The organism is Phormidesmis sp. 146-33, assembly GCF_052939515.1.
In genome coordinates this window covers 1-48,090 of sequence record NZ_JBJPHU010000045.1, presented here as the reverse complement: position 1 = coordinate 48,090, position 48,090 = coordinate 1, and the positions used below count along the sequence as shown (strand labels likewise).

Genomic DNA, 48,090 nt, shown 5'->3' with positions numbered 1-48,090 from the left:
ATTTACTGTCCTCTCTTGCATTCCGGCTTCCTAGTTTTGTCAGTCAAGCAGGGTTAAGAGGAGTAACTCTTCCAAAAGACCGTAAAACCAGTTTGACCAGGTGATCCGTCCCAATTCCTCCACTCCAAGAACGAATCAAGCACGATCGCACCCCTCACCCAAGTAACCCGTAACGGGAACAAACCTTGGACATGAATGCGATCGTAACGGCTCTAATCAAGCGACTCGTTCTAGGGGCTGGTGAAGAGTGAAAATAGCCTCCTGTATTAGAAGGCATTAACAGACTGCTCTAACGTGAGTTGGCTCCAGCTTCTCTGAGCCTTTCGAGGATTTGATCTTGGGACAGGGGAGCCGCTAGTTTTGAAACCTTCTCCATCAGACCAGGGATAAAACGATTTCCCCACACAGCAAGCTGACTTTGCCAGCCCACTAAAATCTCTGGCGATTCCCTTTGCAGCTCCATCACGAGGGATTGAGCCACTTTTTGCGGAGTTGTCGGCACCACCCATCGGAACCACTGAAAGTTCTTCACCATATCTGTATCGGTGAGAGAGGGAAGAAGGGCAATGACCCGGATATTGTGATCCGATAGCTCACTTCGCAGGGCTTGAGTAAACCCTAGAATGGCAAACTTGGTAGCTGAATAGGTGGCCATCGTCGGAGCGGCAATTTTCCCCATCAGGCTAGAGACATTGACGATCGTTCCTTGTCGCTGCACGGCCATGCGTCTCGCAATCAACCGAGTCATGGTGTACATGCCCATTAGATTAATCGCCATCTCTTCTTGAATGTGAGGCAGTTGAGACTGTAAGAAGGGGACTTGATGAGCAACCCCGGCACAGTTGACCAGGAGATGAACTGGCCCATAATCTCGCCACGTTTGAGCGACCTTGATGTTTACTTCAACGGGTTGGGTCAAGTCCAATGCCAGAGGAACCGCTTCGGCACCCAGAGCCATGATTTCGGTGGCGACTTCCATCAAGCGTGAATGAGTCCTGGCGACTAAAATGATTCGCTGTGCGCCCTGTTTGGCAAACTCCAGCGCGATCTCTCGTCCGATGCCACGAGAAGCCCCCGTAATGAGAACGGTCTTTCCCTGAATATTCATGTTAAAGCCTCCGATGCTGAGGTGTTCGAGTGTTCTCAGCCTTTGCTGAACGGATTGAGGGTGCAAAAAAGCTGAGGAAAGTCTTTGGGGACTGAATTGGCGCAACGATCGCTCAATCGACCTATCTATCTATGACTGCTGCTTTCCAGCCCCACAGCGCACTTCAGGGATTCAGGGGATGGGGTTAGAGTCAAAGATGTAAAGCATGAGACACAACTCCTAGCTGCAAGAATTAACCCGTAATCATTCGACCTGCATACCCTAGCAAAGGGATCAAGTCACTGCAACACTTATTAATAAAAAGGCTGGATTGTGATATTTCGCTATGAGACTCTCAGAAATTTTCGGGTTTTAAGGCAAGCGATCGATCCTTACCTTGCATCACAGTCATCGGTTCCTTCTAGGTTTGTGAAGGTCGCCCCAACTTCCTGAAAGATGAGAAAACCTCGAAACTGGAAGGCTATGTGAGCGAAGCTGAGATCGATCGCAGATGGCACAAGTTCTAGGGGGAAGTGAGAAATGATCAACAGCCTGGGATTTCTGCCAAATAAGGTGCCTGAACCACTGTTTCTATCCAGGGGTGTTCAGGATCAATGAAGAAGATGACGGCCCGACGAGCGCCATCGGAAGTATATGGCTCAGGGAAGTCAACATTTTCAAATCGAGCGATCCCATTTCCGTTAGCGATCACCGATGGCTCATCGTTACCCCAATCAAAACCCACGTAATATTGCCCTCCAGGACGCAAGTCTGGCACAGTCAACCCACTATCCCGGCAAATTGTGACTAGAGGCGGCACATAGTAGCCATACCCGATCGTCGCAGACGTTGAGGTATTCGCGCCGTCGCTGGCTGAAATTTGGAGCGTTGATTAAACTCAGCGAGGCTGTCACTGGCCCCGCTGGTCTTCAAAACCGTGCTTGAGGTAGGGTAGGCGACCAACGAGTTACCAGTGCTGGCACTTTTCCAATCGCCCCCCTCCAAACGACGCATGACCGTTTCCGTATCACGTCGCTTTCCAGTATTGTTAGCCCTCTGGATTTATCTGTAGAATTGCCTTTTGTTGTGCCCCACAGGATGCAAGGCTCAAATAGCATAAATTCTTTATTTATTGCATGATGAGGACAGGATTCTGTCAATTTTTAAAAAAAATGCCAAAGAGTAAGACATGCGTATCTTTAGCAAGTAAACTCCCTGCATACAAATTTTTCGCATAAATAAAATAAATATGGATCGTGGATTAAATAACTCCGAAATTTCACCCTCACCCTAGCCCTCTCCCCAAGGAGAGGGAACCAGACTCTAGCCCCCTCTTCTCCCGAAGGAGAAGGGTTGGCGAGGGCTTCGCCCCACTTCTTGAGGAGGGCGATCCGAGACTTCTACAATTGTTGAAGTTATTCAATTCTCATTCCATTGGCTTGATGTAGGCGAGTACTTTCCGAAAGGGTATTTAGGATGATTCGCGGGCTATCAAAGCACGGAGTTGTATTATTAGCTACTTTGGGGATTTTGACAGACGAATCTTTATCTATTTCACAACCAGCTCTAGCGCGACCAGATCGATGTAGTGTGCAGCAAATCGAGAATAATATCGAAAGTCTGCGCGCCGATCCTTCTCTTGTAGATGCCTTGGCTACCTGCGGCTCAGATGCCCTTCCAATTCTTCTGCGTTATCTTGATCAATCATTTACCGAGGACTCGGCGGATGGCGAGTATCAGCGACTCCTCATTATTACCTGCCCTCTCTAACTTGCAGCGTTTTGCTCGTGATAAATCAAATCTCATTCCAGGTGGCATTAACCCAACCTCTTTAGAAAGAAAACTTAACGGTGCAATCTTAGCGATCGCTGAGAACTCCGATGACGACACAGATTTTCGTATTCAAGCGTTTGAATCTTTAGAGACAAACAAACTTAGACCCGATGTATTGAAAGAGATAAAGAACTCTATAGCCAGCGCTTTACTGAAAGTTATTCAAGATTAAACCAAGAAACCAGAAGAGCATTTAGATGCAGTTTCTAAACTAGGGGAGTTGTATCACAACAAGGCAATTCCTCACGCTCAGATAATTGCTCCAGTTCTAACTCAAATTGTGTGCTAAATCCGAAAGCGATACCCGATGCCCCGCACCGTTTCAATACATTCCTCGCCTAGCTTTTTGCGTAAGTGTCCCACATAGACATTCACAATATTGGTGCCAGGATCATAGTCATAGCCCCAAATCCGATCGAGTAGCTGTTCACGAGTCAGAACTTGTCCTGGATGGCGAAGAAAGACTTCTGCTAATAAAAATTCTCGTGCTGAGAGATCGACCGCTCGATCGCTGACCCACGCCTGTCGCGTCAAAAGGTTCAGCATCATCGTTCCAATTTTGAGAATTCCTTCTTCCTTAATGCGTGGAACTTGACGATTGCGTAGCTGAACGCGCACCCGCGCCAGCAATTCTTCAAACCGAAACGGCTTGGTAACATAGTCATCCGCTCCACCATTCAACCCAGCTAAAGTATCGTCTAGTCCATCACGAGCGGTTAGCACGATGATCGGTAATGTCTCACCCTGCCCTCGGATGGTAGCTAAAACCTCCAGTCCATCCAGATCGGGTAATCCCAAATCTAGAATGAAGAGATCAAAATCGCCGCTTTGAGCAATTTGGGTTGCCTGTTTTCCTGTATGGACGATCGTTAAGTTAAACCCGTGTGCCTGGAGTCCGGTTTCCAAAAAGGCGCAGATGCGAAGATTGTCCTCGGCGATTAGTATCCTGCTCATCGGTATCTAGAGAGTGAAGAGGCATCACAAGCATAAAAGTAGAGCCTTGACCCGGATAGCTTTCTAGCTCGACCCAGCCCTGGTGAGCGCGGATAATTGCGCTGACGATCGCGAGTCCCAACCCATGTCCTTCAACCGTGACATCTTGTTTAGTTGCTCGTGCAAATCGCTCAAAAATACGAGTTTGGTTTTCGGGAGCAATGCCTTCACCCGTGTCGCGAACCCATAGATAGGCATATTTTCCCTTGATTGACGAACCCAGGGTGATTGTATCGCCTGCTTGAGTATGGCGGATGGCATTTTGAACCAAGTTCATCATGGCTTGGGTGAGGCGCTGACGATCGACCGTGATCGGACTTAACCCTTTGGCTTCTAGCCGCCAATCTCGAACGGCAAGGGAGCGAGCTTTGAGGTAGATTTCTTCCGTCATCCAGTCTAATTCTTCAGCCCTGGGATGGAGAAAATCTGGATGATCTGCTTTGGCGAGAATCAGGAGATCGTTCACCAGTCGAGACATGCGATCGAGTTCGTCCATCAGTAGTGTGATGGTTGTTTCTTGCTGATCAGGCGAATACTTCAGCATTTCTAAATGCCCTTGAATCACGGTAATAGGAGTCCGCAATTCGTGACTGGCATCTTTGAGAAATTCTTTTTGGCTGTCGAAGGCCAGTTGCAAGCGATCGAGCATTTCATTAAAGGTGTCGTCCAGTTCGGCAATCTCGTTGCGCCCCTGGATTGAGATGCGTTGGGTCATGTCAGATTCTGTGATCGATTGGGCGGTGGTAGTCAGCAGTTTGAGGGGTGCTAAAATCTTTCCGGTCATAATCCATGCCAAAGTAAGACAGAGCGCTAACGTGATCAGCGCAACCTGAGTAACGAGTGCGATCGCGCGATCAATCGCCTGAAATCCCGCAGAGGCATCGTGAATCGCGACGATGTAAGCCGTTTCGTCACCGAATGTGATGGGTTCTACCGCGTAGTTGATTTTCTGATTTGAAGTCGATAGGCTGCCGTAGGAGGATAAACCATTTTGCTTCCAAGTTTGGATGATTTCACGCGGTATAAAATTTTTGGGTAAGGGCGAACTCGTTTTATAGATCCGATCTCCAATGAACATCACAATGTACTCATTGCGAGTTGGCGCATAATTTGAAAGCAAGCGATCGAACAAAGCAGGCAATGTCTTTGCGGACTGCTCACCTTTGAGTCGGTTTTTTTCAACCATTAGCTCAAATTGCTCAACCCGTTGACTGAGTGCTTCTTCTGAACGAGTTTGAAGACTGTGACAGAAGATTTGGCGCGTGGCTTGTAGCAAAATCAGTGCGGTTCCGACGGTCAGAAGAGAATACCAGACTAACAATCTGAGGCGAACTCCAGCGATGACTCGGTACCATGCAGGAAACGTTGGCATGAGGGTTGTGTTGCAGTTTGTTGGTGTGATCTTATCAATCATGTGGTTAGTTGGGGGAACACATTTCGAGGGGAGTCCATAAGTCAGACACCCCCAGCAAAGCTGGTGGCTTGATGAATGTGACCGCCCCAAGGGCGGGTGTCCTTGCTGAAGGTGTCTGTGAGTCAATTAGAATCGTCCACTTTGCTCAAACACTTCTTGCTCTCGGATATACCGACGCACCACCTCCTCTTCAAATCCAACGGTTGAGACGGCGTAGCCCCGTGCCCAGAAATTCTCTCCCTCAAAATTGCGCTGCTTGCCTTTGAATCGACGGGCAATTGCAATGGCACTTTTGCCCTTGAGAAAGCCGATCACGGACGACACGGCATGTTTCGGCAGAATCGCAATGCACAGATGCACATGATCCACCAGCAAATGTCCTTCGATGATCTGGCATTCTTTTTGACGCGCCAACTCATGAAACACCGGCCCCAAATATTGCCGCAACTCCAAAAACATGGTCTTTCGACGATACTTGGGCACGAAAATCACGTGATACTTGCAATCCCACTTGCTGTGAGAAAGGCTTTGATACAATTCCGACATGTGTTTATCCTCCTACGGTTCGGTTCAAGCCACCGTGGGAGTTACTTTACACGCGCTCAGGAACGCCGGAAACGCTAAAAGCTGTTCAAGTCGCACTGGTAAAACCAGTGGCTTACCTTCTGAGCTACTGACAAGTTACAGCCTATGCCGTCTTCCTCAAGGATCTTAAGAAATGATTGAATCTGCGACAATTTGCACGAACCACTTTTTGTTGCTCGATCGTATGCAGCACCACAAATGCCAGAAATGTATAAGACAACCAAAAATGTAGACTCCGCCCGACTTCTACCAGTGCTTTGTCTTCTGAGAAGAAATCTGGTAAGACTAATCCAAAAAGCTTGACGTTTCTGGCTCTAAAAGAATTAGAGAAAAAATATCCACTGACCGGAACACCCCACATCAAGACATACAAGCTGGTATGAAGTACTACAGTCTTAAACCAGGCAACCGTAAATTTTGGCGATCGCTTCGTATATTTTTTCCACCACACTTGTAGTAACAGAAAAATTCGCCAAGTCAGAAACGCCATCGATAACACCCCCATCGACTTATGAAAATCATAAAATGCACCTCGGAATGAAACCGATCGATCCAGTTGTGACATAAACGTTCCCGTGACAAATAAAATCAAATACACCGCAGCCATCCACCAATGAACCGACATTAAATATTTGAATGCAGAGTTCATCCTGGGTTTGATCGATTGAATAAGTTCCATTGAGACCTCTCGAAGAATTAGCGTGAGCTGGTTTGCTGAGTAGTCGGTTGGACAGATTGCAGCGTAGATTTGCGGTGAGTGATGTCGCGCAAAAGCCCCATCAGTGCCGGAACGACTGTTGGAGTCAGAATTGTAGAAAATGCTAATCCACCTGTGAGGACAATTCCTAAACCTTGATAGAGTTCAGATCCCTGTCCCGGAAGGACTGCCAGCGGCAACATTCCCAGGACACTCGTTCCCGCTGACATAAAGATGGCTCTAAGACGATCTTTTGTCGCGTTGTACAAAGAGGCATCGTAGTCTTCTCCCTCTTGCTGGAGTTGCAAAGCCCGATCGACCAGCAAAATGGAGTTATTGACAACAACGCCTGTCAAAATCAAAAATCCCAGCGCAGTAATCATGTCTAACGGAACATTCAATCGAAAAACCTGGTTAGCAATCACTAAGCTCAACAAGGCACCACTCATTCCCATTGGAACCGTTGCCATAATCACCAATGGGTAGAGAAACGAACGGTACAACGCAACTAGCAACAAGTAAGTGACCAAGATGGATAATACAAATGCCGATGCTAACTGAGTAATCGTCTGCGCCAATAAATCAGCAGACCCGGCCAACTCGACTCGATAGCCTGCTGGCAGACTTGATCGCAGCGGAATTAAAATTTCTTGCTCTACGCGATCGACAATCTGACCCAGGGGAGCATCAGCGGCTAGAGAAGCCGTCAGAGTAATCGATCGCTCCAGATCGACATGGTTAATCACATCGGCTCCGGTAGTTTCTTGTACTTCGGCAACATCAGAAAGTTGCACCTGTCGCCCACCTCGCCCAAATATTGGGAGTTGTCGCAATTGCTCAGGCGTTTGGACGGACGTATTTTGCAGTTCCACCGAGATATCCAACTCTTCTTTTCCATCAATAAACTCGGATGCCAAGCGACCGCCGAGCGCAGCTTCGACCAAGCTACCGAGTTCGGCTTCTGACAGTCCTGTTTCTGCCAAACGTTCGCGATTTGGGATGACCTGTAACTCACCTGCTCCCATGACAAAATTTGATCGAATATTTCTAACGCCACTCATGGCTCGAATCTTGCCTGAAATCTCTCGATCGATATTACTAAGTTGGTCTAGATCAGCCCCGATGATATCAATTTCAAACTCCTTCCCTGGATCACGGAAAATAGAAAACCGCGTGGGAACGAGAAACCGATAGCCTGCAAAATTTTGGCTGGCTCGCCGCATTCGCTCAATCATGTCAGCAAGTCCCTGAGTGGTCGCAAACTGGGGCTTGAGAATTGCAGTGACGGCTCGAACGCCTGGTCGATCGACATATAAAACTCGCTCGATTTCTGGCTGCGATCGCAGAAACTCTTGCACCGGACGTGACTGTTCGATCGCTTCAGGAATGCTAGTCCCTGGTAGTGGCTCTGCTCGCCAAACAACTAAGTTACGATTTCCTTCTGGCAAATAGTCCATCGCAGGCAACAGAAAAATACTCGTGATCAACAACCCAACTGGAATCGAAAGCATCAACAATCGACGACCGACCTGTCTACGCCCAATCGACCAACTGACGGTCGATGCCACAAAAGATTCCAGCTTGCCTTGAAAATGTCGAAAGATGGCAGATGTGAGAAAAACTGCCTGTTCGATGCGGCCGAAAATGCTTCTCGGTCGTGGATTTGTCGAAGCGGATTGATTACTCAACACTCGTCTTGCTTCAGCCTCGTTGAGAAAGAGTCCTGACAACATCGGAACGAGCGTGAAGGCGATAAACAATGAAAATAGAGTTGAACAAGACAACACGATCGCCATGTCTGCAAAAAGCTGACCCGCTTCACCCGTGACCAGGATCAACGGAACAAAGACCACAACGTTACTGAGGGTCGATCCCAGCATTGCGCCCCAAACTTCCTGCGTTCCGTCGATCGCGGCTCTCATTGCAGGTTTACCCTGTTGCAGGTGGGTAAAGATATTTTCGAGAATGACGATCGCATTATCAACCACCATGCCAATAGCAAACGCAAGCCCTGCCAAACTAATGATATTCAGCGTGCGCCCTAGCAATGACATCACAACGAAGACCATGATGGAGGCAACCGGAAGCGTTAACATAATCACAGCAACCGTCCGAATTGATCCTAGAAATAAAATCAACACGATTGTTGCAAGAACGGCGCCGCTGATGATGCTTTCTACCACAAATCCAACAGATTGATTGATGTACTGGCTTTCATCGTAGTGATAGGCAAATTGAATGCCTTCTTTGCGTTGGTCAAACTCGGTTTGCAGTTGCGAGATCGTGTCTCGAACGCCTTTCGCGACCTGCGGAACATTCGCCCCAACTTGCCGCATCACCGCGATCGCAACCGTAAGGTTACCATCCCGCATCAATGCGCTGTCCTGCGGCTTACGACCCATTGCGATCGTTGCCACATCGCGAATATAAACTGTTCCTGAGCTATCTCGACGCAGCACAAAATTTTCGATTTGGGATAAGTCTTCAGCTCGACTCACTGTTCTGACCCGGTACTCTCTGCGACCGAGCCTGAGCGGCCCACCTCGAATATCACGATTATTTTCTTGCAAAACCCGAACGACATCCCCGATCGATAAATTACGATCAGAAAGTGCTTTCGGGTTGACTTTAACCTCAACTTCTCGCTCTTGTCCGCCAATCACTAAAAACTGTCCCGTTCCCTCAACTCGTCTCAAACGTGGAACAACCACCTCTTCAGCTAAATCTCGATACCGATCTGCATCCGCCTGGAATCCTTCTTGGGGTGAAAACGGAATCCACATCATCGGGGAGCTATTTCCACCGACAAGATCTACACTCGACTCATTCGCTTCGGGTGGCAAACTCTCGACTTGCTGCAAGCGGTTACTCACATCTACTAACCGTTCTTGCACATTGGAGCCTTCATTGAATTCTAGTGAAATGTTGCTCCGCCCAGAACTCGAAGTGCTGCTAATTTCTTTAACTCCAAGCACTTGTTCTAGTTGCTCCTCGATCGGGCGAGTAATCAGATTTTCAACTTCTGTTGGAGCCGCGCCGGGATAGGTGGTGGTGATGGTGATTTCCGGTCGATCTCCCCCAGGTTGTAATTCTAACGGCAAGTTAAGTAGCGAAAACACTCCGAGTAATGCAAGCAGACAAAATAAAACAAACGTGCCGTGTCGCCAACGGACTGCAATTTCAATCAGGTTCATTGCTCACCACCTTAACGGTCATGCCGTCTTGTAAACCGTCTCCACCGCGAGAGACGATCGCTTGTCCAGGTTGTAGTTCACGACTCGCTATCGCAACTTGCGCTCCCATATCTGCCACGATTTCGACGGAGATCGGCTTGGCTTTTTGATCTACGATCGTGAAGACAAACCATTGGTTTTGGCGTTGCGTCAACACATCTCGCGAGACCACAAATCCAGTTCGATTGCTGGGTTGAATGAGTGTCGCTTCAACAGCCATTCCGGGAATCAAGCCTTGCGGTGGGTTAGCAAGTTCTACCCGAACCCGTTGTCGTCGAGACGCTTAATCTGCCGTCGGTGCGATCGCGGTAATCGTCGCGCGTTGTTTCCAGTTAGGTAAAGCGCGGGTGGTCAGCTCAACCGCCATTCCGGGTCGAACTTGGCTCCCCAAATTTTCGGGAACTTCTAAGAAAACGTCGAGCTGGCTGCGATCGACCAGCGTGATCAACTCACTATTCAGCCCAACCAAATCCCCTTGACTGACTCGTCGCGTTTGCACAACTCCTGCTGCGGGTGCGATCACTCTAGTTCGCTGTTGGGAGAGCTGTGCTTGATTCAAGGCTGCAACGGCGGCTGCAACGTTAGCTCTTTGCGCTTCAATCTCCTCACGAATGGGCCCTGCCTGCGCTTCTGCAAGTTCTGCTCGCGCTTCCAGTTGTTCTCCTCGTGCTGCATCCACTCCGGTTTGAGCCTCAATCAATAAGCGCTGCGAGACGGCACCTTGTTTTACCAAATCTTTGGTGCGTCGTAGATTATCTTGCGTTTCACGTTCTCTGGCTTGTGCTGAAGCGAGAGCCGCTTGACGTTGATCAATCACTTCTGGGCGAGTACCGACCTCCAAACGGGCCAGATTGCTGCGCTGTTGGGCGAGACGAGCTTGTGCTTCTGAGACAGCATATTGTTGATCTGAATCATCCAGCACTGCGATCGTGGCTCCTTGCTCGACGCGATCGCCCGCCTGAACTAGAATTTGCTTGACCACTCCACCAGTTTGCGCTCGAATCGTGGATTGCTGACTGGCTTCAACTTGTCCAATCAGTTGAATTCGAGTCTCAGCATTGCCCAGTTTCAGTGTTGTGGTTTCAACCGCGCGAGGCGGCGAACTTGCCTGTGACTGTGCGATCGCAGCTTGGGGTTTGCCAATCGGAGTCAAAAAACGCCAAATTGTAAAGCCGCCCGCGATCGCCACCAAGACTGCTAGCCACACCCAAGATTTGCGGCGAACTGAAGAGGGATCTGCGTCTTGAGCAAACAGCGATAGTTGCTCGACGTTGGAATCGGTAGAGTGAGGGTTTGAGGGTTCCATAGCACTGGGGAAGGGGCAATTGTATGTCCACAACGGCCAGTATCCAGGAGTCAAATAAACTGAACATAAATGATTGGTGAAAAAAAATTTACGATCGATCTTTCATGACTGTGAAGTCGTTACTGTGAAGTCGTTATGCGACATCTTGCACCCCGCTCAATCGGCTGGTGTTTCGACCCACTCCACATTTGAGGCTAATCTCATGCAACACAAATGGATATGGTCTGTGATCACGATCGCGCTTTCAGCTACATTGACAATGACTGCAACGCTCATTGAAACGCCTGAAGCAGAGGCTCATCATGGGTGGAGCGAGTTCAATGACAAGCAGACGCTCAATCTCACTGGAAGAATTCGGAGTGTCGGCTATGACAACCCCCATGCAGTGATTGAACTGGAAGCCTCTGACAAAAAAGTATGGAGAGCAGTGCTGGCTCCCCCCTCTCGAATGCAACGTCGTGGATTACCCAAAAACGCTCTCAAGGTGGGACAGATTGTCCGAGTCGTGGGCTACCCCAATCGATCAGATAGCCGGGAGATGCGGGCAGAGCGCATCATGATTGGTCAAAAGACAGTAGAACTCCGATGATCGAATCACCAGTCGCTACAGAGTGGTTAATCTGGTTGAAAGACAGCGCGTTAGCAGTGGCAATTCGCCAATGGGTTTGGGCTTATCCTCTAATTGAAGCGTTGCATATCTTTAGCATTACTCTTCTAGTTGGCTCTGTTGCAATGTTTGATTTACGATTGCTGGGGGTTTCCCGTCATGTACTGGTCACAGACCTGGCACAACATCTCTTGCCCTGGGCTTATGCCAGCTTTGGAGTCATCCTTCTTTCAGGCTTTCTGCTCTTTGCAATAGATGCCCCTGCGATCGCGCTCAATTTTGCCTTTCGACTGAAATTAATGTTGATTTTAAGTGCAGGGATGAACGCGATCGTCTTTCACTGGAGATTTTATCCATCAATCCAACAGTGGAACCAAGGCGTGAAGCCTCCACAGACTGTGCGAACGATCGCAATTCTCTCACTCATCCTGTGGATTGCGATTATTACCTGTGGATGTCTAATTGCTTATGTCTAAGCTGTTGTCAACTCCATCCCTCGTATGCGTGAAGTTGCTGTAACAAGATTTGACGGTTCTCAAAAAAAGCTCTACCTGTAGCTTGACATTTCTGATTAAAAGGTGTTTACTTGCATGTAAGTCAGTACAAAAGGGTTATGTCAGCCCGTGCCCTAGCATCGGTACTTAATGCAAGCCATTGCGATGGCTTACAGCATTGCTTCACTGCTGCTTGGCAGCGATGTTCACAGTGGAGTGAGTTTGCCAAAGCTCGGCAGTTTTTTGAATGACCTTTTATGCAAGAGCCTCAAAGCATCACTCTCTGAAATGAGAACGGCTGACTATTTGAAAGCAATCTGCTCAACAACCGCTGATAGGCTATCTTTTGATACTTCTTCAACTCAGCAAGATCGTCACGGAATCTGAGGTTATCGCGAACACTGAGCAGAAAATCGAGGATAGGTGGCTTATGGGTATCGAGAGTAAGGCAAATTACCAAGGACAGTATGCTGAATTTTCTGTCGAAGCAGAACTACAGGTTTTCCTAAATTGTCTTTTTGAAGCACTCGGCTCAACCAGTTTTTCCCTCAAAGTCCTGAAGCTCTTAGCCCAACATGACCAAACCTGGACTGAGGAACAACAAAGCTACTATGTTGATTTGCTGAAAAGAAATCACCAACGCTTTCCTCATAATTCAGCAGAGCATTTTCGGTTCAATTGCAGTTCTGATTCGCCTACTTCCATAACTGAATCGAGCTGTGAAACGATTCTCCTTCCAGTCATTCCTGAGCTTCAAGAAGTTTTCGATTTCATCGATACAAACTATCATCGAGCCATATCTCTAGCTGATGTCGCCCAAATCACTAACTATTCGCCTGCTTACTTGACTAAAACTGTTGGTGCCAAAACGGGATGTACTGTCAATGCCTGGATAGTAAAAAGACGGTTGTTTGAAGCGCAGAAGTTATTGAAGCAAACTAAACAAACAATTGAAGAAATTTCTCAGAAAGTTGGTTACTCCAACGTTAATCATTTTTTCCGGCAGTTTCGGCAATCGTATGGCATCACCCCTTCTCAATGGAGAAATAGAGCAGAGAACCTTAGTTAAATAAAGCGTAACTGATGGGAAGTTTTAAGCGAACTGGTGACGATGTTGAGTGCTGAGATTCAGTTACTTGTTTCAGTCAAATTCACTGCCGTCTTGGGTTGCTCTAGCAATCGGTCAAGCCATAACTTCATGTATCTCCGCGAAAACGACTGTGCTTCCCTTTCTTTTTGCAAAGTCATTGCAAGTTGAGCAATCCCAAAATGAACTAGCATTGCTTCGCGTGCTAAATCTTCCGCACTAGACTGCTCACTAATTAGACCTGACGCTTGTGCATCTCTAATCACCTGCTCAAATAATTTAACAAGCTGCTCAAAATGCTGAGTGGCTCGGTCTTTTAAGCTTTGAGGAATCCAACTTTGTCCAATGACAATATTTAAACATATGCAAAACCCTTGATACTCATCTTCAGTCAGATTCATCCACAAGTCGTCGTCTAATGATTGAAAAATTGCGCGGCAGTTTCCCGCGTAGCGCTGACTTAACTGCTCAAACTTATTTTCAACATTAGCCATATACTGGTTAACCGCTTCAAGAGCAAGGTTCTCTTTACTCTTGAAATGATAATGAATGTTTGCCCTACTGATATTAAGCTGCTCAGATATAGTGCTAAAGCTCAAAGCTTCATAACCACCAGTCCGAAGCGTTTGTGCTGCCAGCTCTAAGATTTTATTTTTCATCTCTAATGATCCTAAACTATTTTTGTCGCTTCTAAGAAAGCTGATTCAATAGTCATTTTTAAAAGACATCACTGTGTTCAAGAACACAACTAGAATCCAAATATATCACTCTTCGTTTGATCAATCAATTTGGACTGACTAAACTCTATTAAGAATTAGTCATAAAAGTAAAAATATGTCACCTTTAGAACTAAATAATGCATTGGAAATGAATCAACTCTAACCTATTGTTAGAAGGAACAGATCACAAGTGCAAGACTTTTGCATTGAAGAATAGTTTTGCAGAATAAAGCACTTTATCTGTTAATAAGAATCAAATCCGAGCAAGTAAGAGTTGTGAATTCTCTTTGTCTTAGGAGGTAACTAGCCATGTCTTATTTTGTGCTAAGTAAAGGTAAATTTCGTCGCGTAATTCTTCAAAATCTACTGGATTTTATTCAGGATCTATACGTCTCGAAGACCCTAGAAACCGTGAAGCACGACAAAGATTTTGTCAAACATGAGCCTTATGCTTTACCAAAACACTACACAACTGAGGAGTACCAGTTTGAAGTGAGACGTGCCCTCAAGAAGGCTGTCTACCTCTTCCCAGATCTTAGTCCGTTAGAGCATCATATTGATGTATGTCTACAAGCAATTGCTAATTCTGATGCAGCAACCACTTATCTAAAAGCTTGCTTCACAATCTTTGCCGTTCAGTCTGATTGGCTAAATTTGTTGGAAGATCGGGACAGTTCCGATTTTGATGTGGAGGCGGATGAAAATTATCTCAAGATCAGGATAAAGGACTCGGAAATTGCATGGAATGATCAGCAGTATGCAGCTACCAATGGAAGTACTGGAAATCACATTGGAAACACAATTCTGCTCCGCTCAGTTGCTGCATTACTCGAAGCATTACGGTGCAATCAGCGAAAGCCTTCTTGGGTCGAGTTTCTAGCTATTCGAGTTGCCTATCAATTATTAGAGGAAGGAAAGCGACTGGTCTACCCGTACCGTCCTTGGGGCAACTCTGGATTTCGTAGTGTGCAAACTTACATGTCGATTACTGACCCTGGTGAGGGGCACCTCTTTGGCACTGCCCAAACTTTAGATCGTATGAAGGGGGTTGTAGTTCATATTGAACATTTAGAGCGCGGCAAGTATCAAGACCGCAATCAAATGGAGCCTTACCGTATCCCTGCAATTAAGGCAGTGGCAAAAGTGCGATTACACGTTGGCTCTGACGCACCTTGTTCTTCGTATGTTGGCCGTCCGGTGTTTGAGAGTAAACACTTTGAGGCAAGTTTACTTAAAGCGGTCAACACTTTTTCGAGTGCTTGCACTGCCATGTTTATGGATGGTTTAGCAGAGTGCAAGATTGCCATTGAGCAAGTGACTGCAACTGAAGCGATTCGATTCATGCAGTGTTTAGTGGGTGCAACTAGACTGGACAAGACATCTCAAGTTTTTTCTGCCGCATTCAATATCAATACGCCGATTTTGGATGATCGTGAAGAAACGAGACGTAAGCATCACGGTAAGCCAGTTTGGGTGCGGCAACGCATGGCGATCGCAAAGCTAGGGATTGAGCTGGCTGCGGAGGGTGGTTTTGACAAGGTGACTTGGGACGGTACAGCAAATACTTATCCAAGCGCCTGTGTATTAGAACAACTGTCTCATGCTGAAGCTGTTGAGTTAGTTCATACTGCCCACGAACTTGGTCTACTGACCTACTTTTCAGCAGGTTTCCGATTTCACCATTTGCCAAAAGCAGTTCACACGGGTGTTGATGGTGTAGGTGTAGGTGGCGCACAGATTCTACGCTATATGGACTATCAAACTGGATTTCACGGCCCTTTTAAACCTGACAACATTGAAACCATCCTGAAGATTCGGGACGAAGCCGAAGAAAGCGAGTTAGGGCAAGCATCAGTGATACTCGCACGGCTTGATCGGCTCTACTTTGAGGGATGTATTACCGAATCTGACAACTCGCTGCGAGTTGCCCTGTTTGAGGCAGTTCAACAACAAGATCAACCACGTTATACCCAACTCGTAAAGCAACTCGAACACATCCAGCAATTGCCGTTTGATACTGATCACCCACTTATTGAATGGGGAAAGCGATTGATTGATGCGAACCGTCACAAACCGCTCTGTGCTGCAAAAATGAGTGTTGAGGAACGGTCAAACCTGATTCAGCGCGTGAGAAACAGTGTTGAAGCTCAGGATCTAGAACTGTTAGCAGAAGACTTGTCCAGTGTCCAGTCCCACCAAATTATTATCCGTCGGCGACTTGATGCTTCACAATCGATGCTTCAAGCTGCCTAAGGCATTGGTGCCTCAATAACGCTCATTACCCAATCGCTAAGTAAGTATGCGTAGTTATATTGTCGATTATAGTGCGACCATCTTGCTTGCACTATATCTAATATTCAATATGACTACCTACCGAACAGTAATCCTCGAATGAATCAAGCCTTGAGTTGAAGCAAGTCAATTACGTTCATTTAAGAGTAAGTATGCCAGATCAGAATCGCTCTAAATTCTTTGCGATCGCAGCCCTAATTTTGCTGTCAGGAATTTTGGGTTATAACTGGGTGATCATGAAGGTTGCCGTCAGATACGCCGATCCAATTGAATTTTCCGCACTTCGTACTTTTTTCAGTGCTTTGACGCTGTTTGCTGTACTGATTGTTCTCAAGAAACCGCTTCAGCCAAAAGCCGTCTTTGGTACGTTCTTGTTGGGTTTACTGCAAACGTCCGGCTTTGTTGGATTTGCAACTTGGGCACTAGTCAGTGGTGGAGCCGGAAAAACAGCAGTTCTCGTTTACACGATGCCTTTTTGGGCCTTGCTATTCGGTTGGGTTGCTCTTGGAGAAAGAATTCGAGGAATGCAGTGGATTGCAGTTGCTTTTGGCAGCGTTGGATTGCTGTTCATTCTCGATCCTCTACATTGGAACGGTAGTTTTTTTAGCAAAGCGTTAGCACTATTGTCGGGTATTAGTTGGGCAGCAAGTGCAATCATAGCTAAAAAACTGCATCAAACTGGCAAGTTAGATCTGCTATCGCTCACAGCTTGGCAAACCTTGTTTGGTAGTATTCCCCTAGTTGCGATCGCGCTTTCAACCCCCAGCGCACCCATAGTTTGGTCTAATGCGTTCATCGGTGCCCTGATTTACAACATCATTCCGGGAACAGCGTTGTCTTGGTTGCTCTGGACATACGTATTGCGGCAGCTTTCAACGGGTGTTGCAGGATTAGGAACACTCGCAACCCCGATCGTTGGTGTGTTATCGGCTTGGATACAACTGGGTGAACGCCCTGGAGTGGCTGATTCCGTTGGGACAACGCTAATTGGTGCTGCGTTGTTAGTGCTTGCGCTGCAAGGACTTCGGCAGATGCGGCGGGCAAAGCTGGCGATCACGGCTGAGTCCTGATTTATTTCTGGGTCGGGTAGCTCAATTGGAAGATCCTGGACACGTCACACAAGTTGAGTAGTATTCATTGAGGGAGTAAAGTATGAAAGCTTGGGAAGTTCACGAGAAAGCAGGATTGGAAGCTCTAACTCTTGTAGAGCGTACAGAACCGGAACTGAAGGACGGATACGTGCTGTTAAAAATGAAGGCTGTGTCACTTAACTACCGCGATTTATTGGTTGTTAAGGGGGCATATGGTGCGTACAAGTCTCCGTTTATTCCATTTTCTGATGGCGTTGGAGAGGTCGTAGCAGTGGGCGAAGGCGTAACGCGCGTTAAGGTGGGCGATCGTGTCGTAGGCATTTTTATGCAGTCCTGGATCGATGGATCTTTTAGTGCGGAAAAATCAAAGTCAGCGCTTGGTGGTGGCTTGATCGATGGAATGCTAGCTGAGTATGTTGCACTACCCGAAACAGGTGTTGTTCGTATCCCAGAGCATCTTACCGACGAAGAGGCGGCAACTCTTCCCTGTGCAGCAGTCACAGCCTGGAATGCGCTGACGACGGATGGCAGATTAAGGTCTGGTGAAACGCTGTTAGTTCTGGGATCTGGCGGTGTGTCATTGTTTGCACTTCAGTTTGCCAAGATCATGGGGGTACAGGTAATTGCTTTGTCTGGCAACGATGCCAAGCTCGATCGCTTAATGCAAATGGGCGCGATCGCGGGCGTAAATTACGAGACAGTTCCGAATTGGGCAGAAAAAATCTCAACATTAACGAATGGAGTCGGGGTCGATCGGGTCATCGAAGTTGGGGGTGCAAACACATTCAATCAATCGGTACAAGCAGTTCGCTACGGCGGTCATATTAGTCTAATCGGGGTGCTATCAGGATTCAAAGCCGAAATTAGCACGGTTGCAATCCTGCATAAAGGCATTTGTGTGCAAGGCATCTACGTGGGCAGTCGCGAGATGTTTGAGGCAATGATTCAAGCCATCAACTACAGTCAAATTCGCCCGGTTGTCGATCGTGTTTTCCCGTTTCAAGAACCCAAAGCTGCACTTGAGTATATGGAGCGCAAAGCCCATTTTGGCAAAATTGTGATACGCATTGATTTGTGATCACCAAAGTTGACAAACAACATTAATGCCTGTGCAGTACCTCAAGATTTGCTGATGCATTAGTGCATAGAATTTGTATATCCAAGCGACCATAAGCCAGCCCGGTTCTTGCTTTTTGTAATAGAAGATTGAACCTCTTGGATAATTGATTGAACAACAGGGTGAGGTGCCCATCTTGCTTGTATCCAGTTCAACTTGATTGCACAGAAGCCATAGGGAGAAGATACTGTGAACCGTAAGTTTGTGAATTCTAAACGCCTGATTCTGTCCGGATTAATTCTGACGATCGTTGTCCTATACGGAAACTTCTCAGGACATTTTCGCATGGCAACAGCCAGCCTATCCTTTACCTTCAAGAAGACGCAGCCTTCAAGCTTTCAGGCATTGTCGAAAGCGGCGCAGGGACAAGTTGAGATCATTGCCAAGCTATCGGAGCGCCCAGGCAACCTAGCGATCACTCCAGATGGTCGCATTATTATGAGTCTTCATCCCTTTGGTAAACCAAAGAACCGAGTGGTTGAACTGCTTCCAGACGGCAGCACAAAGCCCTTTCCTAATGCACAATGGAGCCAAGCACCAGATGCAAACGGGCAGGGTGTCGATGCTGTGATTGGGTTAGAGTCTGATAAAAATGGAGTTGTATGGATGCTAGATAAAGGGGGTGTTAATGGTTCCAAGCCAAAGCTAGTTGCCTGGGACACTCGCCAAAATAAGCTTGCTCGAATCATTTCGATTCCGGAGCCTGCCTTCCAGCCAAATTCGTTTATGCAAGATCTCGCGGTTGATCTGGACAATCAAGCGATTTATATTGCTGATATGTCACGCGGAGATTTAGTGGGCGTGAGCAATCCAGCCATTATCGTTGTTGATCTCAAAACTGGTGCGTCCCGTCGAGCACTAGAAAATCACCAGAGCCTTCAACCTGAAAAGGCAAACTTTCTCATTGATAATCAGGCTCAAACCGTCTCTGATGGAAAAGGAGGATGGGTAAAGCCAGACTTAGGGTTAAACCCGATTACAATCGACCCCAAAAACGAATGGGTTTACTATGGCGCAATGAACAGTCGATCGCTCTATCGAATCCGAACGAAAGATCTCATTAACTCCAGTCTCTCTCCTAGCCAAATGGGTGCAAAAGTAGAACGCTACGGAGAAAAAGCAGTCAGTGACGGGATTGCTGCTGATGGCGCTGGTAACGTCTACATTACCGATGTCAATCAGAACGCGATCGGAGTCACTTCATCAAATGGTCAATATCGAGTACTTTATCAAGACAATGCCGTTCTAAGCTGGGCAGACGGAATGAGCTATGGGCCGGATGGTTATTTTTATGTCACAGTGAATCAACTCCATCGCCATGCTGCACTCAATGGTGGTCGTGATGTCTCTAAGCCACCCTATCAGATCGTGCGATTTAAGCCCCTCTCACCCAGCGCAATTGGTCGATAGAGAACATCACTTAAAGCAGTTGGAGAAGATTGAGCCGTGAAAAATGCTGCTGTGAGACGGTTGTTTCGTTTTGATATTCATGTCGTGTGGAGAGTTGCGATCGCAAGTTTAGTTGTTCTGGGCCTAGGTTTGATAATTGCGATCGCGACCCATTCTCAACCCTCAAAGCTGCAAGTTTTGGCGGAGTTACAACAGATGCCAGGAAACATTGCAGTCACCGATAAGGGTCGTATTCTAATCAGCCAACATCAATTTGCACAGCCTGACGATCGCGTGATTGAACTGTTACCAAGTGGACAAATCCGCCCCTTTCCCAACGACACTTGGAGTCGTGCCCCAAACTCATTTGGAGTGGGATTAGATTCAGTGTTGGGTTTGAGAGCAACCTCTGATGGAAGAGTTTGGCTTTTGGACAATGGAATGCGTCAGAAAGGAACTCCGAAGCTGGTGGTTTGGGACACGCATAGAAATGCGCTTGATCAAGTGATCCATCTGCCTTACCCAACCACGCTCAAAGGCTCGTTTCTTAATGACCTGGCGATCGATCTTAAACACCGCCAAGTTTACATCTCAGATGTCGGCACTCCAACAACGTCCGCTCTTGTGATCGTAGACTTGAAGACTGGTCGATCTCGACGAGTTTTACAAGGGCATCAGAGCGTCGTTTTTGAAGAGGTCAGCATGACAGTTGAAGGACGGAAGCTGACGCGAAAGAACTCGGACGGCACCTTGTCTGAGCCTCGTTTAGGAGTCAATCCAATTACGATTGATCCTAGCTACGAGTGGGTCTATTTTGGTGCGATGCATAGTCGATCGCTCTACCGCATCCAAACGACAAATTTATCAAATGACGAGATGTCATCAACGGATCTCGCTGCTAAAGTCGAGCGATATGGAGAGAAGCCATTGAGCGGGGGCATCACTGTTGATTCTCAAAGTAACGTCTACATCACTGATCTGGAAGGTAGTGCGATCGGCGTTACCGCAAACAATGGTCGATATTCAAAGTTAATCAATGATGTGAATGCTCTGCGCTGGCCTGACGGAATTTGTATTGGCCTCAATGGATATTTGTATGTGGTAACTTCCAAACTGCATTTATCACCTCTTTTTAACGGAGGTAAAGATGAGACGGCACCTCCCTACCTAGTTGCTCGATTCAAGGGACTGGCTTCTAGCACCGTTGGACGGTAACTCCTTAGCTAAGATTCTTGAATGGTTTTATAGAATTGTCCGTCCTGGGTTACATACCACCAAAAATATGACGATTCCTCTGCTTGATGTGCAAAAACCTCCAAGAGCGTTGAATTATTTTCCAGCCTCTAAGAATCAGGACTAACCCTCGTCGTCTGAACGGATTATATGACCACTCTATGTTCTCTAAAGGAGTAAGTAAATGCTGCGTTTTATATTTACCAGTGGATTGTTTCTGCTAACAATAATGTTGACCATTGCAGAGGTCAAAGCTCAGTCTATTGCCCCGAAACCTATGGTTGGCGATCGTTCTACAACACTGTCAATGAATGCATTTGAGCTAGCATCTATGGCGTATCGAGGTGCTTTTCGCAATCAAGGGATTCCAGGTTACGGTTTTCTCATTGCCGCGCATAGTCAAGGACAATTGAGTGCTAGAGATATCGTTCAAGCCGCAATTAATACAAATCGACTGCCAGCAGAGATGCTTAACGACCAGGGATTTCTCAGTGCGGTAGAAGCCAATCTTAGAGCGTTCAAGAGTAGTTCTTTCTCCCCGTAAGCTCATTTGAGTCACTGTAGCGTGGAAAAACGGTTGGTTTGGCTTACTGCTATTCTTTAGTAGCATATTTCTCAACAAACTTCTGAGCTTTATCGACTGTCTAGAAGGATGACTGTGCAGTACTTACAGCTGTTATCCGATCTTTCTCTTTTTAGAGTTAATCAAAGTTCAGAAAAGTGTGAGTGGTGACAGTGCTGCGAGATGGGAAGCGGCATGACCGTTGATCGTCAAAACTTGAAAATGCAAAGCTTTCAGATCGCCGCACATCGCCCAAATCTACATCTCGCAATTCTTCCGTCACTCAACTCATCTGCTTTGCCTCTCGATCAGACCCTTTGAGTCTGCGATGGCGGTGGCATGAACTTGAGGGTAGATATGGCTTGTTGTTTAAGAAGGGGCTGAATGTTGAGAAAGTGATCATCCCGCTATTTCCCCTTTTCCGTACTCCCGTTCGTTGGCTGACTAATTTGTTGTGTAATGAGTTTTTTTAATGTGGTTCGAGCAGGCTCAGAGGTTGGGTTAATAGCCAAAGCTGCTTTTAAGGCTGCGATCGCTTCTTGTTTTCTATCTAGTTTAAACAATGATGTCCCCAGTCCTGTCATGACAAGCACGTTGTTGGGTTGAATTTGATTCGCTTTCTGAAAAGCAGCTAGAGCTTTGGAGTAGTCTTCTAACCTTAGCGCTAAACTTAGCGCAATTGTTCCATAGTTAAAATGAACTTCAAACGATCGAGGGTTCCAGGTTGCGGCCTCTTTTGCTTTGCTCAATGCCTCACCCTTGCGACCGAGGTGCCATAAAGCCACTGCGTAATTCGTTAATAGATCGGCATAGAACAGGGGGTCATCCGCTTTGAGTTCTGTTTTGATTGCTGCATCATAGGCTTCCAGGGCTTTTTGATAATGTTTAGCAGCTTCTTCTCGATTGTTCTGAGTGCTGTAAATTCTAGCTAACGTGAATAGCGCTTGAGGATACTGAGAATTTTGAGCTATCTTTTCTAAGTCCTCTTGGGCCTGCTGTAATCTAGACGGCGACTCAGTTGAACTGAGATACCATAGTCCGATCGCTTTGTAGTTTAGAGTTTCGGCATCTGTTATGGAAAGCGCGATCGCACGATCTGCCGAAGCAACTGCATCTTCATAACGCTGTAATCCTAGTAGGGCGCTACTTCGTTGACTCCAAGCATAGGCTGAGTTACTCTCTTCCCATAATCCGTCACCCTTTAAAGCATTGTCACAGGCAGTCAGAGCCGCTTGAGGCTGACGCAAGCGATTGAGCACAGCGCATTGGTTGACGAGAGCGATCGTCGAATTAGGACGTAGTTGAATGGCTCGTTCATGGGATGTTAAAGCTCTGGCATCTTGCCCTAGTTGTTCGAGTACCATCCCTTGATAAGTCCATAAAAGGGGATCATTGGGATTGTTTGCTAAAGCATTTTCGTAACCAACGACTGCTTTTTCAAAAGCAGCTTTTGCATCTGAAAAGCGACCTTGCTGCCTTGCAATCAGTCCTTGTTTGTACCGGAAGAGTGGGGATAGTTGTAGCTTGTCTGTTTCTGCTTGCTGAATGCTTGTAGTTAGTGCATTCGTACAAGTTTTCTCTTCTTCTTGGGTTCGTTCTAATGCCTCTTGAAGCTTTAGGTCAGCAGTTTGGCTGAGTGTTGTAGTTTGAGTCTTTTTGAACACTAAAATTGTTTCACAGCGTTCGGCTTGAATTGTGTAATTAGTCGGTGTGATGGATAAAACCTGGTCATAGGCAGCGATCGCGTCTTCTAACTGCCCCATTTTTCGCAGGGTTTTACCTCGAATCGACCAGGCCACTGCTGGATTCAGTTCGCCCCACTCTCCATCGACTCGCAAGGCTTGATCACAGGAAGCAATCGCCGACTCATATCGCCCCAATCGAGCCAGGGCATCACAGCGTTGCGTCAGTCCTGAAGAGTAGGCGGGTTGAATGCCCAGGACATAATCATAGGAGCCGATCGCGTCTTGATACTGTCCTAAGTTCAACAGAGCATCACTGCGGAGTTTCCAGAGATCGAGAGTGGCTTGCTGTTGTTTTTTCCTATCTTTCTCAGGGTTTAAGGAAATCGCTTTTTCGCAAGATTGTAGTGCTTCTGGATAGAGCTTTTCTAAAGAGAGCGATCGGCACTGATCTGCCCAAAAATTAAAGTCTTTAAATTCAAATTCTTTAGCAGGTTCAGTCAGTCCTGATTTTGCCACTCCCCATAAAATCGCTGTCACCCAAAACGAATAAGTGCAGAGATTTGTAACGACTGTTGTAAATCTTAACCGTTGACGGACGTGCTGCATTTTTGACACTCCGAAGATATTGTAACTTTGAAATGAATACAATCTTGTGATCTGATCAATACAATTTTGCAATCAATCTTGCAGTCAACTAATGACTTGCAACGAATCAGTACAGAGGCTTGTAACGGCTGTTGTGACGCTTAACCATTGACAGACGTGTTGCATTTTGACACTCCAAAGACGTTGTAACAAAGAGGTTGTAACGCTGAGATGAATACAATCGTGCAAGTTAATGAATACAATCTTGCGATCAAGAAATGACTTGAATGGTTAATGAACTTATTGATGATTCCTTTAGCATTATGACTGATTATTCCTTTACGGTTGCAGAATTTGAGAAATCAGTATATCTGTTGAGTAGCTTCATAACATATGGCTAGATCAAGCTATTTACTTCAAATCAGGGTCATGTCATGGGGATCAAACGTTTATTGAGCTCGTGGAGCATTCAGATTACGGTCTGTCTTCCCTTATTGCTCTTTGTTTTTGCGGATGCGTCTGTTTCTACTCCAGATACAGCACCCGTCAAGCGACTAAAAGAAACCCGCAACTGTGAGAGTTGTAGTTTACGGGCTGCCAATCTGCGGAGCTTCTATCTTCAAGGCGCAAATTTGAGCAAAGCAGATCTGAGCAATAGCAGTCTCAAAAACACAAACCTTCAGGGCGCAAATCTTCAGAATGCTAACCTGAAAAATGCAGATCTAAGCGGTGCTGACCTTCAGGGAACTAATCTGACGGGAGCGCAACTGCAAGGTGCAATTCTAAAAGACACGAAGATTGACGATCGAACTGCTTTAGACGAGAAATGGCGATCGACCTGGGAAATGCTGAATCAACCGATCGCAGGTAAAGATTTTAGCAATGCAGATTTTCGCGGTGTAAATCTGAGTGGAGCAGTTTTGAAACAAGTAATGTTGGAAGGTGCGAATCTCTCAGACGCAGATTTGAGCAACGCCAAGTTACAGAAAGCAGAACTGACGCGAATCAACTTACAGAACGCAAATTTATTTATGACAAACTTAGAAGAAGCAATTCTCTACAACGCAAACTTGCAAAAAGCGAATCTACGCGGAGCAACGCTCACGGGAGCTAAATTTAATGACGCAATCTTAACTAACGCAAATCTAAGAGGAATTTCATCAGATAATGTTGACTTTACAAATGCGAACTTGAGTGGAATTGATTTGAGTAATGGGATACTGAATGGCTGTATTATGACGGGCGCAAAGCTCGATCGTGCCATTCTCAACAACGCTGACCTTACCAACTGTACGCTCAATGGCATCAATTTTAGAGGTCTAAATCTTCGAGGGGTAAAGCTTCAGGGCGCTTTCTTGGAAGACACTAATCTTAGCCGGACGAATCTTAGCAAACTTAATTTAAGCGGCGCTAAGTTCAATGATGCAAACCTCAGTGGTGCAAACTTAAGCGGAGCTAATTTGAGTCAAGCTGATCTGAGTGGAGCCAACCTTCAAGGGGCAAATCTTCGTAAGGCAAACTTGACCGGGGCAGATCTCCGCAATGCCAATCTGAAAGACGCAAATTTGAGAGATGCCATCCTCAATGAAGTCAAACCCGAAGAAGCCCAGGTTCAGTAAAAGTTTCGATTAAATTCTAACTGCAAACTTAATGAAATTGAGAACACCGTGTCATCCTTTCCTCCTCTCCCTTTTCCTGCCCCAGACCCGTTAAAACGTCTGCATGTCTATGATGGATTGATGATGAATTTGCGGCGCTGGCAGATGGCAGATCACTATCATCGACAACGCCAAAATTTACAGTTTCAATCCCTTTATCAGCCTGGAATTGTGTGTGGATTGGGTGTGCGAGTGATTGCGCCACCAGAGCATCTGGATCAAGACTACAAAGCGCAGTTTCCTCACTGGTTAGAAATTGAGCCGGGGATCGCGATCGACTCTCAAGGCAATCCCATTATTGTTGACCCCGACACAGATCGCACCTATCCGATTATTGCCCGCTCGTCTGGTCGCCATCTGACGCTGTATGTAGTGATTAGCTATGCTGAACCTCAAAGTACCCCTCGAAACAATGAGGAAACGCTGCGGGAGTGGTTCCGGATAGATCAGATCACAGAGGCTCCTCACGCCCAGCAGGTTGAGCTTTGTCGGATTGAACTGATTGATCCCATTCGATTAGCTGTGCCTTCTGATGAGTTTGCGCCCGGTGTAAACCAACTAGACTTTCGCTATCGGCGATCGGCGCAGCCTCGCGCTCAAGGAGTCGTCAGAGCTGGACAAATCAAACCCAGTCTTCATGCGGATGCTGACAGCGATTTAGCCACCTACACGCTCTATCAACAAAGTCGAGCCAATTTATCTGAGCTAATGCAGTCGGTGTTTAGTCTCTATCCTGCGTTACAGGGTGATTCTGAGGTAGCGATCGTCAATCTGACTGAGAAGTTAGCGAACTATGACATGCTCTACTTATCAGATGCTACAAGACTGGAGCAACTAAACCGCGATGAATGGACAGCGTTAAGCCACTACCTTCAAACGGGAGGAGGATTGCTGATCGAAACTTCTGTGATCGACGATCGCAATAGTTCTACCCAACTTTAACAACAACTTCAACAACAGCTTCAACAACTGGCGACCTCGAAGCTAGTTCCCTGGGATCAGCTACCTCGTCAGCATCTACTGCGTCGATCGCCCTTTCTATTTGGTGCGTTGCCTACTGTTCACTCTCACCCTGTTCAGGTGTATAACAGTGGTGGGATTGTTGTAATTGAAGGGCGGCTGTCTCCAAGTTGGGGATTGACTGAAACGTTACCGCTCAAACGCTCCGAGATTCGAGAAGCACAGGAATTTGGAATTAATCTACTACACTTTTTCTGGCAACGGCGACAGTACAAGCGGCTGGCTCAGTGGGATGATTCGGCGATCTTGCAGCGAGGAGTTTGACAGGTGTTTAATCCCGTTAAAGTTGAAGTAACTCGTCGAAATCTGACGCTTACCCCTGGCTCAGATGGGTTGGACGTTGAAGACCAGGGCGGTGAGTTTGAAGTAACAGTCACGAACAACAGCCCCGATTTTGTCAGTTTTCAAGTAGCATTAGCGACAGCGGGAGTTGATTCGGCGGCGATCGCAGATTGGTACAAATAGAGCCAGAAATCTGTGCAAAAAAGCCTCCTGGAGCCAGCACGACGTTTCAAGTCAGAGTGGTGCGATCGCCGCTCCCAGTGTATGACACGACGATTGATCTCTTGCTGCGGGTGTTCTCTATTGAGCAACGATCACTGACCACAACCCAGAAACTAACGCTAACGATTAAAAAGCCTCAGCAACCGTTAAATTTGGTGTTGCCGAATAAAGTATTTAAAGTGTCTCCAGGCGATCGAGTAGACATTCCTGTGCTGGTTTACAACTACAGCCCCAGAGCAATTGATATTACACTCGCTTGTACTGGAATTTCTCCTGCCTGGTTGACTCAAAACGAGCAAAAACTTCGTGTAGAACCCAGCTATCCTACAAAAGCAACCTTTTCTTGTCGGTTGCCGAATGATCCCGAACTGTTGACGCAGATTGTGCCGTTTACGATCGGAGCTCTTCCTGAGATTAAAGGAAAAGGACGAATTCTGACTGAGGATGGAACACTCGAAGTCTCGCCAGCAGGCATTGTAGAGTTTCACTGTACGCCCAAAAAGCAACGGATTTTAGCCAAAGAGTTTGCTGCTTATCAGGTTGAGTTTAAAAACGCCAGCAATTGTCTACAGCGAGTTCAGTTAGAGGTGAGTGAGGACGATCGCATAGCTGCCAATCTCTTACTTCCCGATGCTGTCACACTGAAACCAGGAGACCCCAGCCAGCCTCTCATGCTGATTGCTCGAAAAAAGCGCCACTGGTGTTTGCGACAACGACTACAATTTGAGGTCAAGGCTGCCATTTTAGATGCCCCAGATGGGCGAAACATTCCTATCCGATCGGTGCCCAGTCATCATAGTTTGGAACTAGAAGTTCGCCCGATCGTTTCTCCTTTTCTATGGTTAGGCGGTGGCATTCTCGCACTGTTACTTCTCTGGCTGAATGGAATCTTTAATCCGGCTGCAAAACACGCTGCAACAGTGCGATCGGTTCGGTTTGATGGTACAGCGAGTAATGTGTTTAGTGGGTCGAGCGATCGCACCGTTCGCCAGTGGCAGGTGACTGATCCGCTATTAGGACAACCTCAACTCAAGGATGAAGGTCAAATCAGACAAGACCAGCAGCGAGGCGTGCGTGTGATCCAGGTGAAGCCTGAAAACAACAATGAGATTGCTGTGGGACTGGAGAACGGTACGATTGAAATTTGGGATGTTTTGAAGAATAAGACGCTGAAAACGATTCTTCCGGGGAACGATCGCGTCTTTGATTTAGCCTTTACTCGCGACTCAAACTATCTGTTTAGTGGTCACGGAAGTAGCCGGATTCGGCAGTGGGGTTTGAATCAAGATTTCACAGACTCTATTAGAACTCTGACCACTAATTTTGCAATTACGTCTCTAGTTGCTAGTCCTACTTCGTTAGACTCATTTGTAGTGGTTGCCGGACAGTTTAATCAGTTGATGTTGTGGAATTGGGAGAAATCAAGTGTGGAGGTAATTGCCTATCCATCAGAGAACACTGCTGACTTCAAACCGATAGTAGGGCAACAACATTACATCGAAAGTCTGGCGATCGCAAACAATGTTCTCGTGACGGCTGACAATCAAGGCTACATTATTCTATGGGACTGGCATCAACGCGACTGTAGACCATTACCGTTAAAGGGTTCCAGGATCAGTGAAATCACGGCGGGCAAAAAACTATCGATTCGAGCTTGTGAGATGCCAAAGGTCGATCGCTGGCTCGCTGGAGAAGCCGGAAAGCCCATCCGTTCGGTTGCCATCACTCCTCAAGGCGACTATCTGGCTAGTGTGGGAGATGACGGTCAAATCAATCTTTGGTCATTCAAGAAGAATGGTGAACACTTTCTAGTCAAAAAACTTAAACAGTTTCCTGGACGAGTGCATAGTGTGGACATCAAGACGGAAGCTAAATTTATTCTAGTTACTAGTGATGCACCGGGTAATCAAGTCAAGCTCTATCGTGAACCCATGAACTCTAATGCAAGTCAGTAATAGCCCTCTCATTATTGAAGACCGTGTAGCTGTCACGCAAACCAAAGTCAAGCGGGGAGCCATTCGCGATCGCATTCTCACGATCAAATACATTGGTGATCAGGATGAGGCAACCGTCAATTATTGGTTAGAGCCAAATGATACTAAATCAGAAGTCTTGCTCAACTGCTACACGTTTAAGCCGCTGCCGTTAGTTAAAGTCAATCGCGGCGATCGAGTCACGGTAACACTCAGCTTTGAGATTCCACAGCAAGTTCTGCCTGATTTTTATAACTACAGCGTGGTGTTTGAGTCCGCCCAACATCCAGGGACTACTGTGCGGCGATCGCAGCAGCTTCAAGTCATTCCTTCTGACGAAGATTCGTCGCTGGAGATGGAGCCAGGATTTACGGTTGAGCCTGTTACTACGTCCACAAAGCCCTATCTATTAGCCGCAGAAGAAACGTTGACAATCAAGGTCAATGTTGAGAATCGATCGAAGCTTGTCGATCGCTTTTATCTCACCTGCCCCGAACTTGACAAATCCTGGTTTACTGTCCAATATCCCGAAGGCGCGATCGAAGGTCTGGGTGTTGTCAAAGAAACCGATGGGCTGCCGCTTTACAGCAAAAGTCAGGGCAAGATTACCTTACTACTACATCCGCCCAGATATACCCTGGCTGGAAGTTACTTTCCGACATTGCAACTCACGTCTAGAAACCACGAAGACCTGATTCTTCTGGATGTAGTGTATTTACAAGTGTTGCCTGACGATCGCTTACAGCCTGATCTCACGCCAGCCTTGCGCCAAATTCCTCAAGAGCCTGGTCAGTTTGAGCTTCAGTTAACTAACTCAGGCAACATTAAACGCAAAATTACTGTTCGGGCTGCCGATTTTAATCAGCTTTTTGTCTACAATCCAGACCCTTGTGTGGTCGAACTTGATCCCGGCAAGGTTACTAAGATTGATCTCAACATCAAACCTCGTCATCGCTGGAAGCGTCCGCTTAGAGGCAAGGGTATTGAAGTTCCCTTTGTGATCGAACTAGAAAATACTCGCGATCCCTTCCTTACAGCCGTATCAATCTCAGCATTACCAGACACACAAGGTACGATCGTCTGGAAAGCTCGACCCTGGTGGTTTCTGGGGCTACTGATCCTACTTCCCTTATTAGGACTGGTTGGGATTGCATTGCTCTTTTGGTTAACCCGTCCCCCACTCCCTGGAATTCTGTCATTTGGTGTCACTCCCCTGAAGAATCCTGAGAAACCCAGTGAGAACATTGCCTATCAAGAGGGGAAAACCGAGCCAATTCGCTTAAGTTGGGAAGTAGATAATTGGCAACAAGTCGATCGCATTGTGATTGTTCGTTTAGAAAAAGGAGTAGAAACCTACCGAAAGAACTTTAGTGTTCAAGATTGGCGAAAGTATTGGCACCAAAATGGTGAATTTCCAGCCTACTTAAATCTCAGGAACGACGACGGGACGAATAAAGAGAAGAACTTTTGCGAAGTTGATGAATCAAAATCTACCAGACCCTTAAATTTCCTGGGCCTGCACTATCCAACAATTGCCGATCGAACGCAATCATCCAGCAGATTGAACTGCAAAGGCATCATTACAGAAACTAAAAAAGCAGGTGACTACACTTTTCAAATGCAGGTTTTTCGGCTTCCCAAAGATCCTAAAATTCCTGAAAAAGATCCGATCGCCACCCAAACCACCGAGACGGTTACCGTCAAACCCGACGACGAACCTCAAATCCTCAGCTTTGAACCAACACGATCGATCTACCAGGAATTGAGTGTTCCCACAGTACCCACACCCACACCTTCACCCTCACCTTTACCTTCACCTACAACACCCATAACTTCACCTACAACCCCACTCCTTCCCTCCCTCCCTCCCACTCCCACCCCTTCACCCACCTCACGCACTCAACCTGCTAATGCTCCTGGTCTAATTCGGCTCAACTGGAAAATTTCTAATTGGAGCCGCATCGAAGAAGTCAGACTCGTCGCCCTTTGCGGAACTAACCAATCTTTGTCCACTCAGCACTGAGTCGGAGTTAGTTTGTCAAAACCTGCCAACCACTATTAGAAAACCAGGAGATTATGTGTTTAAGCTGACGGCGATCGTCAAACAAGAACGAGGCAAAACAGAACTCATTCGCAATACTGAACCTATTAAAATCCAGCCAAGACCCTTAGAAATTAGGAAGTTCACGGTTAATGGTGAAACAGCAGCCGAAAAGTCGAAACATACCTATCTTTTGAGCGGGACGGATGATGCGTTTGACATTAGCATTGCCTGGGAAGTATCGGGCGGCGAAGATATCAAAGTAGAATTAATGCCTTCACCCGGAGTTGTGGGACTCGTCGGAAGCATTCCTTTTTCGATCGCTGCACCCGGTTCTGAAACAATCACACTCAAGGTGAGCAACAAATTTGGGGAACAAAAAACGCAATCCGTCACTGTGCAGACGATCGCGCCTCAAGACACACCTGCCCCAATCCTACTTCCTCCGCCTCCTCCGCCTTCAGGCAATGCGAATTCCAACAATTCAGGCAAGTCAGCCCCACCATCAATGCCCGATGGACAGCCTGATGAGCAGACGGGTGAACTAGCGCCGATCGAAGTTCCACCACGACCCAATTAGCTACTGATGCTCAATACTCAAATCGTAGGTGCAGAAGGGTGGTTTTTCGCGCTCAATTACCATTCTCACCAGTGATTCATCAATGATTTGGTCTGGATGCTCAGGACGCAGACGAACCATAAAATGAAACGGACGACCGCCGCCCATCATTGCATTCTGCCCAAGCTGACAACTGCCAAACGTAAAACCACCTGTGAAGGCTTCCTCGATCGCAACATACTCATCTTTGCAGGGCAAGTTTGTATAGAGACTCAAATAGCGCTGTAGACCGCGACGAGTCCCATGCCATCGGTAGAGTTCGATCGCGTCCCGAATTAACCGTCGTTGCTGTTCGATATCCCAGTCAGGCTCTAACTTCCAGGCGACCCAATGAGCCAAAAACGGCAGCATCGATTCGGGAGCCGTCAGCGGATCGAGATAAGCCCACAAAGTATCGATCGTTTGCACATAGGGATCAAACGTCTGCTCAATGATGGCTAGAAACCGCTCAAAGAAATCAGTCTCCGCATAGAACGCAGGCAAAAAATCGAGATAAGAAACACGAGGACGAACATACAGAGTAAAGACTCGATAGCTAATCGATCGCGCGCCTGCTTCTCTCACCTCAGACACTTCAATTTCGCATTGATAAGTTAGCTGTAGTTGTGTTCCTTGTTCTAAAGCAGTCTGATGTTCAAAAAAATCGAGAGGTGCCGTAAACACTAGCGAAACATCTTCTTTGGCCTGAGGCGCAAGTTCTCTTAAGGGTTGTTCCTCAGAATGCCACTCACTCGGCACTTCTCCCCCCAGATTCAGCCGCCACTGCAACACGCGATCGCCCGGATTCTCGACCCGCACAACGATCTCGCCTGGTTCACCGGGATGAAGGAGTAAACTATTGGTCGCAATCTGTGTCGTCTCCTGTCCCAAAATAGCCACAGCTTCCACCTTTTCGAGCGGAGCCATCGAAGTCATTTGTACTTGCAATATCGTCTTTGAAATCGCTTGAGTCATTCAGGCTTATGGCTCCACAAAGTTGATTTCATGACCAGGATCAGATTTACCGTGAGGCGCAAAGGTGACCCCTTGCAGGTAACTCGAAGAGATCGTGTCCCCTGCCCAGGAACAAAGATAGCCCAGCGGACTCGGAGCAATCATCGAATCTGTAGCTGCCAACAGGTTCCAGCCGTCTTCCTGCTTACGAACTTCAAATAGCTCGATCGCGCCCAAATGTCGAATTCCTGGAATCTTTTGACACAGAGAAATGATATCAGAAGTATACACCGGACGACCCAGACTCCAACCTTGACCCTCAACACCGCCGACAATCGGATTGAGAAACTGATACAACGCGACCAGGATATGTCTGCGAATAGATTCTCGATCGCTTCTCGACTCCAGCAACACACTCAGACAAACGCTAACACCCACATATTCTGGCTCTTGTAGCTCAACTTTGATACCCAAAGGACGACGATCACGCAAATACAAATCCATTTCCTGCCGCAATTCTGTGCTGAGACTGAAAACGCGATCGGGATTCATGCCCTGTGTCCAATCAATGCGATCGGTTTCGACCTGCGGCACAATCAGCAATCGCACGACTCCCGGCGTACTATATTGGGATTCTCGCAGACAGTGAGAACGGGCGACTTTCTGCCCTGGAAGTGCTTTCGAGACAGTTTCAAAATCTTCAGGCGTGACGGCACATTCACGAGTCCGTAGCTGTTGAGGCACCCGCATCACCGCTTCTTCCAATGATTCGGCATCGGCTCCGCCTTGCGCTGGCTCATAGTTCGTCACGCGAGTAATGTAGGGCAGCGACGATCGCAAAATGGTCAACTTCTCAGCCTGCACATTGCCCTGCCGACCCCCGCCAAACTGATAAGATTTCATGTAAACTTCTGCACCCGGTGGCGGAACTCGACCATACTGCCGCTCGGTAAATGCAGTAGTTCCCCCGATCGGATCACTCAACGGAGACAGTACCCGTTCTCGACTGTTGCGGTCTTGAAACTGAGCCGCTGCCCGTTGCACAGACGCTTGAATCTGAGCGCGATCGTAGGTTTGTTGTCTCAGTCGCATCGGGCCGCGAATCAACGGCCCAAACTGCACTGTCCCGGTTCGAGCATCGATCGTATAGTGAGGGTCATCGGAACTCGATCGACTAAAATCAGGAACTTCCTGCCACGCTTCAACCATTCCGTCAGAGAGTTTGACTTCGATGTATTCCTCTGCTGCTTGTCGGTCTAAAACAGGCTGCATTTGTAGGGGAAAGGCTTGTCCAGGTTTGCCTGTGCTAGTTCCCAACAGTTCTTCTCGAACGCGAATGCACTGACTCGCGGGGATAGTTCCGCCGATCGCTTGAATTCGCAATCCAACAATCCGAGGTGAAACGCTGTAGGTGCGCTGATACTCCCGCTTTGTCTCATACACACAGCGAATCCAGTGTCCCTGACAATCGCCAAACTCGGCTTCTGGAAAGTCTTGAGGCAGATGCAAAATTACGCTGGCTTCTCGCAACCGACCTTGAGCCGTCGCGTCACTACCAAAATTAAAGCCCTTGGTGCGATCGTCTACTTCCTGTCTCAACACCGATTGCCACTGATGTCCATTCCAGGCTTGCCAGACTCGCGGTGGCTCATTGGGATCGATCCCCGTTCCGGTCGCTGACTCGCCGCGAACAATCAACTCGATCACATTGCCTTGAATCGACTGCGCCTCCTCTGTTGGCGACGTATCCAAAGCCAAATAGAAGCTATTACCCGGCAGTGACTCTGTAAACAGCGAAGTTTCGCCCATGTTCTGCCAATCGCGACTGCGTTCATTAATCGAATTGTGAAAGCGATTCTCAAAGTCTGCTTGATCCGTGTCACGAGTCAGAAAATGTTTGATGCGAGGATTGCCCACGATCAGATCTTGATTCGTACTAAACACGATCGCTTCATCGGTTGCCGTTCGCTCCGTCGCTACTTCGGTATCACGAGGAATGACCACTGTAGAGTCTTGAGCGCTGCTCAGATAAAACGTCAGGTCAGTCTGGGCAGAAGTTGGCGACTTGAGGTGAATTCCCAACAGTTCTAGAAAGGCGACATAGTTGCGACGGGGCACCTGATTAAACCGCAGTTGCATTTGATCCGTCAACCAGGCAAATAGCTCAATCAGCGTAATACCGGGGTCGCTAGGATTGTGGTTTGTCCATTCTGGGCAATAGCGGGGAATGCGAAGAATACACTCTTCTACCAGATCGCGATAGGCTCGATCGTCAAGATTAGAGTTGGGCAACTTGGGCAGAAAATCAAATTCCATATCAAAAATCGCTACTGGGCAGATAGCAAATAGAACGGGAAGACCATACTGCGGGAGTCGGGATTGTCTTTGGGTTCGTAAATAATCTCAATGTCAACCTTGCCTCTCACCGGATCGGGATCAGCACGAACTTCAATCAAGTTAATCCGAGGTTCCCACGTTTCGATCGCTTCTTCAACATACAGCCGAATCAACAATAATGTTTGAATGTTCAACGGTTCAAACACCAATTCAGACAAGCGAGAGCCAAAGTTAGGACGATAGACTCGCTCCCCCAGGCTAGTTCGCAGAATAATCACGATCGATTCTTCAATATTAGGTTCATCTGCACTCAACTGAATGCCACCTTGAACACTAGATCGTAACGGAAGTGCAAATCCAGAACCGATGAGATTAGAAAAGCGATCGTCGAATTCTTCTTGCATAATGCATTCCTGATCGGGTTACAGCCTTGTTGAGATCAATCAGTTCATTCTGTCGCTTACTAATTTTCGTCTAAACCGAGCATTAAAGCAACGATCGTGGTTCTGAACTTATCGTCGATCTCACTCTTTCTCAAAACCGCGCTGCTTCGCAGATACGGCAAGGGTTGCACTCAGCGATCGGCGATCGGGCAGTTCTGGGACATCAGGGGAACGATCTCTTTGAGATATCTGCAAAGCAGATCGCACTGCCCCTGATGATAGCGGGAACAAGATTTTACCTAATAGCGCGATCATTTCTCTCGATAAGGGTAGCGATCGTACTATGGCTAATAATGATAACGACAAGAGATAATGGTTAAGTAATCATCATCTACAGCATAGACAAGACGATGGGTATCATCAATGCGACGCGACCAAAATCCAGCTAAGTTTTCTTTCAAAGGTTCAGGCTTGCCAATTCCCTCGAAAGGAAGGACTTTCGCTTCTTGAATCAGTTTATTAATTTTTTTTAGGGTCTTTTTATCTTGACCTTGCCAATAGATGTAGTCTTTCCATGCCTCATTAGTCCAAGCTAATTTTCGATTAGTCATCTAATAAGTTTTGTTCGATGACTTGACCTTGCTTATACTGGGCAATGGAGCGTTCTAAGTGAGCGACATTTGCTGGAGACTTCAATAAATAAACAGTTTCAAGCAAGCTATTAAAATACTCAAGCGACATCACTACGGCATCGTCGGCATCTCGCCGAGTAATGACAGTGTAGTCTGCGTCATTCACGACTTGGTCTAATATGACTTTTAGCTTGTTTCTGGCTTCGCTAAAGGTAACTATTCTCATTTCTGAACCTGTCTGCTTACTTGTACAAGTATAGCGCGATGAAACGTGTCAGTAAAGAAGGTAATCTCCCCTTTGCCCACCGGGATCGCACTTCGTTAAACCAACCTGCGCAGCGATCGCACGACAAGAGGAGCGCGCTGCTTCGCAGATACCGCAAGGGTCACCCTCAACGATCGACGATCGGGAACTGGCACATCAGGGGGACGATCGCTCATGCTGGTAGGAGTGACTCGCTACGGGTTTGACCTCATTTTGTGAGACCGCAAACCAAGCGATCGTGGTTCCGTTGCTTTGGGAGAACTCAACTTCGTAGGCTTCTGCGTAGACCTCAAGAATGGTGCCGATCGCGCCTATGGTCACTCCGCGATCTTGGTAACGGTCGGTGAGAAGTTCTACAAGTGAATAGGGTTCTAGAGTCATGATGGATTACCTCCATTAGCAAATCCAGAGAACGGAGTCGCTAACTTCAATGTACCTTGATTATCCAAAATCCAGCCTGTGCGAAGTTTTTTACTTCTAACCTCTACGATAATCGTGAACCGTTGTCCATGACGATCTTGTTCACCGATAGTGTAGTCTTGGGCTGCAAATTTGAACTGAGCTTGAGTGATGTAAGTTTCCAGGAGTGTTTGAGCATCGTCGAGGTTGTTGGGGCGATAGCCTAGAAGGTCAAGAAATATTTTATCTTTGCCAGATTTATGGTTGGGGATGAGAACGTATTCCGAAAACTTCCTGAAATCGCCTGTAATTAGGGTGATTTGCCATTGTGGATTGTTTTCTGGTTCAAGGTTTTCACCCGTGTTGCTCATAGTCGTGCGATCGCAGGGCAGATGGAGGTATTTTATGCTGATTTGCTCAAGGATCTAGAAAGCTGATCTGCTTAAAGATTACGATCGCATCTCTCAACAAGGAACCGCGATCGCATCTCTCAACAAGGAACCGCGATCGCTCTTTCCAAACCCCCAAAAGCGCGCTGCTTCGCAGATACCGCAAGGGTCGCTGTAGTCCACTATTATTCCTGCAATCTGCGAACAGATATCTCAAAGCGATCGCCCGATGTTCCCTAGAAGTTCGCTGCTTTGCAGATACCGCAAGGCTGCACTCAACGATCGGCGATCGGGAAGTTCTGGGACATCAGGGGGACAATCGCTCATGCTGGTAGAAGTGGCAACGAACAAGAGCTTTTGATTGTAGTAGGCGATCGCACTAAGCTACGGACGAGCGATCGCACTTACTTTTCAGGTGGAGGAGCAGCTTCCTGAGTTGGACGAGTGTAAGTAACATTACCCACAGCCAAAAGACCAGATGTGCTACTCCACGAATGATACTCAGCAATCCGGTCATACTGTTGGACACTTACCTTTACTTTTGTCAGCAGCTTTGAATTCACACGAACTGTCTTCGAGTTTTGACTACTGGAAGTTTCTGAACCTGTTGTGATGCCGGAATCATGTCCAGTGGTAGATGTGACTGAAGATCCTAAGTTTGCTCCAAGTTTCCCACTATTTTCTTTTGAAGCTTCACCTGAACCTCCAAAAGTTGTAGTTTGTTGCTGGCTTTCAGAATTTTGATTTCTGGAACCACTTATTGCTTTGCTACCAACTGTAGCTACAGATCCAGGAGTTGTGGCACCCTGAGGATCTTCATACATAGTAATGTTGACTGTAACTTTATAGTTCAGGTACATTAATCCTGGGTCATAAACCTTAGAGTAATAACCTGTGGAGTTTGATTGGAAATAGCTTCCTGTCATTTGGGACATTATTTGTCCTTCTAAATCTTGACAATGATTCCAAAGAGGCTCATCAGAAATTAAACCAGTCGTATTGCCAGCAGCTTGCCTGCAATATGCTACGACAGGATCAGGATTTATTTCTGGCTGTGAATAGCTATTATTTGCAGGAGTGTATATTTTAGGAGTAAGTTGTACAAGAGGTTTGGCGGCTGAGCGAGATAAAGCATTAGTTTGATCACTTACAGCTTCATAAGTTGCCTTTCCGGTATTTCGTTGTTTTTTTTCAATCGGCTGCTCATTACCTGTTTGCTGCACGACGTGTGTCAGTTCATGTGCCAACAATTTTTTTCCCTCGGTAGATACAGTATCGTATTTACTCTCGCCGAAAAACACATCATTTCCGTATGTGAATGCTTGTGCTTCAAGCGCCTCATTCATATCGACTGAATTACTGTCTGTATGAATTCGTACTCGAGAGAAATCTGTGTTGAAGCGCGATTCCATGTATGATTTCAAATCGTCCGGCATTGTGCTTCCCCCACCCTTACTGCTATTCAATTGATTCTCGACCGAGTTGCCTGTCTGTAAAGCATCATCCGTGGAGCGCCGCAAAGCAGGCTTGGTTTGGAGTTCTTTGTCTTCCAGTATTGCCTCGCGATGGATCGGCTGCTGCACCGCAGAATCCGGCATACTCATCACCTGGTCAGCCATCCGATCGGCTTCCTGCTCATAGGGGTCATTCGGCGCACCCACTGTCAGCTTGGGTTGGATGATGGATGGGGTGCGATCGCGACTAGAATTCGCGGCAAGACTCTTCAGATCGGGGGCGTGAGTATGAGCAAACTCCAATCGGGCTTGAAAGTCAGGTGTGTCTGTAGAAGACTCCTCAGTTGCAGCGCTGCGTTTGGGAAACGGACGATCGAACATATTGGTGGTTAGCGGGATCGGTACAGACTGCGTAGATGCTTTCTTTTGAAGTAGTCTCTCCACCGATCCCCTCGTCGAGCGTGTTCACCCGATCGCCCACTTTTGCCGTACCAATCACACGAGCTGACAGCGAAGCAGCCTCTCGGATATTCACTGCACTCCCTGGATCTTGACCACACAACGTTGCAGGACGGGCACTTGCTGCGAGTTGTATTCCAGTAACTAAAACGGTAGCGATCGTACTAGAGAACAAAAACCGGAAAGCTGTGAACATAAAAAATGGCTCCTATAAGTAAGTTGTAGAGCGATCGAGACCATACTTTTCATTCCAGAGGACTTGCATTTCGGTGAAGTTCAAATCATGACTTCTATTGAGATGGCTCGAAGGTGCCCATTGGTCTTAACTTCTGTTGTTAGTATTTCAGGTGCGATTTAATCTCCAATCCATACAGTCGGCTCTCCCGACATAATGACATTGGGCGGCCCACTAGCCTCGGTGAGCTTATCCCCAACTCGACTGGCTGGAAGACCATTAATTAGTACCGTTGAACTGCCAGTCTCAACTGCGCCGACACCATGAGTACATCCATGCAAATCTGTTCCCAGAGATGCCGCTTTAGTAAGTAAATTAGCCATCTTTACCTTTTCCTCTAACTTCGTTTTCTCCTCATTGGCTACAGCGGCTGTCTGTCCGGGTGTTCCTGTTGCCACAGTTCGGGCAGCCTTTGCTTCTGCTAGGGTGCGGTTTGAGCGCGTCTTTGCCTCCTTAATGGCTGCTGCTTCCTTAGCAGGCAAGGCACGCCATGCGGGTCGTCCTCCAATCCACACAGTCGGACTACCTGTTCCAGGAGGCGTTAGAACAGGTGGAAATGCTGGGGATGGATGGAGCGCCACAAAAATCGCATCACCAATTCTCGCCGCGATCGGGGGCTGCTTAATTTGTTTAGCGGCGGCGGCGGCGGCTTCCTCTTGCAGATGGTCTTCTGCTTGTGCTTGTTTTAGTGCAACATCATAGGGTGACATGGATTTCTCCTCAAATTAATTGAGCTTGATCAACCTACCTTGGACTGTGATGATTCCCCCTGCTTTGATGTCGATGTTGCCAGGGGCTTCGATTTTGAGAGTTCCGATCGAGCTAATCGTAATGCTGCGATCGCTGTCATTCAAATGAATCTTGTGTCCTCCGTTTGTTTCAATATAAATGCCTTCCTGATCTTCTTCAATAAATTGAATTGTATGTCCCGTCCGAGTTTTGATGGTTCGTAGGCGCACTTTGCCATCTTTGACGCTTTCTTTAACAGGCGTTGGTGTGTTGTCTTTGCCAGTCCACACGCCGCCAATCACATAAGGACGGTGAATATCGCCATGTTCAAACGCAACCAACACTTCATCGTTAATTTCAGGGAGACAATCGAACCCGCGCTGATGTCCCGCTCCGATACTCACGACTCGCGCCCAATTGCTCGTATGGTCTTCGGTCAGCGTGGGAAACTTGACTTTGACACGCCCCCAGCCCTTGGGATCATTGTTGTCTGTGACAATGCCAACTAGATGTGTTTGTCCAGGCTGAAGGGTTGGTTTGGGTGCAAGGGTTGTTAGCAAATCGCCGCCCCGCAGTCCTCGCACACTAAATTCAGTCGTGTAGACTCGCTCATAGTAGAGATGCCGCGTTTCGGTGACGTAGTATTTGCCGCTGTGTTGTCCCATGCCTTCGAGCTTCACCACTCGACCGGGGCGAATTTTGGGATTGCCTTCAGCTTTGGCATCGGCGCAGACAAACTGACCGCTCAACTCATTGCAAACAGCTTGTGCGATCGCGTCTGCTTCTTTGGGATTAAACACAGGACGATCGACAATAATCCGTTTAGGTTTAGTTGGCTTACCGTTGAACTTGGTGCTGGTGTCGCTGCCTTTGCCGTTGTCTGTTTGGGTGATCACTTCATCGGTGCGTTTTGTAGACACGATCGCTCGTTTTTCGCCATAGTCCCAGGCTCTCACTTCGACTTCTTTGACCTGTTCGGCACTGCTGACCCGGACTCGAAAACTACTAAGATTTTTGAGCCACTTGAGCGCTAGTTCGTTTCCTGGCTTGGGTTTACGAAAGTGTAGTTTGCCATCCTGGTTAAATAGCTCAAACCCAATACGGCTGGCTCGATCGCGCAAGAAAGCCATGTTGGTCTGATTTTCTTGAAACAGGTAATCATGCGGTTCGCCACTGTTGTCTAGCGGTGTTTTGATTTGAATGCCAGCTTCCTCTGCAATCTTCTTCACCACATCGCTATCCGTGACATTTTGAAACGATCGATTGTGCTGTCCCCGATATAAACGGTGCATCGTATGGCGCAATGCAGATTTACGCAATCGTCGCCCTAAAGGAGACTTGATCAAACAAGCTCAGGCAGGCTTAGATTTATACTATCTGCTGACGTTTTATGGCAACGAGGTCGAACTAGAGCCACAGCGATTGTTAGGAAGTGCAGTTCGGACTTTGGTAGATCAGCCCGTTTTGACCGCAGACATGATTCGCGACACCACAAATCACTCCAATTTTGCTTTTCTACAAGAATCGACTCTCATAGACCAGGTAGAACGAGTGACGATCGTGCCCAATTTTCTCTCGACTGATGAGCTATCCAAAATTTGGTCGGTGTTTTTTCAAACGCCCTATATCTTGTCGTTTGCTTGTCAGGGAGGAGCCGTTTTGATTGAAGGCGATCGTCCCAGTGGTCGAGGCTTACCGATTCGCAGTCGGCAGTTTTATGCAACGCCCAATCAGCCAATGGTTGAGCGAGTCTTTTCGGATCAAGGTCAAGAAATTACGTCAGACAGTCACATCCGAATCCAGGGCAAGCGGCTAAATCCCGAAGTCACGATCGAGCAACTGCAAGCCGAACACATCAGAGTGCAGCAGCGGCCTGATTTACCCCAGACTTCTGTACCGCGCCGGGGACAACCCAGGGTGCAAATTGGAGAAGCAATGGTAACTGTTCAAGCTGTGACGGAGAGCGAGATTCAAGTACGTTTAGCAGACTTAACAAGCGACGAAAGGCAGTCGTTACGGGCAGGAGTGCAAAGTTTACAGGTTGTGTATCCGCTGGTGCGTCAACTATCTGACCTTGAATCAAACGGGACGATCCTCCAAAGAACTACTAGAACAAATATCATCCCGATCGTAGTCTGTCCAACTATCGTAGACACTCGCATTGAGATTCGTGATCGCGATCGCGATCAGGTTGCTGTTGCAGAGATTTCTATTACTCTTGATTTACTATTCGACGAAAATCAGCGCATCTTTCTACTACTCAATCAACTCACTCTTGATAAAACAGCCTCTTATATTTTTGCTGCCTCAAAACCACTACAAACAACGCAAACGGCTATATTCATCATTCGGGATGTGAAGGTGGGAGAGTATCTCGTAAGAGTGCAAGTGGGTGGGGCTGAGAGCTTACCTGTGGTTGAAGCGGAGCAGTTTGTCAGTCCTAAAGTAGGTATTCAATGAGTATGAATAAAGCACAGTGGCGTGAGGAAAATTGGCGAGATTTATTGGCAGCGATCGCGCAAGTCAAACAAGAGATCGTAGACTATTTTGAATCTTCCCATTCAGCAATCAGTCCTTCTACAGGTCTCGATCGTCCCATTCCTGATACCCTCCAGCAGCTTTCGGCTTGCTTCAATCTCTCTGCATTTGAGCAGTCAGTTCTTCTCGTCTGTGTGGGCATGGAGTTAAGTCCAGAATTTAGTTTTCTATGTGGTCAAGCACAGGGAGATCCAAAGCTGAACTATCCCACATTTATGCTGATGTTAGGTGTTTTTCCACATCACCACTGGAGCGCTCTAACCTCAGAAGGAACCTTGCGGCACTGGCGATTGATCGAACTTGGAGAAGGACAAACCCTGACTCAGAGACAGCTACAAATCGATGAGCGAATTTTACACTATCTCATTGGCGAACCCTCTCTATACCAGCACTTCAAAGGAATCATTGATCTCGTCACTGTCACATCTGATTTAGTACCCTCGCAACAGCAGCTAGCCCAAAAGATGGCATTGCTGTGGCAACAAAACGATCGCGCGATCGTCCAGCTCTACGGCATTGAGACTGCGGCAAAAAGCGCGATCGCTGCAACGGCCGCCCAACTCACTCAACGCAAGCTCTATCGTCTCCGGGCCCAGGCTATTCCCACAAGTCTCAGTGATGTGACGACCCTCGCTTTACTATGGAATCGAGAAGCAATTTTAAGTAATAACGTCTTGATGATTGACGGTCACTCTCATCATGAAATTGATCAGGCAAAAGCGATCGCACTAGACCTTTTTATGACTCATCTGCAAACGCCTCTAGTGATCACAGGGCGCAATCGTAGTTCCTCTCACAGCCTGGAAGGTCAGCAACGTCCTTATATTAGTCTCGAAGTCTATGCGCCTACTTCAGACGAACAGCGCCTTCTCTGGCAATCTAATCTTGCTCAATCAACCGTTGATCCCAGACAGATTGAACGATTAGTAACTCAATTTAATTTAAACCAGCCGTCAATTGATGCAGTTTGCGCCGAGGCGACTCAGGCTGCTCAACTTTGGGATTTGTGCCGACTGCGATCGCGGCCTCAAATGGATGACTTAGCTCAACGCATTGAAGCCGGTGCAGGCTGGGAGAACTTAGTATTACCAGAGACCCAAAAGCAGATGTTAAGAGCGATCGCGGCTCAGATCAAACAACGCACTCAGGTCTATCAACAGTGGGGATTTGGCACAAAAAACAAGCGCGGGTTAGGCATCAGTGCGCTATTTGCGGGGGCAAGCGGAACAGGCAAAACAATGGCGGCCGAAGTGCTGGCTCAGACGTTAAAACTTGACTTATATCGAATTGATCTCAGTGCCGTTGTTAGCAAATACATTGGGGAAACCGAGAAGAATCTGGGTCGAGTGTTTGATGCCGCAGAATCTGGATCGGTGATTTTGCTATTTGATGAAGCAGATGCTTTGTTTGGCAAGCGGAGTGAAGTAAAAGATAGCCACGATCGCTACGCCAACATGGAAGTGAGCTATCTCCTACAACGGATGGAGACTTATCAAGGACTGGCAATCTTGACAACGAACTTAAAAGAAACTTTAGATACTGCATTTTTGCGACGCATTCGATTTGTGATCAAGTTTCCCTTTCCTGATGCTGTGCAGCGCGAAGAAATTTGGCGGCGTGTTTTTCCAGAAACCTTGCCTGTTGAAGCCTTAGATATGGCAAAACTGGCAAGGTTAAACGTGGCAGGTGGAAACATTCGTAACATTGCGCTGAATGCAGCCTTTATCGCAGCAGACACCGAAGAAGCCGTAGGAATGAAATATCTCCTAGAAGCCGCTAAGAGCGAGTACGCCAAGCTAGAGCGAACGTTGACCGATGCAGAAGTGCGCGGCTGGATTACGTAACCAAAGCGCTTCGCTGAAACCCTACGCATCAGCAGCCGACGCAAGCGATGAACGCGATGCAACCTTTGTTGACCCAACTGATCGATTTGCCCAGAATGGACGTAAAAGACTACCACGATTAGTGCAGAGCGCAACTCCAAAGGAACTGTCGTGGAGATCTGATTCCGGATGTCGAAGCTCATGGTGCCAGCGCGATCGTGCTTAGAAATTAAAGCTTAAGCATTTCGGTCTTTAGGCAAAATGGCGCGATCGCCAATCGCTCCTATCTATTAGGTAACTTCAGTTTTGGCTCAAATTCTGATAGGGCGAACTTTGGTGGGGTTGGAGACTTGACGAGCGATCGCGGCGACTAAACTAGCTGGGTCAGCGGGTTTGGGAATATGCTGTTGAAATCCGGCGGCAAAGACTTTTTGCTGAGTCGTTTCTGCGGCGTAAGCGGTGAGCGCGATCGCAGGGAGATGCTCAAATTCAGGCATCGCTCTAACTTGTTGAATGAGTCCATAGCCATCGACATCAGGCATCCCTAAATCACTCAGGAGCAGATTGGGCTGGATGTCTGTGAGTAAGGCGAGTGCGTCGATCGCGGAAGCGGCAAGCGTGACTTCTGCACCATAGCTTTGCAGCAAAAACGCAAGCAATGTGCGGGTGTCGGTCTCATCATCGACGACTAACACATGAATCCCTTCCAGAGTCAGGGTTTCAATGTCCACCTCCTTAGTAGTGGGCATGAACACGGCTTCAGAGCGGGATTCCTTAAAGATCCGCTGACTCATCTGATTCGGAATTGTGTCGATCATGGGATTGAACTGCCGGAGGTGCGAAGCGCTCAAGGTAAGCTTCCTCAAGGACAGTTGAGCATTCGAGCGTTTCATGAACAGGGCAAAGTCAACCTGGAAATTAGGGATGACGGGAAGGGAATTGATCCCGATCGGTTGAAGCAGCGATCGCAGCAATTGGGGATATTAACGTCTACTCAAGCCAATGCACTGAGCGATCGAGAAGCCTTTGACTTGATGTTTCTGCCTGGATTTTCGACCGCAGAGCGCGTGACCAATCTATCAGGTCGCGGCGTAGGAATGGATGTCGTGCGCTCAAACTTGGAACGAGTCAACGGCACGATCGAGGTTCGCAGTCAGATCAACATTGGCACTACCTTTCGGATTAAAATCCCGTTGACGTTGGCGATTGTCTCGGTGCTTCTAATTTCGGTAGTGCTACACAAGTAATGATGCATTGTAGTGATGGATGAAATACCAAATGGCACCAATGTGATTCTCTAAGGATTTGGAGAAGGACAAGGTTTTTCGGACTAACCGAGACACTCGTTGCCTCAAGGTGTTGTTGAATCGCTCAATGTAGCTCGTTTTTCCCGTCTCTCTGCCCACTGCTCAATGGCGCTTGCTCGGTAGAACGGCTGCATATGCTGCCCAAAAGTCGGTGTAGGCGATCGCACATTGGCGATAGACCGGAGGCAACGAGTCCCACAATTTACGAGCCGCCGCTTCATCGCGTGCGCCAATATAAACACCCACAATCTCACGCGTGTCAGCATCGAGCGCCAACCAGACCCACTGCTTGTTCCCTTTGTTGTCCACAAATGACCACAACTCATCGCATTGAATCGTCAGCCTCCCCTTTTTTTGGCTGTCACCTGCACTTGCCGGGGCACCTTTGCATATTTCTCATTGACGTAGGTTTGGAGCCATTGTTCAGAAACTTGGGTTGCACGGGCAATCCCAGCCAGTGAAATCCGTTCTAACAACAATCGGTCAATCAACTCTCGCGTGGTTTGGTCAATCACCTTTTTAGTGGGTTGTTCAATGAACTGCCGTCCACAGTCATGACACTTGAACCGTTGTTTACCATTAGTCGTTTCCAGAAATTAAATTGAGTTAAAAAAAGAGGGTAAAACGAAGTTTTCGTGGCTTACCCTCAGATGAAAAAACTGCTTGATTATATCCAAATTCATCCTCAAAAGACTCAATGTTTGTTAGGCATCAGGTTTGAGGATTTCCAACAGCTACATGAGAAAGCCAAACAAGCTCATGCTCAAAACCAAGCCAAAACAGAAGCCCAAAAAGTGAGGGTCAACGCCAAGGGAGCAGGACGACCCCGTCGACTGAGCCTATGTGAAACCCTGGGATTGTGTCTGTTCTACTTGCGGCACGATCCCCCCTTTGAGGGGTTGGGGATGCTGTTCGAGGTGTCCAAAAGTGAAGCACATGAGACGTTCCATGAGGGGTTGAAACTGCTGCGACAGGGGTTGCCTGCGAGTTTGTTCGAGGAGTTTGGTCATGACCCCTATCTGTGGTCAGTGGTGCAGGCGTTGTGGCAGGCGGAAGTGCTATTGGCTGACAGTCCCGAACAAGCCAGAGAACGTCCGGGTGATTATGCCGCCCAAAAGACCTGTTACTCAGGCAAAAAGCGACAGCACACCCAGAAAACGGGACTGTTGGGCACCGCCGATGGGCAAGAGATTGTCGATGTGATGGCAGGGGTTCCAGTACCCACTGCTGATATCCATCTTCTGCGGCAACATCAGGAACGCCTCGATCCCCAGCAGCAGTTTATGGGCGATAAAGCCTACCAAGGAGCCGAGCGCACCACCACACCCCACAAGAAGCCAAGAAATAAACAACTGAGCGAATCCCAACGCAGCGAAAACCAGGGGATTTCGGGTCAGCGCATCTTCATCGAACCCCTGATTCGTCGCTTGAAGATCTTTCGGATTCTCACCCATCGGTTTCGCCTGCATTCGTGGCGCTATGAGTCCGTGATGTTGACCATTTGTGGACTGGTGAGATTACGATTGGGCAGGCTTGATTTCACGAATTACAACTTTTGAAATTGGGAGAAAGCCCATGTCTTGAGCCACGCGATGTTGAACAGTCGTTTCTGTTAGAAACTGCCTCAACCCCTGATGCTACCGTTCTTGAACAATCCTGGTGGAATGACCTCAAACCCAGCAGCAGTCTCGCTTGTAAATTCTCGGAAAGGTCTCTTGATAGTATCGTTTCATCTGGGCTTCTATTGGGGCAGGGTAGGATTGCATCATTTCACTCGTGATTCATCGATCTCTCTATCTTACAGATACAGATAGTAGAATTACACCTTATTTAATTCACGATCCTGAGGAATATCATCAGGCAGACTTTGATGGCGATCAACTCATGGTTAGCCCTGCTAGCCAGTTGCCTAACCTTGCAAAGGAAACACTGCGAGCGGGCGAACTAGGACGGTTTGAGGCAGTGAAACAACGCCCCAAGCTGGCTTATAGCGAAGTTGTCACCGATGATGGTTTGAAGTACCAGAATCTGGCTCAGATTGCGGCTGCGGCGAATCAGAACAAGGTAGGTTTGGTGGCAACCAACATTGGGCGGGTGCAATCGTCGATGCCGGGGGAAGGGGAGAATGTTGAGCGGTTTGAGCGCCGTCAACGAAAACTGCTTAACCGTCTGTTTCAAGCACTTCAGGTCGAGGTCGATTCACCCAAAAGTGCAGAACGGTTGGAGGACATCAAGGAGATCGAAGGGGAGAAACTGCTTTTGGATGCAAAACGCTGGTCAGAATCGCATCCCAGCCACTTTTTTGACTTCAAGAAGGACGATCGCCTCTATCAATGGTTCGGACAGTTTTTAGTTGAGGGGATGGACAAGAAAGCTATCGATC

At 47.4% G+C, this 48,090-nt stretch carries 47 protein-coding genes and 1 pseudogene; 23 read left to right on the top strand and 25 right to left on the bottom strand.

Annotation, left to right across the window (positions count from 1 at the left end):
- Positions 1-289: 289 nt before the first annotated feature.
- The 3 genes from ACJ2PR_RS18455 to ACJ2PR_RS18445 all read right to left on the bottom strand — a co-directional run bounded on the left by ACJ2PR_RS18455 (position 290) and on the right by ACJ2PR_RS18445 (position 2,101).
- Complete coding sequence (locus ACJ2PR_RS18455) at positions 290-1,108, bottom strand: SDR family NAD(P)-dependent oxidoreductase (protein WP_446878080.1); 819 nt, start codon at positions 1,106-1,108, stop codon at positions 290-292.
- A 523-nt stretch (positions 1,109-1,631) separates the two neighbouring features.
- Positions 1,632-1,865, bottom strand: a complete 234-nt coding sequence (locus tag ACJ2PR_RS18450) for a hypothetical protein (RefSeq protein WP_446869895.1) — start codon at positions 1,863-1,865, stop codon at positions 1,632-1,634.
- 29 nt (positions 1,866-1,894) lie between these two features.
- The gene (locus tag ACJ2PR_RS18445; protein ID WP_446862482.1) at positions 1,895-2,101 is read right to left on the bottom strand and encodes a hypothetical protein; all 207 of its coding nucleotides are present in this window, start codon (positions 2,099-2,101) and stop codon (positions 1,895-1,897) included.
- 712 nt (positions 2,102-2,813) lie between these two features.
- Between ACJ2PR_RS18445 and ACJ2PR_RS18440 the strand changes: the two genes are divergently transcribed.
- Positions 2,814-3,092, top strand: a complete 279-nt coding sequence (locus tag ACJ2PR_RS18440; protein WP_446878079.1) for a hypothetical protein — start codon at positions 2,814-2,816, stop codon at positions 3,090-3,092.
- A gap of 113 nt (positions 3,093-3,205) precedes the next feature.
- On the opposite strand, the gene ACJ2PR_RS18435 is transcribed toward ACJ2PR_RS18440, so the two are convergent.
- The 7 genes from ACJ2PR_RS18435 to ACJ2PR_RS18405 form a co-directional block, all read right to left on the bottom strand.
- Positions 3,206-3,874, bottom strand: coding sequence for a response regulator transcription factor (locus ACJ2PR_RS18435; RefSeq protein WP_446869893.1), 669 nt, complete (start codon positions 3,872-3,874; stop codon positions 3,206-3,208).
- Entirely contained in the window at positions 3,795-5,285 is a 1,491-nt protein-coding gene (locus ACJ2PR_RS18430) for a sensor histidine kinase (protein ID WP_446878078.1), read from the bottom strand. Before ACJ2PR_RS18430 ends, ACJ2PR_RS18435 begins: the two co-directional genes overlap by 80 nt.
- Before the next feature lie 168 nt (positions 5,286-5,453).
- Positions 5,454-5,873, bottom strand: a complete 420-nt coding sequence (gene tnpA / locus ACJ2PR_RS18425; RefSeq protein ID WP_446875475.1) for an IS200/IS605 family transposase — start codon at positions 5,871-5,873, stop codon at positions 5,454-5,456.
- Between the two features lie 142 nt (positions 5,874-6,015).
- Positions 6,016-6,591: a cytochrome b gene (locus ACJ2PR_RS18420; RefSeq protein WP_446878077.1), complete on the bottom strand. Its 576-nt coding sequence runs from the start codon at positions 6,589-6,591 to the stop codon at positions 6,016-6,018.
- A 17-nt stretch (positions 6,592-6,608) separates the two neighbouring features.
- A complete protein-coding gene (locus tag ACJ2PR_RS18415; protein WP_446878076.1) occupies positions 6,609-9,803 on the bottom strand; it encodes an efflux RND transporter permease subunit in 3,195 nt (1,064 codons plus the stop codon).
- Positions 9,790-10,062, bottom strand: coding sequence for a hypothetical protein (locus ACJ2PR_RS18410; protein ID WP_446878075.1), 273 nt, complete (start codon positions 10,060-10,062; stop codon positions 9,790-9,792). The genes ACJ2PR_RS18415 and ACJ2PR_RS18410 overlap by 14 nt, the downstream gene beginning before the upstream one ends.
- Positions 10,063-10,125: 63 nt before the next feature.
- Positions 10,126-11,148, bottom strand: coding sequence for an HlyD family secretion protein (locus tag ACJ2PR_RS18405; RefSeq protein ID WP_446878074.1), 1,023 nt, complete (start codon positions 11,146-11,148; stop codon positions 10,126-10,128).
- A gap of 202 nt (positions 11,149-11,350) precedes the next feature.
- On the opposite strand from ACJ2PR_RS18405, the gene ACJ2PR_RS18400 reads away from it, so the two are divergent.
- The 4 genes from ACJ2PR_RS18400 (at position 11,351) to ACJ2PR_RS18385 (ending at position 13,318) form a co-directional block, all read left to right on the top strand.
- Positions 11,351-11,737 (top strand): DUF6152 family protein, encoded by a 387-nt coding sequence (locus ACJ2PR_RS18400; RefSeq protein ID WP_446878073.1) that lies wholly within the window; start codon positions 11,351-11,353, stop codon positions 11,735-11,737.
- The gene (locus tag ACJ2PR_RS18395) at positions 11,734-12,231 is read left to right on the top strand and encodes a DUF6644 family protein (RefSeq protein ID WP_446878072.1); all 498 of its coding nucleotides are present in this window, start codon (positions 11,734-11,736) and stop codon (positions 12,229-12,231) included. The genes ACJ2PR_RS18400 and ACJ2PR_RS18395 overlap by 4 nt, the downstream gene beginning before the upstream one ends.
- Before the next feature lie 168 nt (positions 12,232-12,399).
- Positions 12,400-12,636 (top strand): hypothetical protein, encoded by a 237-nt coding sequence (locus ACJ2PR_RS18390; protein ID WP_446878071.1) that lies wholly within the window; start codon positions 12,400-12,402, stop codon positions 12,634-12,636.
- 43 nt (positions 12,637-12,679) lie between these two features.
- Complete coding sequence (locus ACJ2PR_RS18385; RefSeq protein ID WP_446878070.1) at positions 12,680-13,318, top strand: helix-turn-helix domain-containing protein; 639 nt, start codon at positions 12,680-12,682, stop codon at positions 13,316-13,318.
- Between the two features lie 59 nt (positions 13,319-13,377).
- Here the strand turns inward: ACJ2PR_RS18385 and ACJ2PR_RS18380 are convergent, their stop codons facing one another.
- Positions 13,378-13,995 (bottom strand): TetR/AcrR family transcriptional regulator, encoded by a 618-nt coding sequence (locus ACJ2PR_RS18380; protein ID WP_446878069.1) that lies wholly within the window; start codon positions 13,993-13,995, stop codon positions 13,378-13,380.
- Between the two features lie 369 nt (positions 13,996-14,364).
- Here ACJ2PR_RS18380 and ACJ2PR_RS18375 point away from each other — a divergent pair, with 369 nt between their 5' ends.
- From ACJ2PR_RS18375 to ACJ2PR_RS18350, 6 genes are all read left to right on the top strand, one after another.
- Positions 14,365-16,308 carry a hypothetical protein gene (locus ACJ2PR_RS18375; RefSeq protein ID WP_446869885.1) on the top strand — a complete coding sequence of 648 codons (1,944 nt, stop codon included), beginning with the start codon at positions 14,365-14,367 and terminating at the stop codon, positions 16,306-16,308.
- 191 nt (positions 16,309-16,499) lie between these two features.
- Entirely contained in the window at positions 16,500-17,417 is a 918-nt protein-coding gene (locus ACJ2PR_RS18370; protein ID WP_446878068.1) for a DMT family transporter, read from the top strand.
- A gap of 82 nt (positions 17,418-17,499) precedes the next feature.
- Positions 17,500-18,516 (top strand): zinc-dependent alcohol dehydrogenase family protein, encoded by a 1,017-nt coding sequence (locus ACJ2PR_RS18365; RefSeq protein WP_446878067.1) that lies wholly within the window; start codon positions 17,500-17,502, stop codon positions 18,514-18,516.
- 228 nt (positions 18,517-18,744) lie between these two features.
- Positions 18,745-19,965, top strand: a complete 1,221-nt coding sequence (locus tag ACJ2PR_RS18360) for an L-dopachrome tautomerase-related protein (RefSeq protein ID WP_446878066.1) — start codon at positions 18,745-18,747, stop codon at positions 19,963-19,965.
- Between the two features lie 36 nt (positions 19,966-20,001).
- A complete protein-coding gene (locus ACJ2PR_RS18355) occupies positions 20,002-21,159 on the top strand; it encodes an L-dopachrome tautomerase-related protein (RefSeq protein WP_446878065.1) in 1,158 nt (385 codons plus the stop codon).
- Positions 21,160-21,361: 202 nt separating this feature from the next.
- Positions 21,362-21,721: a hypothetical protein gene (locus tag ACJ2PR_RS18350; RefSeq protein ID WP_446878064.1), complete on the top strand. Its 360-nt coding sequence runs from the start codon at positions 21,362-21,364 to the stop codon at positions 21,719-21,721.
- A gap of 425 nt (positions 21,722-22,146) precedes the next feature.
- Here the strand turns inward: ACJ2PR_RS18350 and ACJ2PR_RS18345 are convergent, their stop codons facing one another.
- On the bottom strand, positions 22,147-24,030 hold the full coding sequence (locus tag ACJ2PR_RS18345) for a tetratricopeptide repeat protein (protein WP_446878063.1): 1,884 nt from the start codon (positions 24,028-24,030) through the stop codon (positions 22,147-22,149).
- A gap of 413 nt (positions 24,031-24,443) precedes the next feature.
- On the opposite strand from ACJ2PR_RS18345, the gene ACJ2PR_RS18340 reads away from it, so the two are divergent.
- The 7 genes from ACJ2PR_RS18340 to ACJ2PR_RS18310 all read left to right on the top strand — a co-directional run bounded on the left by ACJ2PR_RS18340 (position 24,444) and on the right by ACJ2PR_RS18310 (position 31,785).
- Complete coding sequence (locus ACJ2PR_RS18340) at positions 24,444-25,628, top strand: pentapeptide repeat-containing protein (RefSeq protein WP_446878062.1); 1,185 nt, start codon at positions 24,444-24,446, stop codon at positions 25,626-25,628.
- Positions 25,629-25,676: 48 nt separating this feature from the next.
- Entirely contained in the window at positions 25,677-26,609 is a 933-nt protein-coding gene (locus ACJ2PR_RS18335) for a hypothetical protein (RefSeq protein WP_446878061.1), read from the top strand.
- A 108-nt stretch (positions 26,610-26,717) separates the two neighbouring features.
- Complete coding sequence (locus ACJ2PR_RS18330) at positions 26,718-26,951, top strand: hypothetical protein (RefSeq protein ID WP_446878060.1); 234 nt, start codon at positions 26,718-26,720, stop codon at positions 26,949-26,951.
- Between the two features lie 3 nt (positions 26,952-26,954).
- Positions 26,955-27,152 (top strand): hypothetical protein, encoded by a 198-nt coding sequence (locus ACJ2PR_RS18325; protein ID WP_446878059.1) that lies wholly within the window; start codon positions 26,955-26,957, stop codon positions 27,150-27,152.
- Positions 27,140-29,146, top strand: coding sequence for a hypothetical protein (locus ACJ2PR_RS18320; protein WP_446878058.1), 2,007 nt, complete (start codon positions 27,140-27,142; stop codon positions 29,144-29,146). Before ACJ2PR_RS18325 ends, ACJ2PR_RS18320 begins: the two co-directional genes overlap by 13 nt.
- Positions 29,133-31,187, top strand: coding sequence for a COG1470 family protein (locus ACJ2PR_RS18315; protein ID WP_446878057.1), 2,055 nt, complete (start codon positions 29,133-29,135; stop codon positions 31,185-31,187). The genes ACJ2PR_RS18320 and ACJ2PR_RS18315 overlap by 14 nt, the downstream gene beginning before the upstream one ends.
- Positions 31,188-31,242: 55 nt before the next feature.
- Positions 31,243-31,785 (top strand): hypothetical protein, encoded by a 543-nt coding sequence (locus ACJ2PR_RS18310; RefSeq protein WP_446878056.1) that lies wholly within the window; start codon positions 31,243-31,245, stop codon positions 31,783-31,785.
- On the opposite strand, the gene ACJ2PR_RS18305 is transcribed toward ACJ2PR_RS18310, so the two are convergent.
- From ACJ2PR_RS18305 to ACJ2PR_RS18255, 11 genes are all read right to left on the bottom strand, one after another.
- Positions 31,786-32,778, bottom strand: a complete 993-nt coding sequence (locus tag ACJ2PR_RS18305) for a phage tail protein (RefSeq protein WP_446878055.1) — start codon at positions 32,776-32,778, stop codon at positions 31,786-31,788. It lies immediately after the preceding gene.
- A gap of 6 nt (positions 32,779-32,784) precedes the next feature.
- Entirely contained in the window at positions 32,785-35,073 is a 2,289-nt protein-coding gene (locus ACJ2PR_RS18300; RefSeq protein WP_446878054.1) for a putative baseplate assembly protein, read from the bottom strand.
- A gap of 11 nt (positions 35,074-35,084) precedes the next feature.
- On the bottom strand, positions 35,085-35,498 hold the full coding sequence (locus ACJ2PR_RS18295; protein WP_446878053.1) for a GPW/gp25 family protein: 414 nt from the start codon (positions 35,496-35,498) through the stop codon (positions 35,085-35,087).
- Between the two features lie 326 nt (positions 35,499-35,824).
- On the bottom strand, positions 35,825-36,088 hold the full coding sequence (locus ACJ2PR_RS18290) for a Txe/YoeB family addiction module toxin (protein ID WP_446878052.1): 264 nt from the start codon (positions 36,086-36,088) through the stop codon (positions 35,825-35,827).
- Entirely contained in the window at positions 36,081-36,335 is a 255-nt protein-coding gene (locus ACJ2PR_RS18285; protein ID WP_446862388.1) for a type II toxin-antitoxin system Phd/YefM family antitoxin, read from the bottom strand. Before ACJ2PR_RS18285 ends, ACJ2PR_RS18290 begins: the two co-directional genes overlap by 8 nt.
- A 195-nt stretch (positions 36,336-36,530) precedes the next feature.
- On the bottom strand, positions 36,531-36,755 hold the full coding sequence (locus ACJ2PR_RS18280; RefSeq protein WP_446862389.1) for a DUF4926 domain-containing protein: 225 nt from the start codon (positions 36,753-36,755) through the stop codon (positions 36,531-36,533).
- Entirely contained in the window at positions 36,752-37,144 is a 393-nt protein-coding gene (locus ACJ2PR_RS18275) for a DUF6883 domain-containing protein (protein ID WP_446878051.1), read from the bottom strand. The genes ACJ2PR_RS18280 and ACJ2PR_RS18275 overlap by 4 nt, the downstream gene beginning before the upstream one ends.
- Positions 37,145-37,566: 422 nt before the next feature.
- Positions 37,567-38,997, bottom strand: coding sequence for an eCIS core domain-containing protein (locus tag ACJ2PR_RS18270; RefSeq protein WP_446878050.1), 1,431 nt, complete (start codon positions 38,995-38,997; stop codon positions 37,567-37,569).
- Positions 38,957-39,271, bottom strand: coding sequence for an SH3 domain-containing protein (locus ACJ2PR_RS18265; RefSeq protein WP_446878049.1), 315 nt, complete (start codon positions 39,269-39,271; stop codon positions 38,957-38,959). The genes ACJ2PR_RS18270 and ACJ2PR_RS18265 overlap by 41 nt, the downstream gene beginning before the upstream one ends.
- A 158-nt stretch (positions 39,272-39,429) precedes the next feature.
- A complete protein-coding gene (locus tag ACJ2PR_RS18260) occupies positions 39,430-40,020 on the bottom strand; it encodes a PAAR domain-containing protein (protein WP_446878048.1) in 591 nt (196 codons plus the stop codon).
- Positions 40,021-40,035: 15 nt separating this feature from the next.
- Positions 40,036-41,385: a VgrG-related protein gene (locus ACJ2PR_RS18255; protein ID WP_446878047.1), complete on the bottom strand. Its 1,350-nt coding sequence runs from the start codon at positions 41,383-41,385 to the stop codon at positions 40,036-40,038.
- Between ACJ2PR_RS18255 and ACJ2PR_RS18250 the strand changes: the two genes are divergently transcribed.
- Both ACJ2PR_RS18250 and ACJ2PR_RS18245 read left to right on the top strand, forming a co-directional pair.
- Positions 41,378-42,499: a DUF4255 domain-containing protein gene (locus tag ACJ2PR_RS18250; RefSeq protein WP_446870773.1), complete on the top strand. Its 1,122-nt coding sequence runs from the start codon at positions 41,378-41,380 to the stop codon at positions 42,497-42,499. The genes ACJ2PR_RS18255 and ACJ2PR_RS18250 overlap by 8 nt on opposite strands.
- Positions 42,496-44,421 carry an ATP-binding protein gene (locus ACJ2PR_RS18245; RefSeq protein WP_446878046.1) on the top strand — a complete coding sequence of 642 codons (1,926 nt, stop codon included), beginning with the start codon at positions 42,496-42,498 and terminating at the stop codon, positions 44,419-44,421. The genes ACJ2PR_RS18250 and ACJ2PR_RS18245 overlap by 4 nt, the downstream gene beginning before the upstream one ends.
- A 290-nt stretch (positions 44,422-44,711) precedes the next feature.
- On the opposite strand, the gene ACJ2PR_RS18240 is transcribed toward ACJ2PR_RS18245, so the two are convergent.
- Positions 44,712-45,149: a response regulator gene (locus tag ACJ2PR_RS18240; protein ID WP_446878045.1), complete on the bottom strand. Its 438-nt coding sequence runs from the start codon at positions 45,147-45,149 to the stop codon at positions 44,712-44,714.
- Here ACJ2PR_RS18240 and ACJ2PR_RS18235 point away from each other — a divergent pair.
- Positions 45,096-45,647 carry an ATP-binding protein gene (locus tag ACJ2PR_RS18235; RefSeq protein ID WP_446878044.1) on the top strand — a complete coding sequence of 184 codons (552 nt, stop codon included), beginning with the start codon at positions 45,096-45,098 and terminating at the stop codon, positions 45,645-45,647. The two genes, ACJ2PR_RS18240 and ACJ2PR_RS18235, sit on opposite strands and share 54 nt — an antisense overlap.
- On the opposite strand, the pseudogene ACJ2PR_RS18230 reads toward ACJ2PR_RS18235, so the two are convergent.
- A pseudogene (locus tag ACJ2PR_RS18230) lies at positions 45,636-46,300 on the bottom strand (IS1 family transposase). The gene ACJ2PR_RS18235 and the pseudogene ACJ2PR_RS18230 sit on opposite strands and share 12 nt — an antisense overlap.
- A gap of 57 nt (positions 46,301-46,357) precedes the next feature.
- On the opposite strand from ACJ2PR_RS18230, the gene ACJ2PR_RS18225 reads away from it, so the two are divergent.
- Both ACJ2PR_RS18225 and ACJ2PR_RS18220 read left to right on the top strand, forming a co-directional pair.
- Positions 46,358-47,266: a transposase family protein gene (locus ACJ2PR_RS18225; protein WP_446878043.1), complete on the top strand. Its 909-nt coding sequence runs from the start codon at positions 46,358-46,360 to the stop codon at positions 47,264-47,266.
- 217 nt (positions 47,267-47,483) lie between these two features.
- The coding region (locus ACJ2PR_RS18220) for a hypothetical protein (protein ID WP_446878042.1) at positions 47,484-48,090 on the top strand (607 nt) is incomplete at its 3' end.

What these genes read in the sequence shown, in the direction of transcription:
- ACJ2PR_RS18415 (WP_446878076.1), bottom strand. Translation starts at nt 9,803, where the DNA reads ATGAACCTGATTGAAATTGCAGTCCGTTGGCGACACGGCACGTTTGTT.
- ACJ2PR_RS18375 (WP_446869885.1), top strand. Translation starts at nt 14,365, where the DNA reads ATGTCTTATTTTGTGCTAAGTAAAGGTAAATTTCGTCGCGTAATTCTT.
- ACJ2PR_RS18400 (WP_446878073.1), top strand. Translation starts at nt 11,351, where the DNA reads ATGCAACACAAATGGATATGGTCTGTGATCACGATCGCGCTTTCAGCT.
- ACJ2PR_RS18300 (WP_446878054.1), bottom strand. Translation starts at nt 35,073, where the DNA reads ATGGAATTTGATTTTCTGCCCAAGTTGCCCAACTCTAATCTTGACGAT.
- ACJ2PR_RS18260 (WP_446878048.1), bottom strand. Translation starts at nt 40,020, where the DNA reads ATGTCACCCTATGATGTTGCACTAAAACAAGCACAAGCAGAAGACCAT.
- ACJ2PR_RS18365 (WP_446878067.1), top strand. Translation starts at nt 17,500, where the DNA reads ATGAAAGCTTGGGAAGTTCACGAGAAAGCAGGATTGGAAGCTCTAACT.
- ACJ2PR_RS18380 (WP_446878069.1), bottom strand. Translation starts at nt 13,995, where the DNA reads ATGAAAAATAAAATCTTAGAGCTGGCAGCACAAACGCTTCGGACTGGT.
- ACJ2PR_RS18350 (WP_446878064.1), top strand. Translation starts at nt 21,362, where the DNA reads ATGCTGCGTTTTATATTTACCAGTGGATTGTTTCTGCTAACAATAATG.
- ACJ2PR_RS18385 (WP_446878070.1), top strand. Translation starts at nt 12,680, where the DNA reads ATGGGTATCGAGAGTAAGGCAAATTACCAAGGACAGTATGCTGAATTT.
- ACJ2PR_RS18245 (WP_446878046.1), top strand. Translation starts at nt 42,496, where the DNA reads ATGAGTATGAATAAAGCACAGTGGCGTGAGGAAAATTGGCGAGATTTA.
- ACJ2PR_RS18435 (WP_446869893.1), bottom strand. Translation starts at nt 3,874, where the DNA reads ATGAGCAGGATACTAATCGCCGAGGACAATCTTCGCATCTGCGCCTTT.
- ACJ2PR_RS18410 (WP_446878075.1), bottom strand. Translation starts at nt 10,062, where the DNA reads ATGGCTGTTGAAGCGACACTCATTCAACCCAGCAATCGAACTGGATTT.
- ACJ2PR_RS18225 (WP_446878043.1), top strand. Translation starts at nt 46,358, where the DNA reads ATGAAAAAACTGCTTGATTATATCCAAATTCATCCTCAAAAGACTCAA.
- ACJ2PR_RS18455 (WP_446878080.1), bottom strand. Translation starts at nt 1,108, where the DNA reads ATGAATATTCAGGGAAAGACCGTTCTCATTACGGGGGCTTCTCGTGGC.
- ACJ2PR_RS18420 (WP_446878077.1), bottom strand. Translation starts at nt 6,591, where the DNA reads ATGGAACTTATTCAATCGATCAAACCCAGGATGAACTCTGCATTCAAA.
- ACJ2PR_RS18280 (WP_446862389.1), bottom strand. Translation starts at nt 36,755, where the DNA reads ATGACTCTAGAACCCTATTCACTTGTAGAACTTCTCACCGACCGTTAC.
- ACJ2PR_RS18285 (WP_446862388.1), bottom strand. Translation starts at nt 36,335, where the DNA reads ATGAGAATAGTTACCTTTAGCGAAGCCAGAAACAAGCTAAAAGTCATA.
- ACJ2PR_RS18295 (WP_446878053.1), bottom strand. Translation starts at nt 35,498, where the DNA reads ATGCAAGAAGAATTCGACGATCGCTTTTCTAATCTCATCGGTTCTGGA.
- ACJ2PR_RS18265 (WP_446878049.1), bottom strand. Translation starts at nt 39,271, where the DNA reads ATGTTCACAGCTTTCCGGTTTTTGTTCTCTAGTACGATCGCTACCGTT.
- ACJ2PR_RS18275 (WP_446878051.1), bottom strand. Translation starts at nt 37,144, where the DNA reads ATGAGCAACACGGGTGAAAACCTTGAACCAGAAAACAATCCACAATGG.
- ACJ2PR_RS18395 (WP_446878072.1), top strand. Translation starts at nt 11,734, where the DNA reads ATGATCGAATCACCAGTCGCTACAGAGTGGTTAATCTGGTTGAAAGAC.
- ACJ2PR_RS18315 (WP_446878057.1), top strand. Translation starts at nt 29,133, where the DNA reads ATGCAAGTCAGTAATAGCCCTCTCATTATTGAAGACCGTGTAGCTGTC.
- ACJ2PR_RS18430 (WP_446878078.1), bottom strand. Translation starts at nt 5,285, where the DNA reads ATGCCAACGTTTCCTGCATGGTACCGAGTCATCGCTGGAGTTCGCCTC.
- ACJ2PR_RS18390 (WP_446878071.1), top strand. Translation starts at nt 12,400, where the DNA reads ATGCAAGCCATTGCGATGGCTTACAGCATTGCTTCACTGCTGCTTGGC.
- ACJ2PR_RS18290 (WP_446878052.1), bottom strand. Translation starts at nt 36,088, where the DNA reads ATGACTAATCGAAAATTAGCTTGGACTAATGAGGCATGGAAAGACTAC.
- ACJ2PR_RS18440 (WP_446878079.1), top strand. Translation starts at nt 2,814, where the DNA reads ATGGCGAGTATCAGCGACTCCTCATTATTACCTGCCCTCTCTAACTTG.
- ACJ2PR_RS18345 (WP_446878063.1), bottom strand. Translation starts at nt 24,030, where the DNA reads ATGCAGCACGTCCGTCAACGGTTAAGATTTACAACAGTCGTTACAAAT.
- tnpA (WP_446875475.1), bottom strand. Translation starts at nt 5,873, where the DNA reads ATGTCGGAATTGTATCAAAGCCTTTCTCACAGCAAGTGGGATTGCAAG.
- ACJ2PR_RS18405 (WP_446878074.1), bottom strand. Translation starts at nt 11,148, where the DNA reads ATGGAACCCTCAAACCCTCACTCTACCGATTCCAACGTCGAGCAACTA.
- ACJ2PR_RS18305 (WP_446878055.1), bottom strand. Translation starts at nt 32,778, where the DNA reads ATGACTCAAGCGATTTCAAAGACGATATTGCAAGTACAAATGACTTCG.
- ACJ2PR_RS18235 (WP_446878044.1), top strand. Translation starts at nt 45,096, where the DNA reads ATGAATCCCTTCCAGAGTCAGGGTTTCAATGTCCACCTCCTTAGTAGT.
- ACJ2PR_RS18370 (WP_446878068.1), top strand. Translation starts at nt 16,500, where the DNA reads ATGCCAGATCAGAATCGCTCTAAATTCTTTGCGATCGCAGCCCTAATT.
- ACJ2PR_RS18445 (WP_446862482.1), bottom strand. Translation starts at nt 2,101, where the DNA reads ATGCGTCGTTTGGAGGGGGGCGATTGGAAAAGTGCCAGCACTGGTAAC.
- ACJ2PR_RS18340 (WP_446878062.1), top strand. Translation starts at nt 24,444, where the DNA reads ATGGGGATCAAACGTTTATTGAGCTCGTGGAGCATTCAGATTACGGTC.
- ACJ2PR_RS18240 (WP_446878045.1), bottom strand. Translation starts at nt 45,149, where the DNA reads ATGCCCACTACTAAGGAGGTGGACATTGAAACCCTGACTCTGGAAGGG.
- ACJ2PR_RS18270 (WP_446878050.1), bottom strand. Translation starts at nt 38,997, where the DNA reads ATGTTCGATCGTCCGTTTCCCAAACGCAGCGCTGCAACTGAGGAGTCT.